The sequence below is a fragment of the Oribacterium sp. FC2011 genome (assembly GCF_000701645.1).
Classification (GTDB): Bacteria; Bacillota; Clostridia; order Lachnospirales; family Lachnospiraceae; genus Oribacterium.
Genome location: NZ_JNJM01000016.1, coordinates 1 through 57,671, shown reverse-complemented (window position 1 = coordinate 57,671; position 57,671 = coordinate 1). Strand labels below are relative to the sequence as shown.

Here is a 57,671-nt window from a genome sequence, read left to right as displayed (position 1 = left end):
ATACGAGGCCTATCAGTGCTCCGGCAACAACTCCCGCCACCATAAGTACGGGGAGATAAAAAAACAGTGCGTCGCTGTGAAGCAATAACACCGCAGCCAGCAGCTGACCCACATTATGCATTACACCACCGGTGATACTCACAACTGTTCTTTGAAACCCACCTATTTTTATAAGTACGGTCATAAACAGGAAACTAAGTGCAAAACCTGACAGAGAGTATGCAAGCGTCATGGTGTTGCCAAACATAAAGCTTACCAAAAGAATTCTTAGGATACTTATGATGAATGTCGGCACAGCACCTAATGTGTAAAGGCCTATGACTGTAACTATATTCGGAAGTCCCAGTTTGACTCCCGGTACACCTATATTGATTGGGATCATTGCTTCCACATAGCTAAGGATCATTGCCAGTGCCAGAAGCATCCCGTATAAACTTGTTTTTCTTGATGATATTTTCATAACGGTAATTATAAGCGAAGGGTATTTTAATCGCAAGTATAAGTACTGCGTATGGCAGTGCTTAAGTTATTGCAAAGTAAAAGCGGTATCCTTCCGGATACCGCTTTGCTTTTCTGTTTAGTCCTCTGATACTTTTCTTGCAAATAATATATTAATTACAATTAAGGTACGTGGAAATCTAAAAATTAAAGCTTAACTACGTTTACTGCCTGAGGTCCCTTTGCGCCATCCTGAACGTCGAACTCAACATTCTGTCCCTCTTCAAGTGACTTGAATCCATCACCTGTAAGACCTGAATAGTGAACGAAAACGTCCTTGCCTGACTCATCAGAAATGAAACCGTAACCCTTCTGATTGTTGAACCACTTAACTGTACCCTTCATTGTGTATACCTCCATAAAGTAATGCAGAATAATTACTGCAACGGAATAAATATTAGCATAAACCAAAATCAAGGTCAATCAAATGTATACAAACCAGTCATACATTTTTGAAGGGTGAAGCATAAATAAAAATAATATGGACAATGATGGGATGGAGTGGTCCGGGGGGACGGAGTCAGTGGTCCATGTGAAAATGGACCACTGACTCCGTCCCCCCGGACTACTCCGACCCAACAAGGTCACTTTGCTGAATCATAAAGTTCCTGAAGCTCGGCCACAGAAAAACTATAATGCTTCTCGCAGTAATCACAGAAAACATCCTGTGTTTTTTTGTCGGCGATCAGATCTTCAAGCTCCTTCTTTCCAAGGGAAATAAGAGCCTTTGATACTTTCTCTCTGCTGCAGTTACAATGAAAACGTACCGGTATATGATCATTGATCTCCAGATCCATATCACCGAGGATGAACTGAAGCATCTCTTCCGGCGTCATGCCTTCGTCAAGCATGGCGGTTACGGACTTGATAGTTGAAAGCTTTTCTTCAAGCTTCGAGATAACATCTTCCGTAGCATCCGGCATAAGCTGAAGGATGAAACCGCCGGACTGCTTTACAGTGTTGTTTGTGTTCATCAGAACACCGAGTCCGACTGAAGAAGGTATCTGCTCGGAAACGGCAAAATAATACGTAAGATCCTCTGCGATCTCTCCGGTCTGAAGATCCACGGAACCGATGTAGGGCTCCTTGAGACCTATATCCTTTATGACACTGAGCTTGCCTTTTCCGAGAGCCTCTCCCACGTTGAGATGTCCTGCTTTGTTTGGAGGAAGAAGGACATTGGCATTGGAAACAAATCCTTTCACGTTGCCGAGGTTGTCGGCAGTGGCTGTTAATCCTTTTATGGGACCGTCGCCCTTTATGGTAAGTGTGAGCACGCTTCTGTCACCCTTTAAGTCAACACCCATCATCAGCGCTGAGCTCATAAGTCTTCCGATGGCTGCTGTACATATAGGGAAGGTGTTGTGGGTTTTTCTGCATTCCTCAACCAGATCTCTGGTTGTGCATGCAAATGCTCTGATCAGTCCATTAGCCGCAGTTGCTCTTACCACATAATCATGACTGCCCTCGATTTTTAATCGAGGGAGCCTCGCGGCTTTGAGCGGTTCAAAAGAATCCGTAAGGATTCTATCATTATCAGTGCCGGCGGAAGCATTACCCTCCACACCGGCACTTATGTTTGTCCTGATCTTATCGGACATTACTGTTCAGCTCCTGCCATAGCCTTGAGCTCATTTTCCTGGTCTATGCGCATGTGGCACTTCTTGTACTTCTTGCCTGATCCGCAAGGGCACTGATCGTTAGGATAGATCTTCTTTCCTTCTCTGCGGATGGTTCCTGAAGCCTTCTGCTGACGGTAAAGCTCATGACGCTTCTCTTCTGTAAGGATGGAATCCCATGCAGGAAGTCCGTAAAGCCAGCTAGCCTTTGCCTCTACCATGTTGTAGTAAAGCTTCTCAGGATCGATCTCGATCTTAACCTGAGTGTTCTCGTCCATGGTTTCGATAGGATTGTGATATCCCTTTAAAGACTCGTCGATTCCGTCAAGTACTCCTGTGAAATGGAATACGTCGATGCCGAAGTGGTCAGCAAGCTCCTTGACAGTTCCTTCGTATACATGTGAAGGATCCTTGAGTACTTCCTCATAGAATCCCTTCTCAAGTGCGAAGTACTCCTGCCAGAGTCTCTCCTGGTCAGCCTTTGAAAGTCCGTTGCCGTAAGCCTGGGTTCTCCAGGTTTCAAGTAATGTTGCCATAAAAATCTCCTCACCCTGTCACAGGGTTTCCTTTTTGATAATGTTTCGGTCTGACATTATACGACAGACCACCACACTATTCTACTATATTTATCGCAAATCTGGTGTATAAATATTGTCCATATCATCAAATTCCTGATTTTCTCCACCCATAGCCCAGATAAATGTGTAGTTATGGGTTGCGGAAGCACAATGAATGGACCATGAAGGTGAGATAACAGCATCATAATTGTGCATTACTATATGTCTTGTTTCCTGAGGTTCACCCATGAAGTGGAATACAACCTGATCCTCGGGTACCTCAAAATAGGTATAGATCTCCATACGTCTCTCATGTGTATGAGCAGGCATGGTGTTCCATACTGAACCCGGCTTAAGCTCTGTCATACCCATGCTGAGCTGGGCAGTCTTAAGTACATCGGGATGGATGAACTGGTTAATGACACGCTGGTTTGCAAGCTCCGGCTCTCCGCAGGGTCTGTGGTTTGCTTCTGCCATGGTTATAAGCTTTGTTTCGTAGCTTACATGGGCAGGTGCCGATACCATGTAGAATTTTGCTGGCTTCTCTGCATCATCAGATGAGAAAAGAACTTCCTTTGCTCCCTTTGTGATGTAAAGGCAATCCTTGTAGCCAAGCTTATATTCTGTACCGTCAACCAGGATCTTTCCGGATCCGCTGCCGATATTGAAGATACCTATCTCACGTCTTTCAAGTATATAGTGTGTTCCAAAATTATGCCAGCAATCGATGCCTTTGTCCAGAGAAACTGTTTCATGTACAGGCATACATCCAAATGTAACCATACGGTCAACATGGGAGTAAACTGCAACTACTTCGTCCGGTTTGTAAAGGTCTGTGATCAGAAATTCGTTTCTGAGTTCTTCTGTTGTGTATCTTTTTACATCTCTCTGATTTGCACTGTATCTTATATCCATTGATAGCCTCCTGAAAAAAACAATGCTCTTTGGTTTATAAAAATGGGATCCGGAGCTCTGTCAGAAGAGGTCTTCCGAACCAATATTTATTATACATAAGAATGACGGAATTTCAACACTTAAAGCGCTTACAAGATAAATCTATAAACCGGTTCACAAAACACACAAAACTAAGCCATCCGGGAGGGCTCTCGCTGGCGGGAACTATCTCAGATGGCTGTTCTTATAATTTCTATTTGTCTGCTTTGATGTGAGCAGTTCGGAATCCGGTCCTGCTCTACTTCTACTTTTCTGCGTTTGTAATGTTATCTGCTATAGGTCTCCCCTGATCATCCAGATTCAGCTTTTTCTTATCCAGAAGGTGCTGGGTCAGGCGCTTTACTCCCTGAAGGATGATGGCCCAGATGGGAACTCCCACGATCATACCTACAAATCCAAAGAGACCGCCGAACAAAAGGATGGAGAACAGAACCCAGAAACTGCTGAGACCGGTTGATCCATGAAGTATGCTGGGGCCGATGATGTTACCGTCTAGCTGCTGAAGGATCAGGATAAAGATGGCAAAATACAGGGCCTTGATAGGGCTTTGTATCAATATAAGTATGATGGAAGGTATGGCTCCGATAAAAGGTCCGAAGAATGGGATTATATTGGTAACTCCCACTATAACGGAAACCAGCATGGTGTAAGGCATATCCATTATGCCCAGGACTACGAAGCAGATTATACCAATGATAAAGGAATCAATGATCTTTCCGACAATGAAGCCGCCGAACATCTTATCAATCTCTTTTAACTCAGATAACACTTTCTGTGCATACTTCTCCGGAAGTATAGCGAAAAGAATCTTGCGGGCGCTTATCTGCATGGAATCCTTGGAATTGATAAGATAGACCATGACGATGAGACCGATAAGGAAGTTTTTGACCCATGTTACAGCTGACCATATTCCTATTCCCAGGGAAGTCATAATATTTCTCAGGCTGGGGAGCAGGGAGTTCTGAATATAGTTCTGAATGGAAGCACTTGATTTTTGTACTTCTTCAGCAAGATAAGCACTTATACCGGTATCATTTGTAAAGCCAAGTATGGCATTATATATACGTTCTCCTACACCATGAGTATCCGACGAGACTTCAAATATCTCTGAGAGGTCATCAGCGTCGAGACCTCTCAAAGTAGTATACAGACTGCCCAAAGACTTGGAAAGTTCAGGAATGATCATTGAAACGAGTCCGAAGACTGCTATCAACACAAACAGCACTGAAAAAATCGTAGCAGAGATACGGCTGACTCTTGCGATGAATTTCTCTCTCTTATGAATATCATTTTCGGTGTTTTGTTTAGGGGATGGTTTGATGACTTTGTCCAGAAGCTTGCCGGTATATTTATAAATAAGCTTGTAGGCAGGGTTCACAAGATAAGCCATGACAGCACCGGTTATGATGGGTGATAATATACCTATAAGCTTGTTGAACCAGTCGGTTACGATTTTAAAGTTGTGTAAGGTCAGTATAACAAAGGCACTTCCAACTATGACCAGGAATGCCGTTATACCCCAACGTTTCTGTGTTTCCCACTTCTCTTTATTCACTGCTGTCCTCCGGGATGATTCTGTATAAGCATCAGGCGAAAGATTTCGGCCTGTCTAATATAAAACTACAATAGTGAAGAATCACATTCAGAGCAGATATAGGTTATGACTTAATCGGCTCTTTTTACTACTATAAATATGATACTTCACTTAAGAATTATAGCATAGTATAACTGAATTTTCTTTTTATTAACAGAATAGGGGGAGCTTTTTTCTTCCCGATGCTGACAAAAAAACCGGTGAACATCTCACCGGTTTAAAAATCATACGATTTTTTGGAGTAAGACCAAAACGCCGTACCACACGCTTGACTCCTAGCCTATTTGCTAGGTGGGAGACCCCACGAATACCACTATAGTCCTTTACCAAACGGAAGGCATTATATTATGTATTCAGATATCGGAATCCCGTATGTCGTATTTGTAGGTTCAATTTGTGCGGCCTCGCACGTTCCAGTTATTTACTTCTTAAGCGAATTATAACAGAACATATTTTTCTATTCAAGCAATGTGCAAAACTGTCATAGAAATTTTAGAAATAAAAAAATTTCTTTTTTTCGCGATAAGGCTGGTCATTTACAGCAACTGAATTTGTGCACCTTCATCTGATCATATATAAGAAGGAGGGTTCCGTCTTTAACACTTATCTCCGCCTCTGTCCCAACGAACTCATTGCTTATTCCGGTGGGCATGGTGTTTTGCAGTTCCACATCATTAACAATGTATTTAAGGCCTTTTTCTGTAACTCCCCGGCACCTGTCCGATATAGCCAGGGCGGAAAAATAGCCCTTCATTTCTGCCGGAAATTTCATGGATTCGTTATGTATGGCCGTTATGATCTGAAATTCATTGTAAACATATCCCCGGCAGCCCCGTGATGCCAGAAATCCAAGTATCTGAAGATTGGCGATGCTATGATCGATGCGTTTTCCTGTTCCTCCTATGATATGGAATTCTGTAAAGCCCTGGTCGAGACCAAGCCGTACACAGGCCATCATGTCGGGATCATTTTTCACAGGATCTATAACCTTTGTTTCAATGCCGTCAACCTTCAATTTCCTGAGATGATGGATGTAGTCGGCTTTTTCGGCATCCTCAAATATGTCGAGATCCTTTACGGGACCGGTGGTGCCTGCCACCCCATCGATATGCATTGAGTCGAAATCCCCCACAAGGAGATCCGGGTGTATGCCGGACTTTTTCAAATTGGTATAACCTGCATCAGCGGCTATGATGTAGTCCTCTTCTGTTAGCTCTATGGGGATTCCGAAATAGTCACCCGCACCGACAATTATGCATCGCTTCATATATTTTGCCTTTCGTTGATATGGCGGAAACCCATCACTTTTATGTTGTGGGTTTCCGCCATTGTTGTTTTTGGGATAATGCTTACTTCTCTCTGTTTCTCATATTCCGGAAAAAATCTGTCATCAAATGTGTACAGTCATCAAGAAGGAGTTCTTTTGTTACTTCACATTGGTGATTGAACCTTTCCTCATGCAGCATATCAAGTATTGAACCGCAGCAGCCGGACTTTTGACTCATTGCACCTATGACAACCCTCGGAATCCTGGCCTGGACGATAGCTCCCGCACACATGGGACAGGGCTCCAGGGTGACATACATGGTGCAGTCTTCCAGCCGCCAGTCATCAAATGCCTTGCATGCTTTCCTGATGGCTATGATTTCCGCATGCATAAGGGAACTGTGCATTTTATTACGCTTGTTGTAGCCCCTGCCAATGATGGTTCCCGGGAGGATGCCGTGAGCTTCAGCATTCTTATCTGCCTTGGTGTTTGGATCTGTACCGTCATAGACTATGATGCAGCCTATGGGGACATCACCGCTCATGGCAGCCTTTTGAGCTTCCCGGATGGCAAGCTTCATATACTTTTCTTCCTGGGTTAAATTCATAAATACAATCCTTATTTACCCTTCGCCTGATCCTGTTTTATGAGGATACGGATGGCTTCAATGGCAGTTCGAATGGCTTTGTCCGTGTCATGTTCGATTACATTTGTGAGTCCGGCCTTCTCACGTTCCTGGTTTGACATTACGAAAAGAACCGCGCCCACTCTTACCCTGAGATAGGCACCTACGGTAAAGATGGCAGCGGATTCCATTTCGGAAGCCTTGCAGCCAAGCTTAAGCCAGGAATACCATTTGTTCAGGAGCTCGTAATTAACGGGAAGATCCTCCGGTTTGTGCTGACCATAGAAGGCATCCTTGCATTCCACAACCCCCACATGATGTTTGAAGCCCAGATTCTCTGCGGCAGTTTTAAGAGCAGAGGTCACTTCAAAATCCGGGACAGCGGGCCACTCGATGGGGGCATATTCTTTGGAAGTTCCCTCCATACGTATCGCGCCGCTGGCAATGACTACATCTCCGGACTCAACATTGAGATCCATGCCACCTGCGGTTCCTACGCGTAAAAAGGTATCAGCACCGCACATGCACAACTCTTCAAGGGCAATTGATGCGGAAGGACCGCCGATGCCCGTTGAGGTAACGGACACAGGAACCCCGTCGAGAGTTCCCGTGTAGGTAACATATTCACGATTATCCGCTACGAATTCCGGGTTATCAAAATACTTTGCAATCTTCTCGCATCGCTTAGGGTCACCGGGAAGAAGGACATATCTGCCCACCTGCCCCGGAGCAACGCCAATATGATACATGGTTTTGTCTTCTGAATAATTAATCATAATAATCCCCATTCCGCCGTTTTGAGTTGGCGGCACAAATAGTAATGAATGATTTTTTCACACTATGCAAGCTCCAATGCAATAAGCATCATGTTGTTAAAGGACTTTTCACGTTCATCTGCGGTAAGCTCACCGGACTTGAAAAGATGATCGGAAATGGTAAGTATGGTAAGAGCGTTCTTGTGTGCTGCGGCAGCATTCATGTAAAGACCGGCAGACTCCATCTCAACGGCAAGGCAGCCCATGTCTCTCCACCTTTCGTTTTTACCCTTTCTCTTGTCGTAGAATACATCTGAGGTTAAGACATTTCCAACGTGCACATCCACCTTCAGGTTTGCAGCGGCATCAACTGCCTTTGCGAGAAGACCGTAGGATGCGATAGGTGCAAAGGTTCCCGGAAGCTCAAACTGTGATACGTAGTTGGAATCCGTGCAGGCACCCATGGCGATGATGACATCATTGAGATTGAGGTCGTCCTGTAAGCCTCCGGCAGAGCCGATACGGATAATGTTGTCTACGTCGTACATGTTGTAAAGCTCATAGCTGTAGATGCCGATGGAAGGCACGCCCATTCCGCCGCCCATTACGGAAACCCTCTTACCCTTGTAGGTTCCGGTGAAGCCCAGCATATTTCTTACTGTATTGAAGCATACGGGATTCTCAAGATAGGTTTCTGCGATGTACTTTGCGCGAAGGGGATCTCCCGGCATAAGGACAGTTTTTGCAATGTCTCCAAGATTTGCTTTGTTGTGCGGTGTTGGCATTTTTCATTTCCTCCTAGAATTGATGTGTCAGTCAGGGGCCCTGACTGGCCTTGGTTTTATCCACCGTTCCCGGTGGATTTCTTTTATAGTTATTTTTACTGAAGCAGGTTTTCCGGTCCGAAGCTCTCAGGGAGCAGCTGGGCCAATGTATAAATTTTGTAGTCTTCCGTGCTCCTGGCAAGTATGATCTCGAAGGTGTCAGGATCGCAGAATTCTCTCATGACCTGCCGGCAGATGCCGCAGGGCGAGGCATACTGTAAAGGTTCACCCTCAAGTCCTCCTGTGATCACGATACGTTTGAAATCCTTTACTCCTTCACTTACAGCTTTAAAAAATGCTGTCCTTTCGGCACAGTTTGCTGCCCCGTAGCTGGAATTCTCCACGTTGCAGCCTCCGAAGATCCGGCCGTCGGAACTGAGTAGTGCGGCCCCCACCCTGAAGTGAGAGTATGGGGCATAGGAAAAGTTTCGCATGTCCAGTGCCTTCTCTATAAGTGTTTTTAAGTCAATATCTGTCATATTTTTGCCTTTCCCGGATGTCCGGAATGTAAACTCGGTCCGGAATTTTCAAGGTCGAAAGCATTGATCCCGAAGTGCCTTTAATCATCAGTCTCAAGCCTGAAACCCAGAGGATATTTGCGGGGCTCCTTCTTGTTAAGTATCTCGGCACTTTCCGAAGCCGCCAGGCGGAAGTCCTGTCTGGTTATGAGGCGTCCGTCATTCTGGTCGATCTCAGCCCGGAGAAGGGTTTTTGACCAGGTCATGTCGAAAAGATTTCTTACATAACGGGCGTTGGTAAACTTGCCGGACTTTGTAACCTTTTCCGGAAGCTTGTCAAAATACTTAAGGATCTCTTCGCGGAGTCCTTCCTCAAGACTGAACTTATTTCTGCGAACCATCCTGAGGAATATATCGCCGAGTTCCTTTCTGCTGAAGTCTTTGAACTCGATTTCACTGTACATTACCTTATCAATGTCAGGAACATCCTTACGTACTTTTTCAAGCTCTTCGAATGTGAGTGCAAGGATTACAACCAGATTCCTGTTGGCTTCCATTTCCGAGATAAGAGTTTCCAGCGCTTCCTTATGGAAGTTATATTCAGGTTTGTCGTTATCTTCATCAGTATCGTCAAAATCTTCGCTTTCCTCATCCAAATCGCCAACCATCTCCTTGATTTCCGGATATGGCTCATCTATGAAGAGGATGGAGTCCAGAGCATCTCTGCATATGCTGAGAGTTTTTGGAACGGTTTCTCCCGGGACTGTTCCCATGAGATCCTTCATGCTGTGCTCTATGATCTCGCCCTTTTTGAGAATGCCTTTCTCACGAAGGATATCGCCGAGAAGTCTCGCCACAACAGTTCTGCCTGTTCCGGGATTACCTACAAACCTTATATTGAGAGGCTGTTTCGTTTCCGACATTTCCTTAATGAGGATATTTAATTGTTCACGGACCTCCTCGGTGCCGATCATATCCACAAGCTCCTGCTCCGGAGTTGAGGTATCGTGGTGCTTTACTATAAGGTCGCCAATGTCTTTACCGGTAATTTCCGTAAGGCTCTTTTCTTCTGTAGGCTTTTTATTTTCTGAAGCTTTGGATGACTTTTTCTTTTCATTCTTTGCATCCGGTTTATCCTTTTCTTCTTCCGTGATGCTCTGCTCCAGCTTCTTAAGAACCATTTCCTTAACTATCTTTCCTATGGTATTCATTCCATAGAAACGTCCATCGGACTTCTCTTCCGCTATACGTTTTCTGAATATGGTCAGAGCTTCCGGGGAAATGCTGTAGCCGTAATCCTCAAGCTGGGAAACCGCTGTTTCCTCAAGAAGCTTTTGGTTTAGTGGCGGAAGTGTTACCACCTCAACTGTAAAGATATCCCCTATTACATCCGCTACCTGATTAAGGATCTTCTTCTCAACGTAGGGTATCCTGAAAACATATCTGTACATATCCTTTTGTCCGTACAGGAACAGAAGGAAATCTCTGAACTCAGGATCGTCTATCTGTCCAACCCAGGCGCTGATATCTATGCAGTACATACTGGCCTCGGTCTGGACTATGAACTGCTTTGCCATGGTGGTGGGAAGACCTATGGATCTTCCGCAGGCAAGCTGTATCTCACAGCCGCCGTACTCTGACGGAAGCAGATTCTCATCACGCATGAAATCGAAAAACATTGAGACTCTGGCGTTAATGCCTATATCCTGCTCTGCCGAGAAAAGATAGGCTCTGTCCTCCAGGACATCAATGAACTCCTCTGTCTGAAGAGCCGGAGCGATGCGGTTCAGGCGTTCGCAAAGTGAAATGAGACTGTCACTGCCTTTAAGATTCTTTATTCTCTGAAAAGCCGGGGCGATGTCGCCGTCTTCCTTCTTGTTTCCGAAGGAGATGGGATCCTGTCCGAGCTTTTTCTCGGGTTTTTTGGATTTTACATTATCCTGATCCTTGCCTTTTTTGGAAGGCTTACCCAGGGTGCCGGCGCCCTCTTCCCCTACTGTTACTATTTCTGTATCATCAGAGTCTTCGGAATCCTCCTTCGTGGATGTATCAGGAGCTGTCCTCATGCGTTTGCGGCTTGATGCCCCCTTTGCCTGTTCATGGCCGCTTTCTTTGCTGCCGCCTTCTTCGAAACCGGTAAGCTTCTCGGTATGGGATTCTTTGCCGGAAGATTTTCTCTTATGAGCGCCTCCGGATTCAGGTTCATTCTGCTCTGATTCATCATCTTCTTCGTCCTCATCACTGAGGGCGCTGATTCTGTAGTTGATTATGGCTTCCTGAACATCGTAATCCATCTCGAATCTGTTCTGGAGAATCTGTCTAAGGTAGTAAACCGCTTTCTCCTCGTCAAGAACATTTTCATCATAGATAAAGGTGGTTTTTGTGACTCCAAGGTACTGTACTTCCAGAGGAAGTTGTTCTGTCATGTCCTTGGCAATGATGTGTGAAGGAACACTCATGTCTTTTTCCGAAACAGCGGCAAGCCACTGCTCGTCAATAAAAACTGTTAATGCTCTCATATAGTTCTCCATTCTTAGCCTATTTTTGAAAGCTGTCCTGCAATACTGCCATCGTAATTGTAATAAACGATAGTATTGTAATCAGAGAATAATAAATATGATTCCTGATCCTTTTTGTTTGATTTAAACATTATGATGCCGGGATGAGGAATATTCTTGCCGACGTAGGTGTAGGTGATTGTATCAAGGCCATCATCGTCCAGCAGAAGTACATTGAGCACGGTTTCGGAGGTTTCTGTAATCTCCATGGTATAATATTTTGTCTTTGTGTTTTGGAACGTTATGGGACCGGAATATATTCCGGTGAAGCTGTTTCCGTGCAGCTGGGCAGCTCTCACTTTTGCCAGGTTTACAGCATTTTGATCACTGCTCATACGAACCATGACATGACCGTTAACTGTCCACCGACCAAGGGGATCCACTGTTAATCCATCCGGGGTGACGGTGTTGACAAGATAAGAATCGGAATTCAGGAAATAGTATCTTTCTGCCAGCCCGTTTCCTGTGGTGTCAGCCCACAGCCAGGCACCCTTTGCGTCTTCTATCTGCTGTAATGTCATTGTTGAAGCATCTATACCCCGGGCGTTTGGATTCATGGCGTAAGTGGGTTCGCTCATTCCGGTATTTGCGATGGTTCCCTCTCCTATGATGGTGTAGGCGAGGGATTCCATTGGAAATGCGAGGAGCATGAAAAACGCCATTGAAAGCGCCTGAAGTTTAACTGCACGTTTAGATATTGTTGTCTTTGTATTTTTCATAATTTCAACCTGCTATTCTATAAAAACACGAACAAAATCTTATATATAATAATAGCATAGTTGTACCGAAAGTTTGACGTATTTTTTCTGCATATCCGGAATCAAAAGAAAAAATCTTTCATTGCTTTTGCAACAAAAACCCGGAGTCATATAGGAATCCGGGTAAATCATGAGTAGACATCTCTGCGATGTCCGATGTTAAGTACAAGAATAACAACCTGGTCATCTTTCCGAAATGGCGAAAAAACAGGACAAAATAAAAACGGCAGAAACCACGTAATTCCAATGAGAATACGGGTTTCTGCCGTTTTTTAAATTCTGAGGTCGATGGGACTTGAACCCACACGTCAGGGACACAGGAACCTAAATCCTGCGCGTCTGCCAATTCCGCCACAACCTCACGTTGGTGTATGATGCAATCACCGTTCTATCTTAGCAAATGAGGGGCGGATAATCCAGTGGTTTTTGACACTTTGAAATGGTACGGAAAATGCAAGGCGTAAAATAATATATAAAATTAATTGTTGTCGATATATATGATGTAGATATGGATTAGTGCGATTATCCGCCTCTCGGGGCGGGGAATATAGAGATTGTGGTGATTTGTATGAAACAGATTATTAGATTATTAGTGACGATAATAATAGGGGTATTGTTTTTGTCGGGACAGGCTTTGGCTGATACGGCTTATACTAGAGATGCTAAATTGATAACTGAGACAACACATCCGGGAATCAGTCCCGGGAGTTATCCCGGGGTTTATTCGGTTGTAGCTGTAAAAGGTGATAAGGAGGCAACTGCCACTTTGGGTATCTCCAGCCTCTCTAAAGATAATCTGAATGCTCCTACCCGGGAATCTCCCGCTATCATCATGGGTGCCGCTGTTCCTTATGAGAAAAAGACGGGACCGACGACGTTCACACCTATTTCGGGAGGCAGTCTTTATGCGCCTTACAGTTATTTCCGTTATGAGATCATATCAGAGCAGGGACAGGATGGTACTACCCACACTAAGCTTTCGGGCTTTGACGGCAGTTATGTCATCATCCGTGTGGATGTAAGTGATCTTATCACTGATGCGCCGGCAAACAGCTTTCTTCATGTTAAACAGGAGGGTAATGCTGCCCTTATGGTCACCTTAGGGCAGGGTGGTTCTAACGGAGCGAAAACTTTTTCTGATGCAGCCGGTAACAAGAGTGGTGTGTACTCTCTTGCAAATAATGCGGCTTCTCTTAAAGATACTTCCGGAGACCAGATGGATAAGCCTTATTTGGATATCATCCTTATGTCTTCCGGAACTCTTGTGGCAGGTGCGGATACCGGAACTACGGATCCCACTCAGATAACGGCTGACTTTAAGCTTAAGTTCTACGTGGATCAGACTGAGGACTATGATCCTGATCTTGGTGATACTTATGTTCCGGGATCGGGAGGCACAACTACACCAACTCTTGAACAAAAATGGATTAATAGGTATTACAACGAAGAAAAGATGCCAGCGGGCACAACAGTTACAAGCTATACCGTAAAGGGTTCTGATCTGGAGCTTGAGGTTGTGAATGAGGATGGTCCCAGAGCAAGCGCTCCTGAATTCTGGTCACTCAGAAAAGCGCTGGCTTGGACAGACTATAATGATTCACCCATAAAGATGATCTGTGAAGTTCCGGTGCTGGAAGGCCTTCTGGTTGATGGTACTGGTTACAGTGGCAGTCGAAAGGTAATCTTTGATGTAAACAGCTTCGACATCCAGATTGCAAATCATCAGTCAACCGATGCCGCAGCCCTGACGGTTAGAAATGCTACCCTGACAATAAAGGATGGCTTCAACACTACAGGTGCTGAGCTTGCGGTGGGTAACAATGCAAGGATGTCTATAGAATCCGGCGGAACGCTCATAATAGACGAAACTTGTCAGTTGGAAGTGGAATATGATGCGGCCTCCACCACTCCGCCTGCTGAGGGAGAAACCACCCCGGCCCAACCGGATTTGAACAACGGAATCATCAACATAGAATCCGGCGGAAAAATCATAAATAACGGTGTGCTGACTATAGAAGGAACTGAGGGAAAGCCCATAGATCCGGCTACCCCAACCATACGTGACAAAAAAGATGCGGTGCTTAATATAAAGGCAGGGGGAACTCTGGAGAATAATGGTTGTCTCCTCTCCTATGGTGAGCTTTACTGCATGGGAACCATAATTAACAATGGTAAGTATACCGACCTTATTGAATCGAAGGATCCTGATAAAGGTAATTTCACTTATCACAAGGGCATACAGATTTCATGGAAGGATGATGTTACCCAGGACAGCGTTTATATGGGACACCTCTACGTGGGAAGGGCGGCTGACGGTACCACAAGTGCTTCTGCACGTCTCGAGAACACCGGTGACATAGTTATGGTACCGGGAATCTTTGAGTGCTACGGAACTTTGGTCAATTCCTCTGCCGGAAATATTTATCTCTGTCCTGTAGAAGAGGCTATCATCCCCATAAAGGCAACAGTTGATCAGCCTCTTATAAGGGAAAAGAGGGTCAAGCTGGGAACTCCAATGAAGAGCTACTTCTCTCTTAATGCCGGAGGAAACCTTCAAAATGCAGGAACCCTGCGGGCGGCTGAAGTGGCGATAGTGAACAATGGCCGAACCGGAACATTGACACCTATGGAAAGTACTAACAGACTTTTCAAGGAGCTTTATCTGAGTGTTTTGGGTACTGCCGAAAACAGCGGAAATATTTTACTCGACAGTATCAATGTTTTCGGTCAGATGAGTAACACGGGAACATTGGGCACAAAGGTAGTGATCTCTTCCAATACTACTCAGGAGGGTGTGCTGGTTGATAGCGCTGCCACGAAAATCACTGATGTTTTCAATGCTGCTTTGACCGTTGATGGCAATACCAATACCTGGAGGCATGCGCAGTGTAAAGAGCTTAATATCACTCCCGCAACTCAGACCTGCGCGGGAGGAACCACACCTGCCTGGACGGCTACTCCGAAGACAGACACTCAGGGGCAAAACATTCGGTATTGGGTGGAAGTTTATTCTGGAAATACTACTGAACCTGTGACTACGAGGACTCTCACGGCCAATACAGCAAACAACATTACAGGACCGGCACTGCCATATACCAACGGAAATGTTTTATACAGATTCTATACACTTGACGGTATCAACAGTGTTAATGCCAATGCATCGGTAACTGTAAGCTCCGATCACACTACCCCACCGGCAGCCTATGGGGATCTCATTTACAACGGACAGAATCAGGCCCTGGTTACAACCGGCGGTAATGCTTCCGGCGAGCTTGAATACAGACTTGGTGAAAACGGCAGCTGGAGTTCTGAGGTTCCTACCGCAAAGAATGCAGGTACCTATACAGTTTACTATCGTATTAAGGGGAAAACCGAAGTGGGTGGTTCTGCAGAAGTAGTTATCGGATCACGTCCCGTAACGGTTTCAGCAGTGGATGTATCAAGCCCGGTTAATGCTACTCTTACAGAAGTAACCTATACAGTCAGCGGAATAGTTGAGGGAGAAAGTCTGACAGGCGTTAGTGTTTCAACAAACGCGGATAAGACTACAAAGGGAAGATATAGTATAACCGTCGCAGTAACCGGAAATAATCCTAATTATACCGTTACAACTAATGATGGTATCTATACCGTAACAGAGACTCTTGTTGTAACCTCAAAGGATAAATACGGAGTGTTCAGTGATGAGCTGACATACAAGGGCTTCAACATTGAAATAACTGCTCCTTCAGATGCATCAGTATATTACAACACGACTACTGAACTTACGGATGAAAATTACAGTAATCCAAATGTTGGTTATACATCTGCCACTCTGCCGGATCTCCCTGCCGGTGCCGGCACCCACATAGTCTATTACTACATCAAATCAGGAGATGATGTGGTGAAAGGCAGCAAACGTGTAATCATTGAAAAGGCACAGCAAAAGGCACCTGAGAATCTCATCACCCGGGCTGAGTCCTATAAGGATTCAGGAGACGGTATCATCAGCGGCCTGGTGCCGAGGGAAATGGAATACCGTAAGGCTGACAATAATGGAACTTACACAACTGCTTACACAGAAAAAGTATACGTAACACCGGGAATATATCTGGTACGAAGGATTGCCGATAATAACCATTACCATAGTCCGGACTGTGCTGTGACTGTTGGTGCGGGCGCCTCCATTACCGTTGACTTTGACAGTGACGGTGGTTCTGCTGTTGATAGCGTAACCGGTCTCGCAGTCGGAGACACGGTTCCGAAGCCCCTGGATCCGGTATGGAATAAACACAGATTCCTTGGTTGGTATCATGGAGATGACCTATTTGATTTTGATCAGCCTGTGACCATGGCAATAGGGCTTACAGCACATTGGGAAATATATCCGCCGCATGCTCACGACATGACTTACGTGGAGGAAAAGGATCCGACCTGTACAGAAAATGGAAATTATGAGTACTATATATGCTCGATATGCGGACTCTATTTTGAGGATGGTACGGAACTTGTAGAAATCAAAGATCCGCAGACCATTACCCAAAAAGCACTTGGGCACAAATGGGATAAGGGCGAAGTTACCACAGCACCGACAGAAACCGGAGAAGGCGTCAGAACCTACACCTGTCAGCGTGATAGCAGTCATACAAAGACTGAAGTTATTCCTGCTACAGGAAAACACAGTATGAAGAAAGTTGAGGCCAGGGACGCCACCTGCACCGAAGACGGAAACATTGAGTACTATGAATGCTCAGGCTGCGGACGAAAGTTCCGGGACGCCGAAGGACACTCGGGAATAACCGACGACAGTTCTGTAGTGATCGAGGCCTACGGACATGAATGGGATAAAGGCACCGTGACAAATCATCCCACAAGGTACAGAGACGGCATCAGGACTTATACATGCCTTCGTAACAGAAATCATACAAGAACTGAGATCATACCTGCATACGGAGATGACGATAATGATCATGGAGATGACTACGAATCAACTTCGGGCACTACCATTATTGATAAGACTACTTCTACCGGAAATACCGGCGCCTGGAACAAAGACATTAACGGCTGGCATTACATGGAAAACGGTAAAGAAGTCAGGGATTCATGGAGGATGATCTACTATAACGGAACTCCCGGATGGTACTTCTTTGACGGAACCGGAGCCATGAAAACCGGATGGTTCGACTGGAACGAAAGCAGATACTACCTGAATCCCAAGGGCGAAGACGGCCGAATGCTTACAGGCTGGCACATGATTGACGGAAAGTGGTATTACTTCGAAACAGTACCGGGCATGAATCAGGGACATCTGTATATGGGCGTAATGACACCTGACGGATTTTATGTAAATACCGATGGAACCTGGGACGGAAAACCGGCAGTCAAATGAGGAGCTGAAAATACCCGGATATGTTTGTTAGAGAAATGTTGCGTTTATAGATGAGATTTAATGGGAAAGATTCTTATCAAAACTATTTGTGCTGCAAAGTGAATGCGGCGGAACGGAGATTCATATGAGAAAGCTGACGATAAAACTAGCAAGCTTAACCCTTGCCGCGATACTGCTTCTTTCTGCAGTGTCACTCTCCTCCTTTGCTGAAAACGGGGCTGATACACAGACCGGTACAGATATAGAAGCATCTATAAACGATACTCTAGGAAATGAAGCTGAAACGGATAAAGAAACCGACATCGTAAGTGATATGGAAACCGGCTCTGATATAAAATCAGAGTCGGCAACCCCGTCAGAAATAGTGAAGATTGATGAATCCGATGATGAAGGATTGTCAGAACAAGAGGCCACTCCCTCTGAAATCAAAAAGCATAGCGCAAAGGTAGCCACTCCCTCCACCATAAGCAAGGAAACCCTCGAAGACCTCACCGGAGACTGGAGCCTTGACGATGTAACCCGCTATTCCTTCAAGGAAAACGGAAAAGGCACCCTGATACTCCCGAGACACAAGTATAACTTCCGCTACACCATAGATGCAGAAACTCTGACCCTTGATTTTGAAAACGACAGCATCGACACAGTAACCTTCAACTATTCCATGGTTGACGGAAACCTCCTCCTGGAGCGTTGCGAAGAATTCGGCAGCTCCTATTACGAGCTACATAAGGAGTAGCCGCCGGATATTCAAATATAAAGCTGTTTAGTAAGAAAAAGACACGCGAGGTTGCCCGGAATAAGCAACCTTGCGTGTCTAATTAATTAAGTCTTCTCTTCCTTAGCCTGAATTTCATTCAACTCACAAACCAGATCGATCAGCGAACGATAAACCTGATACGTCAGCATCTCACGGTCCTTCTCAAGACATTCAAAAGCGATACGCGCCTTGAAGCCCCCAAGCTTACCGGTGTAGGGATTCTTCTCAGGCAGCTTGGAAACACCCCAGTACTCAGGCTCCCCGATAATCTTCGGATATTTCTCGGGCAGCAGCTTCAGAGCCTCTGTGATGATCACCTCACCATCATCACGACCAATGGAACGACTGATGGGAATATCAACGATCACAACCGAATTAACACGACTCTGATTAGTAAGATCCTTTATGGCACTATTGTTAATGATCTTCACATCATGGTTATCATCATCCATGATCTTAGTAGTACGCATGCTTATGTCTGTGACGTAACCTCTGAAACCATCGATCACAACAATATCTCCTACAGTGTAATCCCCCTCGAAAATAATAAAAATTCCTGCCAGCACATCCGCGATAAGACTGTTTGCACCCAAAGTAAAGATCAAGGCTGTTGCCCCTACACCTCCAATAAGAGTCGTAGTATTGACACCGAACATGGAAAGAGCATAGATGATCAGAACGATGGTTCCCACATAAGTAAGACCACTATCGATAAGCCTGCAGATAGTCATACCCTTGGGACTTAGGTATTTGCCAAGCCTTATAAGAATGATGTCTATCAGACGCTGTGCTGCAAAGACAACACTGGCAAGCATTATACAGGTAGTGATGGTTGTGGCATTAATGCCACGGCTCCAGGTTCCGCGGACAATATTATAGGTCAATCCGGCAGTATTACCATTTGTGGAAATAAACAGCACCGAAGATAAAAGAAATACAGCTATCATGAAGTTCTGAACGTATTCAAGAAGCACAGGATATTCGCTCCTTGAAGTATAGAACTCCTCCTGATTTCCTGAAATGAAAGCCTGTTTCTGATATCTGAATGTATGCTTCACCAGAGGTTGATATACCATGAACATAGTCAGAGCCGACAGTAAAAGGGTCAGGATCAGAACACCCTCCAGAAAAACTAACGCTGATTCATTTTCACTGCCTACGATCACAAAACAGTCGCCATAGGAAAAAACAACAGAATAGCATTTATTGCTTTCAAAGCCGACTATTCCTTCATAACCGTCATACAGCAGCTCTGTATGGATTCCGTGATCCTTTGCCAGGTCTCCTACCCAGTTTTTCCAGGTGCTGGCGATTATCCTGCCATCGGTTGTCTTTTCCACCGCCACAGAATGTAAGGTGTCCAGTATATGAAGATCTCCGATGATTTCCCTGATTCCGGTTTCTTTCTGAAGCTCCCTGAGCTGACGCTCTTCTGCAGACAGCTCCACCCATCCGGTGGTTTTTCCCTTGTCATCCTCCATGAGTGCCCTGTAATACCTGATAGAGGAGTCATCCGTGGACTCAGGAGACCATTGTGAATTCTTACCCGGCTGTGATAGTTGGCTTTCGGCAGAAGTGTATTTCATGCCTTTATCAACTGCATTATGAAGCAATTCGTCTGTGGAAATCAGTTTCCCTTCGGTATTGAATACCCGGATGCCGGCACCGCCAAGGGAGTGGTCCATACTATGGAGCGAATCCACATTGATTAATTTTGGGTTATCCTCAATTAATCTCGCTGCCATTTCCGCCCGATAGAGATACATATTATCAAATTCTCTTTCGATTCTGGCAGCTCTTTCATTTTCCCCCTGCAGTACCTTTTCCAGATATTCTGCCTGGTCTGTTGCACCCTGTTGAGCAAGGTTTACACCGCTTATCATCTGGATTACCAGAACGCTTCCAAGAATAAGTATTCCGGTCATAAACATAGCGGAAACACTTCTTTTTACCGCAAACTTATATTCCTCCCCCTCAGGGATATCAGGCGTATATAAACGGGTCTTCCAGATTACAGAACCGAGAAGGACCATAATGGCGCTTAACAGGAACCAGAGTGCCCAGCTTCTTTTTCGTGCGAAACGGAATAAAACAGCTACTTCGGATACATTGATGACACATTCCTCATTGTCCGAATATGCCGCGCTGTAGATGAGATATTTATTGGACGGTATATTTCCTGTCTTAGGATTCAGCACCACCTTTGTGGCAGTTTTCTGACCATTGTGTCTAGCTTTTTCCGAAAGAGCCACAGGATCAAGTGTACCGTTTGCCAGCATATCATAAATTATGCTTTTTAATGTTTCTTCCTTTTCATCCTGCGGGTAAACAGAAAGATTGCCATCCTGTAAAATACAGATGTATCCGGGAAGACCGGCCTGAAGCTGACTTTGAAGTGAATATTCGGTCTCTGATAAAGCATCCCGTTCATTCTGGATATCATTGGGGAAATCCAGCCGTATATAGCGTCCGTCAGAAATCCTGGCGCAGGCAAAGCCCTGTTCGGAAGATGTATTTTGTCCGCTTATGTCCCGGTAGCTTTCCGGTGAGATCACAGTTGCCTTTTCGGCACGGAGTATATCTTCTATATAAGCAAGTTTTTCCCCTTCGCTTTCGTGCATTTCGTCTGAATCAAAAATGAAGGATGCCTGTTCCGCCCGCTTGTCATAAACCTCTTTCAGCCACCAGTTCCACCACTCTTCTTCTTCCTGAATATGTGAGGCTTTCATTCTCGGATAATCATCCAGCCGCTGGGAAATATAATCCAGGCGGTTGACGGCATTCATCACGCCTCTCACAGGCATTATAAGAAGGAGCGCAAAAAGCGCCCCTATAATTATAATCATCCATATGCGGATGGTTGTGTGCTGAAGACTTGATGGGTCTCCCCAAAAACTTGATTTTTGTTTGTTAGTCGTAGTCCTTTTCATATTTCAGTATTGTTCCGTCTTCTGCATCTACATCAAACTCGTATTCTACGCCGCCCTGGTAGAATTTGACTTCATAAACCTTCTTGCCGTGCTCGTAATCAAGCTCTACAGGCTTGGCAAAATCGATATCGGTACTTTTAAGATTGACATATGCCAAAGCTTTTGCCAATGCTTCATCAGAAGTGATAGCACCTCCTGATACATTCTTTAAAGTCTCATCATTGAGTTTCTCGGGTTTTGACATTTTTTTATCCTCCTTAAAATAATTCTTCAAACCTTTATGGCTTGATAAAATACGATATTCATTGAATCTATTATATCATGTATCAAGTCTCTGACGAGATATAAGCTCCGCAAAAACTCCATTCTTTTTTAGAAGCTCTTCATAGGTTCCTTCCTCTATGAATCTGCCTTCATCCATAACCAGTATACGGTCACAGTTAAGGATGGTTGACAAACGATGGGCTATGACGATACGGGTGCATCTGAGCTTGTCCAGGGCCTCGGCTACCTTCTTTTGCGTGACATTATCAAGAGCTGAGGTTGCTTCGTCAAATATGAGAACCTGAGGGTCTGAGGCTACCGCACGGGCGATTAAAAGCCGCTGTTTCTGACCTCCGGAAATGCCTCCATGTCCCTCTGAAATCTGAGTCTGCATTCCCATGGGGAAGCTCCGAATATCATCAGCTATGCCGGCTATCTCCGCTGCCTTCCAGGCTTCTTCAAGGCTTAAGCCGGGGGATGCCAGGCTGATATTTGTAAAAATATCTCCCTGAATAAGGCTTCCGTCCTGTATCACCGTGCCTATACACCTTCGTACAGAGGAAAGATCCAGGTTTTTCAGGTCCCTGTTGTCATAATAGACGGCACCTCTGTCGGGCTTTTCGAACCCCAGAAGAAGCCGTACCAGAGTGCTTTTTCCGCAGCCGCTGGTTCCTACGATTCCTATGTACTCTCCTGCCGTAATCTTCAGGTTCAGATCATGGATGACGTAAGGCATATCGGGAAGGTAGCGGAAGGATACGTTGGAAAGTTCGATATCCCCCCGGAGCTTCAGTACCTGTTTCCGGTTGACCGCGGACTCGGGTTCTCCTTCCAGGATAGGGGCTGCCATGTCAAGGATCGGCCGTATCCCTGCTACGGAAAGAGTTATTCCCGCAAAGGAAGTGATGGCTGCCATCAGCGCCCCGTAGGCTGCATTAAAAGCGATATACTCGGAAGGAGTCACGCCGCTTTTGACAGCTATATAAAACAGAGTTATGGTCCCGGCCAGATTGACAGCAGCTGAGATTGCCTGACCGCCTCTGATGGCCAGCGGAGGGTTATAGACAAGCTTCGCGGTATCCGCATATACATGTCCCCATTTGGCAAAGGCTCTTTTTTCTGCACCGGAAAGTCGTATCTTCTGAACGCCGCTTATCAGTGAGAAGCTTATGCTGTTTTCATTAGCGGCGCTTTCCATTATCCGGTAACTGTGGCGAAGCTGTATCAATCCCGTCACTATGCTGATGATGATCCCTGCCAACATGAGGATGATGGCGGGCAGCACCAGGGCTCTTGTGAAACGGAAAATCTGTGCGATGTACATAAGCGAAAAAAGAGCGCTTATCCCCAGGGAAAAAACATTTCCGAACAGAAGGCCGAAGACCTGTCCCACTGTGTTATAACGGCTGACCAGTTCACCGGAGGTATGATTCCGGAAGAAGCCTGCCGGCATATTCATTACCCTCATCATCATGGCGGCATCCAGTGAAAACGAGGTTTTAATGCTTATGCGATCCATCATCAGCTGACGACCCATGGATATGAGACCGGAAGCTGAGATGACTGAAAACATAAAGACTGCTGTACCTGTAAGAAGTGACAGGTTTCCGCTTTCCGGTATAAATCCGGTAAGTGCCCTGGTCAGATTCGTCATCAAAAGTCCCAGTAGTGTCACGCAAAGTGAAAGGAATATAAGCACCATATAATCACTAAGGTCAAGACAATCACTGAGGTAAAAAAAGAGGTCAGTAACACCGAGTCTTCCGTTGGGAAGAGGGTTATAAAAACACAGGGCTCTGTCTTTGAAACAGGCCGAGGTATCACTGTTAACCTTGACGCGTTTTCCTGTTTCCGGGTCGTAAAAGCTGTATCCGAAAAAGGCTCCCGGTATCAGTGCCGCGGGGGTGTTGTCCTCCTTCCTAAAGGCAAGCACCGGTCCCATGGAATCCCTGTACCAGTTCCTGTAAAGCTGTATTTCGCGACTCATGAGTCCTGAGGAGCGTGTGGAATACGACAGCTGTTCATCCGGATCCGTAATATCTGCCGGGATTTCAACCGGCTTTTTATGATAATATTTCAGGATTTCTTCCATGGCCTCCGCAGGTGTGGTCTCGTCGTCATCCTGTTCCGTCTGTTTTCCCAGGATTGAGGAAGCTATGTGCCGGAGAGACTCGTCCATGGCCGTCTGATCCGATTTTATACGTTGAGAGATCTGTTCACCAAACCAGCTCATCTCTTCTCCTTTCAACCGTTTTTGATCAAACGGGAATAAGCACCTTCCATTGACATCAACTGTTCATGGGTTCCGCGTTCTGCCACTCTTCCATCCTCAAGTACTATGATTTCGTCACAGTCCCTTATGGTGGACAGACGATGGGCTATGATGATAAGAGTGATGCCCCTGTCCTTTATCGCTTTCACGAGCTCAGCTTCTGTTTTGGCATCAAGGGCAGAGGTTGCTTCATCCATTATCATGATGGAGGGATCCTGGGCAAGAGCCCGGGCTATCTCCAGCCTTTGTCTCTGACCGCCGGAAAAATCCCTGCCGTTCTCTGCCATCTTTCTGTAAAAGCCGCCTTCCCGGGCCATGATATCATCGTAAATCTGAGCATCTCTGGCAGCCAGTATCATCTCGAAGTCCTCTATGGAGTTATCCCACATCTTGATGTTATCGGCTATGGTGTCATCAAAGAGAACTATGTCCTGATCAACCACTGCCACAGAACCGGTGAAAACATTGCGATTTATGTAAGAGGCTTCATTTCCGTCAAAAAGTATTTCTCCGCTCCAGGGACGATACAGTCCGGATATAAGCTTTGATAATGTTGACTTGCCTGAGCCGGAGGCGCCCACCAGAGCTACACTGCCTCCCTTTTTCACATGCATGGAAAAATCCTTTATCAAAGGATCCTCCAGGGGTGAATATCCGAAAACGATGTTTCTTAATTCGACATCTCCGGTAAGCTTTGATGATTTGCTACTTGTGGAATCCGGCATCATCGAAAAAACCGGATCCTCGGGATATTGCATAACATCCTCCACGCGTTCCATATCCGTACGCATTTCCTGAAGACCGTTTGCTGTGGAAATGATCTCCCTGGCGGGACTCATGAAGGAAGCTAAAAATCCCTGGAACAGCAAAATGGTTCCCAGAGTAAACCTGCCCTGCATGGTGAGCAGGACGCCGAGAATCAGAACCAGGGCATTGGCGGATGCTGAAAGGATCGTGGATATCAGCATACCGAAACGGTTCATTCTTATAAAACGGACAGTCTGTGCATTAACTGATGCCTGAAGACCTGCCCATTTTTGGAAAAAACCGGTTTCTGAACCGCTGGCTTTAATGGTCTCTATCATATGTATGCCGGATATGGTGGAAGCCGCAAGCTTTCCCTGATCACGGACCTTAACCCTTGCAATATTCACAAGCTTTCCGGTAATGATCCTTGAAACTATCAGGTTTATGAGTATTCCGGTAACACCTATCAGTGTCAGAACCACACTCCACCGAAGCATAAGTACAAGATACAGGATCATCATAAACGTATGCATGATGAGAGGAGTCAGGGTGTTGACAAGGGTTGCTGCAATGGCTGCATTGGTATTCTGCCTTTGCTGCAGGTCACCGGCCAGACGCTGGGAGAAAAAATGTATCGGGAGCTTAAGAAGATTCCACATATACTCACTTTTTCCTATGGCTGCCATCTTTCCGTTCAGCCGGAGGGAGTATACCGACTGTATAAAGCTGACCACTACACCCGCTATACCTGTAAGGGCCAGGATTCCGATAAAGGGATACAGCAGCTCCCGGTTTTCCCCCGTCAGCAGACGGTCGACGAAAAATCTGGTAAATGCAGGGTTTATGATTCCGAACAGGCTGCCTATGGTGGTCGACATGATAACAAATATAAGGGCAATCTGAGTTCCCTTTAACCGGCTTCGGACAAAGCTGTAAATGCTTGGGGGTTCTCCTGAAGGCTTCATTTCCGGCCCCGGGGTTATCTCGAGACATACACCGGTAAAGGAGCTGTCCAGTTCCTCCATGGAAATCCGGATATCTCCTTTTGCGGGATCATTGATCAAAGCGTAATCTCCCCGAAAACCCTTTAATACAACAAAATGATTCAGGTTCCAGTGGAGAATGCAGGGAAGGGTAATGTCTTCTTTCAGATTCTCTATTTCACAACGGAAACCATCAGCAGAAAAACCGTAGTGTCTGGCGGCTGCCAGCAGGTTTTTGGCATTGGAACCGTTACGTGAAACTCCGCAATCAACCCGAACCTTTTCCAGGGGGATCCACTTGTTGTAGTAAGCCATCACCATTGCCAGGGCGGCTGCTCCGCATTCAGGGGTTTCCAATTGCATGATGACCGGAACGTCGGATCTGTGTTTTATTTTTTTATCAGTAACCTTCTTGTCATGCATAACCGGTCCTCAGTTAAAAAGTAGATTCAGTACTTTGGTCTGCTTGAAAACCACCTCCACCTGATAATCACCGTCCGGAAGCTTTGTAGGAGCTTCTGCAAAAAGCTCTCCTTTCTCGTCGGTTCCTATACTGCTTATCCTGCTTTCGGTTTCACCGGCTTTGACAGTCATTCCGCTCTCAACATTATCTGCAATCTTACTGTTTTCAAAATATATGCACATGGAACCGTTTGTGACACGGGCGTTTCCTCTGGCCAGACTGTTAATATCCGTCACGGAGCTCCAGTACAGCATGCCTATGAGCAATAAAAGTACACTTGTCAGTATCAGCCAGACCGAGGGATTTGTAACATGGAGGTATTCGTCAAGATTTTCAGGTGACGAAATCTTTTCCAGGCTTTTTTTTCTGAATAGTGAAGTTTTCATATGAAATCCTTGCTTCGTATAGTTATCAAGCGGCTAAACCGGATGTGTTTTCAGGTGAGTCAGGAGATTTTATAAAAAAACGCGCTTCACCCTTTCAGTTTTATTTCGGCATAAAGCTGTCGGGAAATAAATAAAGGCGGGACATTTATGAAGGAATCAGCTCTTTCCTGCAGAGACTACTGTATTTATTTTCGAAGTCTTTGACGGAAACGGGCTTTGAGAAAAGGTAGCCCTGATAGACATCACATCCCATGGAATTAAGCATTGCAAACTGATTTGGTGTTTCTACACCCTCGGTTACGGTACCTATGCCGAGACGTTTAGCCATAAAGATGATGGAATCCAGAATTATCTCTCCCCGGTCTTCGTTTAAAGACTTACTGAGAAATCCGGTGTCGATCTTTATTACGTCTGCATTAATGTCTTTAAGCATATTAAGTGAAGAGTAACCGCTTCCGAAGTCATCGATCTCGATCAGAAATCCGGCCTTCTTAAGACGCATGATCAAATTGTTTACAATGGAGGGATTTTTTATAATGACAGATTCTGTTATTTCAAGGTGAAGCTTTGATGGATCCACATCATATTTATGTACAAGACCCGTTATCACCTTAAAAACGTCCAGGAGTTCCATATCTTTGGGTGATATATTGATGGAAATGTGGAGGTCCTTAAATTCAGTGTGCTTCCACTTTCGGAGAGTACTGACAGCAAGCTCCCATATGTAAGCATCAAGCTTACTTATAAGATCATACTTTTCAAGGATAGGGATAAATGCATTTGGCGGAATGATGGTGCTTTTGTCTTTTCTCCACCGGACAAGAGCTTCCGCTCCTATAAGGTCTCCTCTGTAATCCATTTGGGGCTGAAGATAGATTCTGAATTCTCTGTTTCTGAGAGCGTTGTTAAAATCTGCAATTATAGCCTTTTCCGGAAGAACATTCTGTACTTTGTCCGGGAAAGATGCTGCTGATTCTTTAAATACATGAATATGTCGTATTTTATCGAAAAACTGACATAGAAAGGGATTTAAAGCCATGTTGCCAAAGCTAAAATAAGCATAGTTGTGTATCATATATTTTTCCTTACTTTTTATGTTGGATTAATTATCGGGGGTTGATTTTTGACCGGATATTATGAAGATATCGGGATAAAAAAGAATTTTTGAAATAAAAAAAACTTGATGAATCAATCATCAAGGTAAATACATAAGAGATGAGGCTGACGGGATTCGAACTCGCGACAACTTGATTAAAAGTCAAGTGCTCTACCGACTGAGCTACAGCCTCATGAACAGGGCCAGTTGGATTCGAACCAACGAATGCAGGCGTCAAAGGCCTGTGCCTTACCGCTTGGCGATAGCCCCACTTTAGCCTGCTGGCTAAGGGTGGGTACCGGAACTCGAATCCGGGATCTCCAGAACCACAATCTGGCGCGATAACCAACTACGCTATACCCACCATATTACGGTCGCTTAAGCGAACCAATGTAATTCTCTTTTAGAAAGAGAAATGAGCCAGAAGGGATTCGAACCCCCGACCCACGGCTTAGAAGGCCGTTGCTCTATCCAGCTGAGCTACTGACTCATTTTGTCGCTCGTTTCAAGCGACTCAGTTATTCTAGCGAATAGCTGATTGAATGTCAACACAAATTTTTGATTTTTTATTTTTATTTTACGAGGGCCTTATCAGTTCAGGCTGTGACCCATGGGGTCGGGGTGGTAATTCATTTTTTGATGAAATGAAACACTACCACCGTCCCCTGTGTTCACCGCCGAAACAGCCTTATCAGTGTGTAAGATCGTATGCTTCACGGCAAAGCTTTGCGATTCCGTCCCAATCCTTTGCTGCTACCATATCCTTCTTGCATACCCATGTTCCGCCAACGCTGATGATCTTGTCGAAACCGAGATACTCGTTAACATTATCAACACTTACTCCGCCTGTAGGCATGAACTTGAGCTGAGGGAATACGCTGGCAAGTGACTTGATGGTCTTAAGTCCGCCGTAGTTTCCTGCAGGGAAGAACTTAACCATAGGAAGGTTGTATCTTAATGCGTTTGTGATATCTGTAGGAGTACATGTTCCAGGGCAGTAAGCTACACCGTGTCCGATAGCGCACTGTGCTACCTCATCTGAGAATGAAGGTGCAACGATGAACTGAGCGCCTGCATTGATGGCACGTGTGCACTGCTCACGATCAAGGATGGTTCCTGCACCGACAACAACATTTGGACACTCCTTAGCGATACGTGCGATGGCTTCTGCTGCGGCAGGTGTTCTGAAAGTAACCTCAGCCATAGGAAGCTTTCCGGCCTCAAGAGCCTTTGCAAGAGGAACTGCATCCTCAACATCATCGATAACTACTACAGGACAAACCTTGATCTCTGCAAGCTTAGCCATAAAATCTTGTTGTGTCATAACATATCTCCTTTATTTTCAATAAAAAAACTTATCATATGCGGTAATGCACGGGGGATTGGCATTACCTTGGTATACATTTAATTGTAACCGCTTACATTTTTGTATTATATAGGATTATCGTCCGGCTTACAAGAGGGAATTTACTATATTATTAAAGAATGAATATGTGCCGGCAGTGGCATTACTCACCGGCAAGAATCGTCCCGGCACCGGCGGGGATCGTCCCTGCCGGTGCCGGGTAAAAAAGGGGAAACGCCGTAAAAGCGTTTCCCCCAATAGGTTTTTTGAAACATCAGTGGAGCTTCAGGTAAACCTGGTGGTAAGTCAGCTCCCCTTCTTCGCTTACGTCCACTACCATATAGGACGGACGTCTGTCAGACTGTCTCGGGTAACTGATGGAACCAGGATTTATACAGGTTACGCCGTTGATCTCCCTGAGATAAGGTCTGTGAGTGTGACCGAACATTGCGATATCGCAGCCCCGGGCCCTGGCTTCTTCTGTAAGCTGGGTAAGGTCCATTCCGACTCCGTAGTAGTGTCCGTGGGTGAGGAAGCATTTGTGCTTTCCCAGAGTGATCACCTGCTCTCTCGGAAGTTCGGTAAAAAAGTCATTATTGCCCTGGACAAAGTAGCATTCAACACCGTCACCGGCATATTGCTTTATCATATGCTCGGTTCCCTCGGAGTCTCCGAGATGTATGAGATAATCAATCATTCCGAGTCTTTTCAGAACATCTTTAAGATTGTCATCCTTACGATGAGAATCGCTGACTATCAGGGCTGTCTGAAAGGGGCGGACAAGTCCGCTGCCCTCCTTTTTCTCGGAAAACGCACCGCTGTTAATTCCTTTTTCTCTGTCTTCCCCGATAACACGCTTTAAAAGCTCCCGCATAGCTCTCAGGGCTTTTCCTCTGTGGGACATGCTGTTTTTCTCCTCTGCCGTAAGTTCTGCGGAAGTTTTTCCGTATTCGGGAAGATAAAGTATGGGATCGTATCCGAAACCATTGGTTCCCTTAGGCTCTTTTGCTATGAGACCTTCGAATTTTCCTTCCGTATGAAAGACTCTGCCGTCGGCAAATACCGCACAGATGCTGCAGGCAAAGTGTGCTGCTCTCTCCTCCCCTTCTGCAAATCTCAGTTCATGGATGATACGTGCATTTTTTATATCATAGGAGGTGTCCTCTCCCAGGTATCTTGCGCTGTAGATGCCCGGCATACCCAGCATGTAATTTACACATAATCCGGAGTCGTCGGACATGATAATGTCATCGTCCTCCAGCATGCCATGAGCCAGCATATAGCTTCTGATCCCGGAAGCCTTAAGCTCGGCATTCTCGGCAAAGGTCTTGCCGGTTTCGACGGGCTCAAAGTCGATTCCCAGCTCGCTCTTTGCAACGATATCCTCAGTTACATCCCCAAGAATCTGCCGGATCTCTTTCATTTTGTTTTTGTTATGGGTGGCAAAAATAATACGCATAATGTCTACTTTCTTTTTCTGTGAGTTTACTGCAGCTTTTGAATCCGGGACCCTTCAGGGAATCCGATAAAGTGGTTCCCCACTTTATGAAATGTCTGCACTTATGTGTACAGTATAAAGGGTGAATTCGCTGCAGCAAAATATAAATATTTTTTCAATAAGTAATCATACCGCAGATACAGCCTAAGATGAAAGTCTTATTTGCTTTTGGAGCTATTATAAATATTGTCGAAGTGAGGATTTCCATAACACAGCAAAACAGGGGAAGGTTCTCGCTGTCGAAAACCTTCCCCTGTGGCACTTTATGGTATTCTATTATCCGAGATATTTAACAAGTGTGGCTCTTACTGCGCCGACACCTGCAATTTCTTCTTTGAAAAGCTCTTCGATTCTCTCTCCGAGACCTACTGAATAGAGGTTTGAGCCAAAGATGTTGACATTGGAAAGAATCGGCTTTAACTTGTCGCCTACAGTATCGGGGTTTCCGAGCTTGATACCGCTGAGCGCCTCTGTAAGTGAATCAAGCATAGGATCTGAGGAACGTTCAAATGCTTCGCCCTTATCATTAACCCCGAGAAGATATCTGAGCCAGCCGGCAATGGCAAGAGGGATAGCCTCGAGCTTCTTTGCATCGCCGTACTTTGCTACATAGCTCTTGATAGTCTCGCCGTAACGGATGCCAACCTTCTGAGAGGTATCGGTTGCGATACGCTGAGGTGTATCAGGCATGAATGGGTTAGGGATACGCTCGTTGATGACTTCATTTACAAATGCCTCGGGGGAAAGGATGCCCGGATCTGTAACTACAGGCATTCCCTCAACAGGTCCGATGCGGTGTACAAGATCCTTGAGCTCCTTATCCTTCATTTCGTCTGCGATAAGATCATATCCGAGAACACAGCCATAAACCGCAAGTGCCGTGTGAAGCGGGTTAAGGCAGGTTGTTACCTTCATTCTCTCCACCTTATTAACGGTGTCACGGTCTGTCATATAAACGCCGGCTTTCTCAAGTGCGGGACGTCCGTTAGGGAATTTGTCCTCGATAACCAGATACTGAGGGCCTTCTGCATTAACAAAAGGTGCAATGTAGGTGCGCTTTGAGGTGATAACAGGCGCCATGTTTTCGATGCCAAGTTTCTCAAGTTCAGCCTCAACAGATTCTGCAGGCCTCGGAGTGATCTTGTCGATCATGGACCAAGGGAAGGCTACGAACTTCTCATCCTTAAGGTAAGCGATGAAATCTGCAGGAACAAAACCCTTCTTCTCCCACTCTTCCGCCATTGTTACGATGGAACTCATAAGCTTCTCGCCGTTGTGTGAGCAGTTGTCGCAGCTTACGATGGCAATAGGATACTTTCCGGCTTTGAAACGCTCGAAAAGAAGTGCTGTCACGATAGCCATGGCTGCACCGGGCTTCTCGGGACCGTTGTCGATATCTGCCTGAACAAACGGGAAATATTCGCCGGAAGCATTCTTGAGAGCATAGCCTTTTTCTGTGATGGTAAAGCTTGCCATCTGGAAATCAGGGTTTGTGAATATTTCCTTGAGACGATTCCAGTCAGCAGGCACCTGAGACTGAGCCTTGATGGCTTCTGTAAGGGAACCGATAACCTGCTTCTCTGTTGAGCCGTCAGCCTTTAATGTTACGCCCAGTACAAGATTGTCGTAAGGATCATAGATTTTGTCCACTACATCGAAGTCAAAGGTCTCTACACAGGTGATTCCCTTGTCAAGAGCACCTTCCTCAATAAGTTTGTCAGCGATTCCGCCGATGAAAATACGGAAAATGTTTCCGATTCCGAAGTGAACCCATACAGGGGACTTCTTTGTATTCTCTGCAACTTTTTCAATGTCATAGGCAGGGAGCTTTACGCCGGCCTTCTGCCATGCTTCTTTATCCTTTAATCCTTCAAGAGTTAAACGCATTTTAGTTTCCTCCAAGTCTCTTCTCGCTCTTCTCGATTGCTTCCCAAAGTCCCTGAATGTATGTAGCGCCGAGGGCTCTGTCATAGAGTCCGTATCCGGGCATTACACCGGGCTTGCCAACCTCATCCCAGATGTTTCTTCCGTGATCAGGTCTGATAGGTCCGTCGAAGCCTGTCTCATAAAGGGCACGAACGATCTCATACATGTCGAAGTTTCCGTCGCTGGAAATGTGGCATGCCTCCTGGAAATCGTAGTTCTCACGGGAAGTATCGTTGAATCTCAGGTTTCTTACGTGAGCGAAATGGATACGGCCCTTAAGTACACGGATCATGTGAGGAAGATCATTCTCAAGGTTTGTGCCGTATGAACCTGAGCAGAAGGTTACACCGTTATGTACATCGTCAACAGCTTTCATAAGACGAAGGATGTTCTCCTCTGAGTTGATGATTCTTGTGAGGCCGAATACTGACCATGCAGGGTCATCCGGGTGGATAGCCATCTTTATATCGTACTTGTTGCAAACAGGCATGATGGCTTTAAGGAAATATACAAGATTCTCAAAAAGCTTCTCGCCGTCAACATTCTTATACATTTCAAAAAGATCCTTAAGCTTGGCCATACGCTCAGGCTCCCAACCGGGAAGAACTGTACCCTGAGACATCTTCTCCATGGATGAAGCAAGGTCGTCCGGGTTGATGGCATCGATAGCCTTCTGGCTATAGGCAAGAACTGTTGATCCGTCAGGATTCTTACGTGCAAGCTCTGTTCTTGTCCAGTCAAATACAGGCATGAAATTGTAGCATACAAGGTGAATGTCTTCCTTGCCGAGATTCTCAAGAGTTTCGATGTAGTTTGCGATGTACTTGTCACGATCCTTGTCGCCAACCTTTATGGAATCACAAACGTTAACTGACTCGATTCCGCTGATGTGAAGACCGGAAGCCTCAACCTCTTCCTTTAATGCGTGGATTCTCTCTTGTGACCATACCTCGCCGGGAGTTGTGTCATAAAGTGTTGTGATAACACCTGTTACTCCGGGAATCTGTCTGATCTGCTGTAAGCTGATAGAATCGAACTTTGAACCATACCAACGAAATGTCATTTCCATAATGAAATTCTCCTTTTTGTATAATGCTTTGATAAGTGAGGAATTAAAACGGCCCTCAAAGTGTATACCAGTTTTTGATGATGCAATAGTAATCCTTTTCGGGAAAAATGTCAACAAAAAAATCATAATCAAATAATCGGTGTTTTATTGAAATACTTTAAAAAGTCAGCATAAATACTGCACCTGGAAAAGCCGGTGCCAGGTTTTTCGATAAATCTGCCATAGGTGCCCGAAGATTTGGTAAAATAACGATTACAAATGTATACTACAACCGGAATTTAGCTTTCGGACTTGATTTAAATCCGGAATTGATTTATTTTTATCTTGTGATTGTATACAAGTTTGAGAGGGATATTATGAATACAGATAATAACATGGTTGAGACTCCCAAATTACCTGAGGAAATACACTATTATTTATGGAACCGGATTGCGACGCTGGAGCTTCGTCCCGGGGTGAAACTCAGTGAACTTGGTCTTGCCGAACAGTTCAACTGCAGCCGCATACCGGTGAGGGAAGCTGTCAGACGTCTTAATATAGAAGGCGCTCTTGAATCCCAGCCTCAAAGGGGCAGCTTTGTAAGTAAGATCAATCTTGATAAGGTCAGAAAAGTAAGATATCTAAGGGAAGTTCTTGAAACCAGAGTGGTTCTGGATGCTTTTGATGCCGGACTGCTGGATCCGCTGGTACCTCTTCTTCGTGGCATGATCAACGATCAGAAGACCATGATCTCCTTTAATGAAATGGAGAAACTTACTGAGGCGGATACACTGTTCCATGATTTCTTTTATCATTTGCAGCACAAAGAGTTTGTTCAGGAACATACCGGAAGATATGATATTCATTATATCAGAGCAAGACGCTTTGCACTCGGGGTTGAGAGAAGCGACGATCAGAAATATGATGACAGTATCAATATAGTTTCACAGCATGAACGAATTGTAGATGCTATTGAAAATCATGACAGACAGACACTGGAGGATGAGCTGAGACATCATTTCAGAAACATTAACCATACTCTGGAAAAGGTGTCGGCAAATGAAGAATTTGAAGCTCTTTTTGAGCAATAATATGCCATAACCATCCTAAGCCTGTCTCAATGCTTTTGCCGGAATAAAAAGCGGAATAGACTTTATGAAACGTCATAGTATATAAAAAATACGGATTATTTATCCTTTTTTATATCAAAATTGACCAATTATCAAAAAAATTGTATTATATAGAAGTTGGAGGTTTCGGAGCAGATGTGATCCATTTCGGCTGGAACCTTTAAACACCTATAGTATAACGAGTAAGGAGAATTGGTCGGTAACTGACCGGAAAAGAGGTATGATCATGAAGAATTATTTCGATTTAAAGGGAAACGTTGCAATTGTTACAGGCTGCTCAACAGGACTTGGCGTTCAGATGGCAAAGGCACTTGCAAATCAGGGTTGTAATATAGTTCCCGTTGCCCGTCGTCAAGAGTTGATTGAAGATGTTGCAAAGGAACTCACAAAGGAATACGGCGTTGAAACATTTCCTGTAAGATGTGATATCACAGATACCAATATGGTTGAGGAGCTTGTTGATAAGGTTCTGGAGAAATTCGGAAAGATCGATATAGTTATCAATAATGCAGGTACCGGTGCTGTTGCTCCTGCTGAAGATATCACAGATGAACAGTTTGCCAATGAAGTAAACATTGACCTCTTCGGTTCATTCAAGGTTGCACGTGCCGTTGCAAAGAAGGCAATGATCCCGGCAGGTTACGGACGTATCATAAATATCGCTTCCATGTATGGTCTTGTTGGCAACAAGATCGCACCCGCAAGCCCATATCATGCTGCAAAGGGCGGCGTTGTTAACCTTACCAGAGCACTTGCTGCTGAGTGGGGCAAGCACGGTATCACAGTTAATGCTATCTGCCCGGGTTATTTCTGGACACCGCTCACACAGGAGACTCTTGATTCAGACTGGTTCAAGGAGTACGCAAAGGGAGCTATCCCTATGGAGCGTTACGGTAAGGAAGGCGAGCTTGATTCTACAGCTATTTTCCTTGCATCACCTGCTTCAACATACGTTAACGGCGTTATGATTCCGGTTGACGGTGGTTATACATGTATCTAATGTAAATCAGTATTTCATAAAAAACAGGTTTTCTATCATCAGGAAGCCTGTTTTTTATATCTCAAGTCTTCAAATGTTTATATGACTGCGCCCCGAACCGGGGGCCTGCGGTGAGCAGGAGCCACCGGAGACGGTTTTCGCCGGAGAGAACCGTCCACGGTGGATTTCCTCTACCTGATTCAATCCTCATCTTCTATTGATTCAATATACTCGTTATACTCCTCTTCGGTCGCGAATCTGATCTTCTGTCCGTTAACAATCCCAACAAAACTGTAATTCTCGTAATACATTAAATTACCTCCCTGACTGGACTAATAAAATAAGTGGTTTCTCCGATATATGAAATAAGTGGTCTGAAGAAAAGTATTTTTCTGAGCAGTTCACTTAAATTCCCGCGGAATCTTTTGTTATGGTCATATGATAAACTGCATGGGTGACAAAATTTTGCACATAAGAAGGCAAAGGAGTATAGAAAAGGTTATGAGTAAGGGTCGGGGACCATATATTTCATTACAGACAAAGTTTGCAGCGCTTATACTTGCCTGTACTTTATTTACTGCGTTTATCATCGGAGGTGTGGGTTTGGCATCTTCCGTGTCCATACTGGATGAGGATTCGGCCAGGATCATGGAGCTTACTGTCAGTGATGCTGCCAATTATCTCAATAATGCATTGAGAAATATGGCAGAATGCGTAGACGAAGGTTCTTTATATGCCTCAACAAAGCTTATAAACATAGACAGCTTTAAAGATGCATACTACAGGGAGAGTTACCTTCAGGAGATGCGGAATGTATTGAATTTCCTGGTAGATAATGATAAATGGATCTACAGTTACTATCTGCAGCTGGATCCTGAAATCTGCAGTGGTGAAAATGCCTTTTGTTACCGGAAATCAGTTGCCGGCGGAACCTTCACGCTTGTGGATCCGGTTAATATTTCGGATTATAACGAGGATGATCCCAAGGTCAACTGGTATTATCTTGCAAAAGAACAAAAAGTTGGTGTCTGGACAAATGTAAAATATGATCCTGAACTGGAAATAAATAAGATTTCATATATTGAGCCTCTGTTTAAAGGGGGAACATTTATAGGCGCCATAGGAATGGACATAGATTTTTCCGACATTATTGAGTATATAGACAATATACAGCCCTACGAAGGAAGTGCCACTTTCCTTTTGAGCAATAAAGGAACTATCATTTATCATAAGTTTCTGGAGACAGGAACGAATCTTGGGTCTATCAACAGTGACTTTACAAAGATCTCCCAGCAGATAAGAACCGAAAATAAGAATGATCATCTTATCACTTATGAGTACAGAGGTGAAACAAGAAAGCTTAACTGGAGAACCCTGAACAATAATATGAAGCTGGTTCTCACTACTCCCCTTAAGTCGATTCTTGCAGCAAGAAGCAAGCTTACCACACGTATCGTGGCTGCTGCCCTGCTTATAAGTATGCTGTTTTTTGTGCTGACAATGAATCTGGTTTACCGGATCATCAGACCTATTCAAAAGCTAAGGGTATCAGCCTCAAGGATTGCAGAGGGAGATCTGGAGGTTGATCTGCATCCCGAGTCCAATGATGAGATCGGGGATCTGACCGTCAGCTTTTCGAAAAACGTAAAGGTATTGAAGAGCTATGTCGAACAGATAAAGGGAAAAGCCTACATTGACCCTTTGACGGGCGTTAAAAGTAAGGCGGCTTATGAGGAGTATATAAAAACAGTTAAAGATGTGATAAAAAACAGAAAAAAGGCATTATCGATCATCGTGATCGATATCAATAATCTGAAGATCATAAATGATGCTTACGGTCATGCCATGGGGGATAAATATATCATAAACTGCTGCGGATGTTTTTCGGGAAAGTTTATCAACAGTCCAATGTTCCGTATAGGAGGGGATGAGTTCGTGGTATTTCTTTCGGAATCAAGAGACTATAACGAAAGGTATAATATACTTGAATATCTTGAACATGAAATGAACTATAGAGCTAAAGCCGATATACCTCCGGAAGTTAAGGTTTCTGCTGCTTTTGGCATGGCAGATTTCGATCCCGAAACTTCACCTTCCGGCATGACCTATGATCAGCTTTTCAATATGGCTGACGAAAATATGTATAAAAAGAAAAAAGAAATGAAAGCTGAAAGAGCATAACTAAAAGGCATATAAGCGTTTGCTTATATGCCTTTGCTATATCTATTGATTATAGCATCGGGGTCCTTCTTGACGCATATGCAGTCGGATGATACGCTAATCGGGCAAATAAATATACGTAGAAGTTATTAGAAAAGTGGTTGTTATAATTTCCTGTTTTGCTTAAACAGCATCCCGGAGATAGACATTGAATTGTTTGATATGATAACCTGCCGAAGGAGTAAAACTCTCAGGAGTCTGTAACGGACGGAGACTAATAACGGAGTGGACTCTGGAGAAGCTCTTTTAGAGTGCCGAAGGTGCAAAGGCTCAGGATTTTTCATTGATCCTGCCCCAATCTCTCAGGCAAAAGGACAGAGGATTATATAGTTTTATTCATATCATCGTTGATTTATGCCCTCAGACAGGCATTTTATCAGCCTTTTTCTCTCCCACTTATCTTTGACTTCTCAACATTTCTAAGGGGGAGTTTTTCACAGTGGATAACTTAAACAACATTATCGTTCTTTTGGATGACAAAATCTGGTTTGTTCTTTTGTTCCTTTTGATAGGAAACGGATTGTTTTTCTCTATAAAGACAGGCTTTGTCCAGATCCGAAGATTTCCAAGTGCATGGCATCGTGTATTCGGAAACTTTTCACTTAAGGGTAATGCCAGTGAAAACGACGGGATGAGTTCCTTTCAGGCCCTGGCAACAGCAATTGCTGCCCAGGTAGGAACCGGTAATATCGCAGGCTGCGCTACTGCCCTTGTGGGCGGAGGCCCCGGTGCAATCTTCTGGATGTGGCTGGCTGCCTTCTTTGGTATGGCTACCATATACGGAGAAGCGGTTCTTGCCCAGAAAACAAAAACAAGAGATGAAAACGGCGAAGTTATCGGAGGTCCGGTTTACTACATTCAGGAAGCCTTCAAGGGAAGCTTCGGAAAGATGCTTGCAGTATTTTTCGCAGTTATGACTATCCTGTCCCTGGGAATCATGGGAAATATGGTTCAGTCAAACTCCATAAGCGACGCTTTCTATACAGCCTTCGGAATGCCAAAGTGGGTGGTAGGTATCTTTGTAGCCATCATCTCAGCCTTTATCTTTGTCGGCGGAATCAGCCGTATCGCATCCTTTACCGAAAAGGTTGTTCCTTTTATGGCAGGACTTTATGTGGTTGCCGCTGTGATAATGCTTATCATAAATCACGCGAATGTTATCCCCGCAATCGTATCAATCTTCAGAGGTGCTTTCCAGCCTCAGGCCGTAGTTGGTGCCGGAGCCGGAATCGCTGTTCGTCAGGTTATGCGTCTGGGCGTTGCCCGCGGACTTTTCTCAAATGAAGCAGGTATGGGTTCAACTCCTCACGCACATGCACTTGCAATTGTTAACCGCCCTCAGGAGCAGGGTGAGGTTGCCATGGTAGGTGTATTCATTGACACATTTATCGTTCTTACACTTACAGCACTTGTTATCCTTTCTTCAGGTGTTCTCGGAACCGAAGTACTTTACGCAGGTGATATCACCGGAACTCCTGTTGCCCAGCTTGCATTTACTACAGGCTTTGGCGGATTCGGTCCGATGTTCGTAGCTATATGTCTTCTGTTCTTCGCCTTTTCAACCATCATCGGATGGTTCTTATTTGCAAGACAGAACATCACATTCCTTTTTGGAAAGAAGGCAATCATTCCATTTGCCGTTATCGATGTAGTATTTATCTTCGCAGGCTCCCTCCTGAAGGTTGACCTGGTTTGGAACATGCAGGACCTCTTTAACGGTGTCATGGTCATCCCCAACATCATCGGCCTCATCGCCCTCTCCGGCGAAGTCGCAAAGATGTCAAGGATGAATTCGGATGACAAAAAAGAAGCAAAAAAATAGCATAACAGATATACAGTAAGAGCCGGAGGTTTTCCCTCCGGCTCTTGTTATTTACTGTATTGACTTGTGCCATTCCTGGAGTGACATGATGCCGTCATCGCCGTTGTCCCGGACAAACTTGATGCCTTCGGCTGCGGCCTTTGCTGCGGCAACAGTGGTGATGTATGGAACCTTTGCCTTGATGGCGGTCTTACGGAGGTAGCTGTCATCATGGACGCTGTCCTTGCCGATAGGTGAATTGATCACCAGGTCAATGTTTCCATTGGTGATAAGGTCCATGATATTCGGACGGCCCTCGTAAAGCTTCTTAACCTTTTCTGCAGGGATACCTGCTTCGGTAATAAGCTTATGAGTGTTTTCGGTTGCAACGATGTTGAAGCCTGCTTCTGAGTAAAGCTCTGCAAGTTCCGCTGCGTAAGCGTGATCCTTGGTGTTAAGGGAAATAAGAACTGTGCCCTCGGAAGGGAGCTCTGCCTTGGCAGCTTCCTCCGCCTTTACGAAGGCTTCACCTGTGGTCTTCGCAAGTCCCAGAACCTCTCCGGTAGAACGCATCTCCGGTCCGAGGATAGGATCAACCTCAGGGAACATGTTGAACGGGAACACAGCTTCCTTTACGCCGTAATAAGGAATGTTCTTATCGGTTAATGCAGGCACCGGTGAAGGTCTTCCGGTTATTTCGCCAGTGATGATATCCACGGCGATAGGAACCATACTTATGCCACATACCTTTGAAACCAAAGGCACTGTTCTCGATGCTCTCGGGTTTGCCTCAATCACATAAACCTTTCCGTTTTCGATGGCGTACTGCATGTTCATAAGTCCAACAACATGCATCTCTTCCGCTATCTTTCTTGTATATTCCTTTATGGTCTCCAGATTATCCTCCGGAATGTGCTTTGAAGGCACTATGCATGCTGAGTCACCTGAATGTATACCCGCAAGCTCGATGTGCTCCATAACCGCCGGAACATAAGCATTGGTTCCGTCACTTATGGCATCAGCTTCGCACTCCATAGCATTGTTAAGGAAACGGTCAATGAGTATAGGCCTGTCCAGTGTAACACCGATGGCAGCATTCATATAGTCACGGAGACTTTCGTCGTCGTAAACCACTTCCATGCCGCGGCCGCCAAGTACGAAGGAAGGACGAACCATAACCGGGTATCCGATCTTGTGTGCGTTGTCCAATGCTTCCTCCACGGTTGTAGCCATTCCTGCTTCAGGCATCGGAATGCCAAGCTTATCCATCATTGCGCGGAAAAGATCGCGGTCCTCTGCAAGGTCGATGACTTCCGGAGTGGTTCCCAGTATCTTTACGCCGTTCTTCTTCAGGCTGTCTGCAAGATTAAGCGGTGTCTGTCCTCCGAACTGGGCAATGACACCAACAGGATTTTCCTTTCTGTAAATGCTGAGAACGTCCTCAAGGGTGAGGGGCTCGAAGTAAAGCTTGTCGGAGGTGTCATAGTCAGTGGAAACAGTCTCCGGGTTACAGTTTACTATGATGGTTTCAAAACCGAGCTTCTTAAGTGACTGTGCAGCGTGTACACAGCAGTAGTCGAACTCGATGCCCTGTCCGATACGGTTAGGTCCGCCGCCAAGGATCATAACCTTAGGACGATCGGAATTAACCTGGTCGTTATCCTGTCCGATGTAGGTGCTGTAGTAGTAAGAGCTGTCTTCTGTTCCGCTTACATGAACGGAATCCCAGTTTTCCGTAACGCCGATTGCTTCACGGCGGTTTCTGATATCGTCTTCGGAAACCTCCAGGATCTTCGCAAGATACTTATCTGAGAAGCCATCCTTTTTAGCCTGAGTGAGTGCCTCGTCGGAAGGAACATTACCCTTGTTTTTAAGAAGCTCCTCTTCTTCATCCACTAGCTCTTTCATCTGTTCGATGAAGTATTTCTTGACCTTTGTGAGCTCGAAGATCTCATCTACGGTTGCGCCTTTACGAAGGGCTTCATACATGATGAAATGCCTTTCGCTTGAAGGTGTGATGAGGAGTTTCAGGAGTTCATCCTTTGAAAGGTCGTTAAAATTCTTTACAAAGCCGAGACCGAAACGGTCCTTCTCGAGAGAACGGATGGCCTTCTGGAAAGCTTCCTTGTAGTTCTTTCCGATGCTCATGACCTCGCCTACGGCACGCATCTGTGTGCCCAGCTTATCTTCAACACCCTTGAACTTTTCGAATGCCCAGCGGGCAAACTTAACTACCACGTAATCTCCGTCGGGGACGTATTTGTCGAGGGTTCCGTATTTTCCGCAGGGAAGCTCACTCAGCGTGAGTCCGGTTGCAAGCTTTGCGGACACAAGGGCGATAGGGAAACCTGTGGCCTTTGAGGCAAGAGCCGAGGATCTGGAGGTTCTCGGATTGATCTCGATTACTACTATACGGTCTGAAACCGGATCGTGGGCGAACTGAACATTGGTACCGCCGATAACTCCGATATGCTCGACGATCTTGTAAGCCTGTCTCTGGAGCTCATCCTGCAGATCCTTTGAAATGGTAAGGAAAGGTGCCGTACAGAAGGAGTCACCGGTGTGAATGCCTACGGGGTCAACATTTTCAATGAAGCAGATGGTGATCATGTTATTGTCCTTGTCGCGGACAACCTCAAGTTCCAACTCTTCCCATCCGAGGATGGACTCCTCTACCAGAACCTGGTGAATGAGGCTGGCCTGAAGACCTCTTGCACAAACTGTCTTAAGCTCATCACGGTTGTAAACGAGACCGCCGCCTGCGCCGCCCATGGTATAGGCAGGACGAAGTACAACGGGGTAACCGAGCTCGTCAGCTATCTTCAGTGCTTCCTCTACGCTGTAAGCAACTTCACTTCTGGCCATTTCCACACCAAGCTTATTCATTGTCTCCTTGAACTCGATACGGTCCTCTCCGCGCTCGATGGCATCCACCTGTACGCCGATTACCTTAACGCCGTACTTATCCAAAATGCCTTCCTTATAAAGCTCTGAGCAAAGGTTGAGACCTGACTGACCGCCAAGATTCGGGAGCAATGCATCCGGGCGCTCCTTTGCGATGATCTGCTCCACTCTCTTTACATTCAGGGGCTCAATGTATGTGATATCCGCCATTTCAGGGTCTGTCATGATGGTGGCAGGATTTGAGTTTACAAGAACGATTTCATATCCAAGGCTTCTAAGTGCTTTGCAGGCCTGGGTTCCTGAGTAGTCGAACTCACAGGCCTGTCCGATGACGATGGGACCTGAACCTATGATAAGGATCTTGTGTATATCTGTTCTCTGTGGCATGCATATACCTCCGTATAAATAAACATTTAGGAATGATTATAGCACTTTTTATGCATAAATATACCATAAAATCGTATTTTATTTTCAATACACAAATGTCCCTGCAGAAAAGTGTAGTATCATCTTCTCTGTAGAGACCTAATGATTATCAGATTTCGAAGTCGAGACAGTCTCTGAGCTTTACTCTCGGAACTATGAGATTTTTAGCAACAGCCACATGATCAGGATGTGCTGCATATGCCTTGAGGGCATCTTCATTATCAAAACTTGAATCCAGCATAAAGTCAGCACTGGAGGAAGCGAGTCCATTGATATAAACCCTGATATCTATGGTTCCGGGGATCTTGCCCTTGAGGGATTCAAGTCCTTCCTTTATCTCCTTTTTTGCCTGTGCCTTTTCCTCTGCTGACAGCTCATCTTTGAATGTCCATAAAATAACGTGTTTAACCATGATTGCTCCTTTTTACGATGATTTGTTTAGTGACTGCGAAAGTCGATATAAGCTCGTTTCGCGCTTATATCATTATATAAAAAATCAGAAATAATGTGTAAAATAAATCAACATCTGCTTACAACACATTTTATATCTTTTCCGGACATGGTATAATTATACTTAATTACGTAAAGAAGCAAGTGATAACCGCTGCCGTCGGCAGGATCTGCTGTCGATGATCTGCATCATTTTCTAAATGTATGGGTAAGAGACCTCAATAAGGGAAAATTCATGAGTTATTTTGTTGAGATTGATGAAAACCTGAATATTCTGGACTGCAGCAAGAGTTTTATTATGTACATAGGTCATGGGAGCGTAAAGAATCTTGATATGATCGTTCCATCCACGGATCTTAGTAGTCTCAGAGATGCTGTACATGGCATAGTGCCGGGACGGTCGGTACTGTCATGCTTTAGAGTACGGAATAATAACGGAGATCTTTCCTGGGTTGCAGCAACTATAGAAAAATCTGTGAAACCCGATGACAACATCAAGATGGATATTTCTGATATACAATCCATGAAGGCCGATGTCGAGAAAGAGAGTTATGACAAGATGACCGGTGTCTACACCAAGAGTGCCATCATTGAGTATGCCCAGAACCTTATGCAGAAGTCTCCTCCCAAACATTTTTATTTTTTCCTGATGGATATCGACAATTTCAAATCGGTTAACGATTCCTTCGGGCACATGATGGGAGATAATGTGATCATAGAAGTGGCAAAGGCTGCAAAGAAGCACGTAGGTGACAAGGGCGTTGTCGGAAGGATCGGCGGTGACGAGTTTATGCTTGTTCTGGAAAAGGTCAACACAGAACCTGAACTTCGTGAGATCTTAAGGGGGATAAGATACGAGATCCGTGAGAAATACATGGATGAAAAAGAGAACAAGACCGTTACGATCTCAATGGGCGGAGCACTTTTCCCTGATAATGCAAAAGATTATGACAGCATGTTCCAGATTTCGGACAAGATGCTTTATCTTGCAAAGACAAAGGGTAAGGATCGCTACATCATCTACACTCCTCATGTCCACGGAAACATCCTGTATGACGGCAAGGTTATGACCATTGCTCAGCACATGCTCATCAATAATCAAAAGAGTGATCTTATCATGGGGCTTATGGATAAGTTCATGATGAAAAGGAACCTTTCGTTAAATGCTGCACTTGAAAAGATGCTGATCACCTATAACCTGGATGAGATATTCTTCCTTGGTGATGAAAGTCTTTCAACTTCTTTCGGGCTTAAAAAGATCGCAGATGATGATGGCGGGCATAGATTTGAAAATGCCGGCCTGGATTTTTCATCTACTGTTCCTGAGGATTTTCACCCTATGTTTGATACCTATCCCCTTAAAGTAGTCAACATGTTTGATCTGCAAAGGGAGAACTATCCGAGGTTTGCCTCGTTTATGGTGGAAAATAACCTGCGTGTTCTGGTGGTGTATCATATGACTCTGGCACAAAAGGGTGGGTATATCATTTTTGCCAGCAATACAAGCAGTTCCTGCAGACTTTCCGAGACTGACTTCGCAGACCTTGCTTACTTTTCAAGAATGGTAGAATTAAGCGGCCGGTGCCCATGAGCACCGACCGCTTTTATAATCTCTGAAAAGAAGTACGACATCATTTGGCTATATTCGTAAAATACTCATCTTCTAAGTCGTATGAACCACCATGTCTTTCAATGAATTTTTTGAAAAGATAATATCTGGTTTCATAACTTTTCCCGGCTGCTCTTCTGGTGTAAAGACCGGCCTCACTACTGGCTACTGCATGCTTGGAATCGTCATTCCCGTAAGATATGTAATGCCATTCATTACCTGTTCGTATCCATGTGTCATGATCCAAATAATCGACATCACATACAAGGCCTAAAACCTTGCACAACAATTCTGTTGTGAACAATACGCCAGCCACGTCAGAGCGTTTATTTATAAGAGTGCGGTAATAAAAATCATCATCAATTGTGTTCGGGTCAAAGGGATCCGATTTCTCCCAGATTTCTCCCTGCTCAGAGCTTTTGGCCTCCGGATCTATAGTGATTGTGTGTAAAACCTTGACTATTTCGTTATATCTCTCTTCTTCGGACATATTCATGAAATCAAAGCCATTTAACCAATTAACCAGCCATTCATATGTCGCTTTTCGAGCCGGATACGGAGATACATTAGGATCCTCTCCGGTGAGCATTGCAAGTATTGGCTTATCATAAACATACGTCAGCGAGTCAGAACGATAATACTTGCTGCTTTCGTGCCAATGATATCTGGGATTTTGCTCAGGGCTTAACGGATTAACCTGTCTTAAATCCCATGCATCAATGCAGTTTTTTAGAGGCTGAGCCGGGTTATATGGTTCCGTTCCAAAGGGAATGCTGTAGGGTTCTGATACCTTCTTACGCTGAGTTACCCCGTCAATGACCCACTCGCCATTGCTGTTCAGCCATTTATCATCAATTTTATCCTGGAAATCATGGAAAAGTATGCCATTTTCATCAAAATAATAACAGGCTGCATAGCCGTCTAAATCATTATCTATCCATGTCCATCCTGTTGCATAGGTTCCGTCTGCCTGAATATATTTAAATGTTCCGTTATCATGAACCCAGTTATTTGCAAAAGCATTGACTGAAAAAGTCATGGAAAGAGCTGCTGCGACAGCGCTTATTTTTCTATAAATCTTCTTCATTTTCCGGTCTCCCTTAAATTACTATAGGATGATATTCACCATATCCGACATAACCTCCCTGGGCATCTGCATATCCTACAAATCCATCCATGTTGATGATTACCCACTGGTGATAGTAGTCGTTTTCATTGGCATGAACCCAGTCATATCCCATAAAATCAAGAACCCTGCCAAGTGCTCTTGTGCATCCCGCACAGGTCCAGTCTCCTGCCACAAACACGCCATACGGGGAACGGTAATAGTAGTTGCTTTCCGGAAGAACATCAACCGGACCACGATACAGATATTCATTTACCAGTTTTGATGCAACACTTACCTGTTCGAACTGTGAATGACATTGAGGATCATTAAGTGCCAGGGATGCTAAAAGCTTGGCATGCAGATCGGCTTCAGCTGCCTGCTCAGCACTTAGTCCTTTATAATAGTTATGGCCTCTGTCCCCGGGATCCTGTGCGATGGGAATAGCCGGTGTATAAACGCCGTTTGCGTCAAAAGTGTAGTATCTCAGTGTTTCATTTCTTGCCATGGTTCCGTCATCTTTAAGGTAATACCAGTTTCCGTTGTCAGGAACCCAGCCTGTAGTCATATAACCATTTGTAGGCCAAAAATAATATCTCTGTCCTTCGTAATCAAGCCATCCGGTGATCTTCTGACCATTATCATCAAGATAGATTCTTTCATTACCTTCCATGGACCATCCCTGTGCCATAGAGGCAAAAGAAGGGATCATACATCCGATGCCTAAAGCCGAAAGAATTATAAGCATTTTCTTTTTGAGTTTTTTCATAGTTTTCTCCTTTTCAGTAACAGTTCAGCAAGTGGACCACCAGCCCGTCCACCTGCTGAACTGTTACCCTTTTTTTATTACTACCCTATAGTAGCTATAATAGCACTAACCGTATATCAACTCCACCAGTAGACCCGGAGAATCTTATCAATATGATTTTCGGTGAATTTTACAAAATAATTATCATAGCCGGCATATTTTGTATTTAAGTATCGTGCAAACCATTGTACTGCCGTATCATCATCTTCATGATAAGGTAAAAAGAAATCTTCATTTGATGTTTCAAGGATTGTATCGTCATCAAGCACATAATCCCTGTCATATGCTCTCAGGATAAATCCGGTTCCGTCAAACATATCATCATTTCTGTCTTTGAACTGAACGGTGATGCTTTCCCATGAAGAGGCGGTATTTACACCAAGGGCTCCCGGGAATGCCAAACGAAGCAAGCGCCCCCAGTCGTCCTTATATTCGTCGTAGACATTTCTGATCTCTTCTCCGTTGGAATAGCTTTTCAATACAAAACCATCCTTCATAACCTGAATGACCTTCCCCTTATGAAGGTAAAGCTCATACTCATCATAAGGGTCGTCATGTCCCATAAAGAGGCCTGCATTAACAAAGATCATGCTGTCTTCAGGATTATTCCCGTTTTTTGCTCCGGGATTTATATCCGGATTTGAGTGATAACACCACACGCCGTCAAAGTCACAGTTAAAGATTGAGTTTCTGACGACTATACCTTTGTTCTTCCAGAAAGCTTCCTGATGTAATCCGGTGTTATACTGTCCCCATGGGTCTGCAGATCCATCATGAAATAACGGATAATCCTTAAAGTGATCATCGGTATACTTTACCGTTGACTGGATTTCAGAAACCAGCGTATCGATATTCAGATCAATGTTTAAGTTCTTTTCTGTGCCGGTATTGGTTTTTATCATCAGACCCAATCATAACCTCCTTCTCTTGCTTCTTTATCTATCTCCTGGCATTTATGCATTACTTCCTCTCTCTTTTCCAGGAGATCTTCTATTTTCTGATTTATACTTTCTTTTTCATTTTCTTCCGCCTTACTAAATTCCTCCCTAAGTTTTTTAATTTCATCATACAATTCGCCATCACGTTTCATTAATTCATTATGCTTTTTTCTCCACTTTTTATTCTTTTTTTCAAGTTCCTTTTTTTCTTCCTGCTTCTTTTCCTCTTCCTTACGTTCTTCAATGGCATCCAGTTCATCCTGGGTCACGAAAAACTCATCATGAAGCTGCTGTTTCACTTCCTCAAGTTTTGATCTTTTGTATGTTTTTGGAGCTGTGACACCAACGTCTTCCCATTTGCTATGACCGTATAATTTCTTGCTATTTTCATCAGAAAGATTGACGTCTTCGAGGTTAATGTCTTCTTCTCCCCAATATTTTTCAAGATTAGACCCATCTTTATCTGTATATGTTGCATCTACATGGTACCAGTTGCCGTTGATCTTAACCATATTCCATGCATGGCGTTTGTTATGTATGAACTTTGCATCTAATCCGCACTCCTGTGCCATGAGCTTAAATGCCTTTGCGTATCCGTCACAGACAGCTTCACCATCCAGCAGACAGCCCTCTGCGGTATGAGGTCTGTCACTATCAAGGTTGTACCTGCAATTTCTTGCTATGTACATAAGTATCAACAGCTCTTTTTCGATGTCGGAACGGCCGTTTATCGAGTAAGTATCCTTGAAGTCATCAATAACGGATAATATTTCATCAGAAACGTGGGAATCGTCGTCTGTGACCTCGATTTCGCCTTCATTATCATTTTCGCCCGGTCTTCCATTCGGCCATTCAACTGTCATCTCTTTTTTTTCACCGTTCCAGTAAATATGGGCGCCCTCTTCTTCATACTTTTCTAACGCCCACTCAGGCAGGTAACTATAACAAAGGTAATCTCTCCAGTTATCAGTGGTCTGAGCAAGATACTTTTCCTGTAGAGCGTTAAATTCATGAGCAGGAAGATTTGAATCGAAAAGATCTGCATGTGAAATATAACCATTATTTGATGTTGTACTTGCACTTCCCTGGATTGCTGCAGCATTTGAAACAGCATTAACTGCCTTTGTCTGAATGTTTCCGCTCGCATCAACCCACTGGCCGTTGGCATTGATCTTATAGCCTTCGACTTCACTGTTTACAACCATGTAGCCTTTTTCATCAAAGTAGTAGCATTCAGCTATGGTATCATCATTACCGTCAAGCCATACCCACTGATTGGTCGGGTAGGATGAATCGGCATTCTGCCACCACCAGCCGGTTCCGTCATTCTTCCACTGACCCTGTACTCCATCTATACGGGTACCTGCGAAAGAAGGGATCGCCATAGATGCGGCAAGCACTGCTGCGAAAGATCTTGCTATGATTGATTTTGTTTTTTTCATACTGTTTAACCTCACATTTTTAGTTTATATCCGGTAACTTTAATTGCTTACATTTATATAGACACTTGGTATTTCAAAAAGGTTTCACTTTCGGATAATTTAAATTATAATTTTCCGTTATATTTGAAAAAGTAATTTTTTAAGATGAGCTATGTCACAGGGACATTTCAGACCTTAGTGTGTAACAAGCAGAACCCAATAATCTTTACCATCAACTTTTGCGTGACCAACGCCGATATGATTATGAGTAGAGCTTAATAAAACGTTTCTGTGGCCTTCCAATGAATACCAACTATTTACAATTTTTACAGGTGATTTCTTACCGGTATAAATGTTTTCACAACATGGTCTGTATCTGCCTGAAATTTCATCAATTGCTGTATGAGCAGAGGTGCCATCCGGTCTCCAATGTCCAAATTTTACACTTAACTCCTGAGCTCTTATTTCACAGGCTTTCATGATGTCATCATCTATCTCATATTCATCAAGACCATTTTCTCTACGGATGATATTTACTGCATCTATCATCTCTTGTAACTTTTCGTGATCATCATAAGTATCCGGAACTATCTGAGTAGACTCGTAACTCCTCATTAATTCTTTTATTGAGTCTGTATCCAGCTCGAAATCTTCGGAAGGGGCTGTGTTGTCCGAATCAGAGTCTGTGTTTTGGTTTTTCTTACTTGTGGATGTGGTTTTCTTTGATTCAGCTTTTTTCTTTTTCGCTTCAGCATCTTTTTGTTTCTTGGTTTTTGTTTTTTTAGTTACTATTTCTACGGAATCGTTATCATCTGAGAATGTTTCATCATCCTCTATATCCGTTTTTTTATTTTCATAATTACCTGAGTTTTCGCCTTTAACAGCGGTTTTCTGTATAGTACCGTTGTTATCTACCCACTGGCCGTCAGCATTAACCAGATAACCCCCGATTTCTCTGTTTACTGCCATATAGCCGTTTTCATCGAAGTAATAGCACTCGGCAATGTTATCGCCATTACCGTCAAGCCATACCCACTGATTAATCGGGTAGGATTTATCAACATTCTCCCACCACCAGCCGTTTTCGTTATTTTTCCATTCTCCCCAGACTCCATCCAAACGTGTGCCTGCGAAAGAAGTGATTGACATTGATGCTGCAAGAACTGCTGCGAATGATCTCGCTATGATTGATTTTGTGTTTTTCATACTGTTTAACCTCTCATTATTCCTTGAAAATAAGGTGTTTCTTATTGCTTACATTTATATAGACACATGGAAATTCAAAAAGGTTTCACTTTTTGGAAAAAATTTATTGGAGATTTTTAGGCATAAATAAGTGCAGGTGCCAGAGTTAATTACTCTCCGGCAGCTGCATACGGATATTAATGTGTGATATCGGTGAAAGCATCGATATGATTATCGCTTATCTTTACTCTGAAATAATTATCAAGATATAAAGAACCGTTATTGTATAGGCGTGTAAACCACTGAAAAGCTGTCTCACCTGCGTGATAATCAGGGATATAAACTTTTGGATCCGTATACCGAAAATCGAATACGGTATCTTTATCCAGGATATATGTGCTTCTGTTTGCCGCATCAATGATATGTACATAGGAATCCGGATTATAGTTAAAGCCAATGGTGGAAGCTATTATATGGTAGCTGTTTCCGTCAAAGCTTATATATTTGTTATTAAAGTTTAATACTGTCCAACTTTCAGTATTAATTTTACTTGGAAATACTTCGGGAGTTTCTTTATATAATGTTCCTACCCTGGTACGGGGTCTATCGCCTACAAGCCATGCACCGTTTGCATCCACACGAGCGCCGCCTGGTGTAACTGTATCGACAAGCAAGTAACCGTCTTCGTCAAAATAGTAGCACTCTGAAATGCCGTCAAGATTTCCGTCTATCCATTTCCAGCAGTTCTTTGGATAAGAACCGTTTCTTTCATAATACCGCCAGCCCCCGGTTTCTTTCTTCCATGTTCCTGCCATAGCAGTAAATCCGAATGCTGCAACAGCAAGAATTGTGGATACTGCTAATCTTAGTCTTCTCATAATGTATAATCCTCGTTTTCCATGGTAGCCATGTGATTTTTTACATTGATTAACACAACCGGTGTTTCAAAATAATCAGTGAGAAATCATTACCAGTAGGCGCTTGTTACAGATCGAAAAGCATCAATATGATTTCCGTTAACTTTAATTTCGTAACAGTCCCTATTAGGAGTGAATTCTGAGCTGTTAAAGTATCTCGTGAACCACTGATATGCTGTATCACCGTCCTCATAGTTTGGACGATAATAATCAGAAGTTAAATCAATTTCTGTATCAGAATCCAGAATATATTCTTTGAAAGTTCTCCGGTCATAATCATCATAGTAGCCACATGCTCTGATATGATAACTGCTTCCATCAAAAGAGACATTACTATTATCAGTCGGCATAACGTACATCCACGATGGATCATGATCTATTCCTGAAGCACCCGGAAATGCCATTTCAAGTAAATGTCCAAATTCATCATTGTCAACATCCCGATATTCTTCTCTGACGGTCTTTATATCTTCTCCTTCAGGATAATCATTCAAAAAACTTCCATCCTTTGAGACACGGATGATCCTGCCATCGTGAAGATATACTCCATATTGAACAAAATCATCCATTCCATAGTAAACAGTTCCTTCTACATAGATAGCTGAATCTTCCGGATGTTGTCCGTTTTCTGCTTTTTCGGAAATATCAGGATTATAATGGAAGCATCTTACGTCATCCCCGGCAGATATGGTATTCAGGACTACTATACCGTCTTTTACCCAATAAGATTCACCCTGTAAACCACTGTCATATTGTCCCCATGGGTCTGCTGAATTGTCACCGGAATACTCTCGATATTCATCGCGATGAGAATCTGTGTATTCAACATTTTTATTAATTTCAGAAACCAACGCTTCTATATCAAGTCCAATGTTTGCTGCATTTTCAGCAGATGTTTTCTCCTAAACAGCTTCTGTCTCTGCCTCTGTTGTAGCTTCTTCAGTTGTTTCCTGCGGCACTGCTGTTTCCTCTGTGGTTGTCTCCGGCATTTCCGATGTTTCGATTACAGTTTCAGGTTTAGTTTCAGTAGTTGCCGGATCTGGTACATTGTTCATGCACCCACCGACAACTGTCGCTGCTGAAATTGCCAAAATAGTTGATACTATTAATCTGGTATTTCTCATACGGTATTACCTCTCATTTATTTTTATAATTCATCGAACCTTAACGTTAGAAATTGCATCTATATGATTATCTGAAATTTTCACCGTGTAAATATTGTATGCATATGAATCATTCTCATCAGGTTCGTTATAAAATCTCTCAAACCATTGAATGGCAGTATCACCGTCATGATAATTTGGCAATGATTTATTAGGATTAAATTTCTCTGATTTGATAATTTGAGTAGCGGAGTCGAGAATGACATCTTCATATTCATCCTTGGTATAGCTTTTACCTTGGTAAAGACCTCTTATGTGATATCTGGTTCCATCAAATGAGATATCTTCTTTTCCTGATGAAGAGTAGTATATCCAAGACGGATCATGATCTATTCCCAGAGCACCCGGAAATGCTAATTCAAGTATATTTCCGAACTCATCAGTGTATTCATCATGTACAGTCTTTATATCTTCTCCAAAAGGATAATCTTTAACTATACTTTCGTTTATTGATATTCGAATGATTTTGCCATCATAAAGATATACTTCATACTTATCATTATAATCTTCTTCGCCAATGGGCCGCCATCCAAGCACGTAAATTGTAGTATCCTCAGGATTTTGTCCGTTCTCTGCTTTATCAGAGATATCGGGATTCAAATGGTAGCATGTAACAGTATCGTCATATTCCGACTCTACAGAATCACCAACAGTATTCTCCACCACTATCCCATTTTTTAATGTAAAAGTTGAAGCTTGTAAGTTGCTGTCATATTGTCCCCATGGATCCGGTGAATTGTCATAATAAATAGAATAATCTGAATAACCGGGACCAAGAAAATCGTTAATTGTGTACTCTACATTCTCATTGATTTCAGAAACCAGTGTATCTATATCAAGCTCAATTCGTTCTTCAATTTCGGTGGATGTTTCTTCGAGAACAGTTTCTGCCACTGTGGTTTCTGTAAATGTATCTTCTGCCTCAGTTTCTTCTGATGCTATAGTAGTCTCAATCACATCCTCGGGTTCATTCAAAAAGGTATCCGATACTTCATAAGCTCCTACGCCAATTACCGACGCAGCGGCAACGCCAATTATAACTTTCGTTAAAATAGCTGCTCCTCCGGCAGTCGCTGCGCCTGCGGCTGCACCTGCACCTGTTGCAGCAGCGGCCGTGGCTGCACCTACGGCACCCACGGCAGTCGCACCGGCAGCTCCCATGGCAGCCGCACCGATTCCTGTTGCAGCGGCTGCACCGACTGCGGCTACTGATCCCGCTTCTCCTGAAATTGCTGTGCCTATTCCTGAAGCGACTCCTGCTCCTGCTGAAGTTGTTCCGGTGGTGGCAGCTCCTGCACAGGTTGCTGATCCGGCTGTTGCTGCTCCGGCGGCAGCACCCGATCCTGACGATAATTCAGCCAGAATCTTTGCCGCTGTGACAGAAGTAAATGCTGATCTTCCCATCTGCATAGCCATAGCTGTATCTGTATCGAACATGGATCTGATAAGTACAAATACAGAAATACCTGTAAGTGTGATACCCTGCTTTATGAAATCCTGCTTGTGGGCTTCTACATTCTGTCTTCCGCGCCTAAGCCATGTCTTTATGGTATTCTCGGGTTTACCGACTATGTTTGATATCTCTTTGATAGAATACTGCTGCCCATAGTACATGATGAGAACATCCCTTTGTGCTTCGGGAATCTCGGATAAGACACCATTAACTATCTCAGCTGTGGCTTTTTTATCTACGACCAATGCGGGATTATAGTCAACACGGTCATCCTTAAAATCCATGGGGTCTTCATCATCATCTATGGTAAGCTCGTAAACCTTTGAAAGTTTATCTCTCTTCCAGTTCAAAGCCCTGTGAGCGATGATCCTTCCCAGCCATTTATCGAATTTTGTACGATCTTCAAGCTCATTGATATGTTTAAGAGCTGAAACATAGGAATCCTGTATTACATCATCCACATCCATATCTCTGTTACCGAGATACTTTCTTGCCACGCATAAGGAATAATTTATAGTGTTTTCATATAAAAGCCCAAAATTCTCTTTATTGCCCTGTTGTAATTCCAGGACTATTTCTTCATTAGTCATACTTCTATATCCTTTTATGTTCTTCTTATAATTTGCGAAATGGCTATAAATAATGTGAACAGCATTAAAAATTTAAATTAATATGTAAATATATAGCAATCCGTTTTTCTATGATTCTAAACCTAAATAAATATAATTGATATACTTTCACGGTTAAATCCATAGTCTTTTCTGCTTACTTATATATAAATAACAAATCCTTAGGGGTTCATCTCAGTTCCTGAAGTCTCTGGATTCTCAGTTCATTATCGGGATGGCTGCTTGCAAGATTTGCAAATAAACCTGTTGAAGGAGTTCCCTTTATAGTGCTGAGAAGTGCACAAAGCTCATTTCCATATCCAAGATCGTAAGCGAACTCATCTGCTTCAAACTCATTTTCACGACTTGACTTCATTACAAGCAGGATACCAAGCTTTGTCCATGCATATGAAAGTACTGATACAGAAACAGACAGTAACAGGTGATATACAGCAGAAGCAATTCTAGCAGTTAATCCTTCTGATCCGCCCCAGATTATTGAGACAATACTTAAAACGATGTGGAGTATTTCGATAAATATTCTTATTCCAAGGATTATTCCGCTTACGATCATGTTTCCTACACAAACCACAAGGATGAGGTCGGTATCTTTATGTGCCAGGTGGCCGAACTCATGAGCGAGAGTTGCCTTTATCTGGCCTACCGGCATCTGGAGAAGTCCTTCTGTTATGCATATAGTTTTTCTTCCTGTTGCAAATGCATTTGGAACCTGATCATGGTTGATGAAGAGTTCAACATCATCCGGTACCTCAGGATCAAGACGTTGTGCATTTCTGTATACTTCTCTGAATATCGGCTCGATATATGCAAGTTGTTCTTCATCTTTTATCTTATGGCAGCCTGTCTGAAATCTCAGAACCCATTCTCCAAACGGGGAAAGAGCTATCATGAGTGAAATCATGTAAGCCATGATACCGAAAATGATTACCATTGGATTGAACTCAGTATTGGCACATGCGAAGAAATAGAACACGAATGTTATGATCAGTGTGTTGAGCACTAAATAAATGATTACGGGGATGTTAGACTTTCTTGCTACTTTTTTGAAAAAATCGATAATGTACATAATTGTTCTCCTTTGAATTAAAATGTTTTTTATTGGTTACATATACATAGACACGTGAGATTTCAATAAGGTTTCACTTTTTCAAAAAAATTTGAAAAATTTTTGATTTTTTGAATTTTGGGCAAAAAAACTCCCTCCGGGGAGACTACCGACATATTCGGTAGTCTCCCCGGAGGGAGTTTTATATTTGCAGATTATCTGCATATTTAAATAAAATAACGTCTCTGGGTGCAGTTTCAATATATGCTTGTTCCCTATGCATAAAAGCTACTATTTCATCCTTAGACATTCCACCAAGTTTTTCGATCACTATATCCAGAATTCTTTTATCATCTTCTGATAGAGCCGGAAATTCTGACTCTCCGCTTAAACTGAAGTGATATGCGTATGTCTCCCCTAAATCCACTTCTTCACAAGGTACATCTTTGAGATCAATTATGAAATTATGCGCCACCGGCACAGCTCCCATTGGAAAAGCTTTATATACCAATCCGGTAATAGCGAAGCCTCTTTGTTTATAGGAAAGTGCATCTGCATACCACATTAGCTTCATTAATTTTACTTTGAATAGATTTGAAATTTTAAATGACGATGCATAATATCTGATAACATCAACTACTTTATCCAGAGACAAATCTGTATTACCCTGAAAAAGCGTATTGCCCTGAAACCTCACATAACTTGCTTCAATTGCTTTTCTTAGATACAGATCCTGATCTGATTCATATAATAAAGTTGCCGCATTTAAATATTTTTGGTAAGCCTCCGCCGTCAAATTATCCTTTGAGTCTTTTAGTAATGATAAAAACCACTCCGGATCCCGATCCAGTTTTTTCAGGATTGTATCATGTGCTTTATCTTGAACTTGATGGCTCTCATATCTTGTTATTGTCTTGCCACCCCATCCAAGTAATATACATAGGTCGCTCTGGGTAATACCATATTTACCGCGAATATTGCAAATGTCTTCGGAGGTTAAAAGACCTTCAGCCCTTCGATATGAATTCTTCATTTTAAGATCATTATCCTGCATTTGATGCTCATCCATATATAACTCATCTGCAGTATCACAATACATATAAGAAGCCTCATAATTAATTTTTCGATTTTTATAGGTTGCCTGTTCTTTGACAAGGACGGTTTTTACCTCATGCTCTTCCATACAACATGTACATAGTTTATTTTCGCTTTTCAAAACCTTCATTTCCATGAAAATACCCCCTATTTCTTTCGATATGGAAACATATCAGGTGTAAATGATTTTTCAGCAAAATGGAATGACATTATAAAGGTCGTTGGATTTCCATACAATCCAAATAATTCTACACGAATCTTTATATATACATCTTCTTTCCTGTTATAAACCTTACCAAACTCCCTCATTTCACTTCTCTTAGGAAATCGTAAATCTTGTACTGTTTGCATATAATCTTCTACAGTAACTAATACTTCCCACACCCAAAAGGGCGTGAAACTCAGTGTTTACAATGTTTGCGGCGCAAAAATACCATTATGCCGCCGACAACTGCTCCGCGCAGGCCTCTAAGGGCGCTTTCAGATAGTTTGGCAGGTTGTTGATGAATTGCTGTACAAACCCTGCCATTTGAGCATCAGTGAGCGCAAAGAACTCTTTGACGGTTGAAAGCAGTGCAATCATGATCAGTCGCATAGAATGGTCAAAGGTTATTTCCGCTACTTCCTGGACATACAGGTAGAACAGTTCTCCGAGCGATCGGTGATCTGTGTTTGCCCTCTGGAACACGCTAAGCATCATATACCTGACATTGGCTATGGCAAGGTGTGCTGTCAGCGAATCAAAAGATGTGCTTTGGCATTCCTTCGTATATTTCAGATACTGCTTGCAAGTCTTGAAATAGACCTCAATATTCCATATGCCGATATTTTAGAAATGCCGAT

At 43.8% G+C, this 57,671-nt stretch carries 45 protein-coding genes, 5 tRNA genes and 1 riboswitch (1 of these 51 running past the window's edge); of the genes, 8 read left to right on the top strand and 42 right to left on the bottom strand.

Annotated elements, in window-relative coordinates; translation table 11 throughout:
- From T357_RS0113330 to T357_RS0113265, 14 genes are all read right to left on the bottom strand, one after another.
- A protein-coding gene (locus T357_RS0113330; protein WP_031553567.1) for a Gx transporter family protein crosses the window boundary here: on the bottom strand, window positions 1-460 show its 5' portion. Its footprint begins 56 nt before the window's first position; the window shows 460 of its 516 coding nt (coding positions 1-460); it begins with the start codon at window positions 458-460; its stop codon lies beyond the left edge, outside the window.
- Between the two features lie 185 nt (window positions 461-645).
- Window positions 646-843, bottom strand: a complete 198-nt coding sequence (locus T357_RS0113325) for a cold-shock protein (RefSeq protein ID WP_029200034.1) — start codon at window positions 841-843, stop codon at window positions 646-648.
- 239 nt (window positions 844-1,082) lie between these two features.
- Entirely contained in the window at window positions 1,083-2,099 is a 1,017-nt protein-coding gene (hslO, locus tag T357_RS0113320; RefSeq protein WP_081828176.1) for an Hsp33 family molecular chaperone HslO, read from the bottom strand.
- Window positions 2,099-2,653, bottom strand: a complete 555-nt coding sequence (locus T357_RS0113315) for an SEC-C metal-binding domain-containing protein (RefSeq protein WP_031553562.1) — start codon at window positions 2,651-2,653, stop codon at window positions 2,099-2,101. Before T357_RS0113315 ends, hslO begins: the two co-directional genes overlap by 1 nt.
- Window positions 2,654-2,743: 90 nt before the next feature.
- The gene (gene kduI / locus T357_RS0113310) at window positions 2,744-3,589 is read right to left on the bottom strand and encodes a 5-dehydro-4-deoxy-D-glucuronate isomerase (protein ID WP_031553559.1); all 846 of its coding nucleotides are present in this window, start codon (window positions 3,587-3,589) and stop codon (window positions 2,744-2,746) included.
- Between the two features lie 283 nt (window positions 3,590-3,872).
- Window positions 3,873-5,183: an AI-2E family transporter gene (locus T357_RS0113305; protein WP_049962430.1), complete on the bottom strand. Its 1,311-nt coding sequence runs from the start codon at window positions 5,181-5,183 to the stop codon at window positions 3,873-3,875.
- Between the two features lie 571 nt (window positions 5,184-5,754).
- Entirely contained in the window at window positions 5,755-6,489 is a 735-nt protein-coding gene (locus T357_RS0113300; protein WP_031553552.1) for a thiamine diphosphokinase, read from the bottom strand.
- 82 nt (window positions 6,490-6,571) lie between these two features.
- A complete protein-coding gene (locus T357_RS0113295; protein WP_031553551.1) occupies window positions 6,572-7,096 on the bottom strand; it encodes a nucleoside deaminase in 525 nt (174 codons plus the stop codon).
- A gap of 11 nt (window positions 7,097-7,107) precedes the next feature.
- Window positions 7,108-7,890 (bottom strand): uridine phosphorylase, encoded by a 783-nt coding sequence (gene udp / locus T357_RS0113290; RefSeq protein ID WP_031553550.1) that lies wholly within the window; start codon window positions 7,888-7,890, stop codon window positions 7,108-7,110.
- A 62-nt stretch (window positions 7,891-7,952) separates the two neighbouring features.
- The gene (gene deoD / locus T357_RS0113285; protein WP_031553549.1) at window positions 7,953-8,654 is read right to left on the bottom strand and encodes a purine-nucleoside phosphorylase; all 702 of its coding nucleotides are present in this window, start codon (window positions 8,652-8,654) and stop codon (window positions 7,953-7,955) included.
- Between the two features lie 95 nt (window positions 8,655-8,749).
- Window positions 8,750-9,172 carry a cytidine deaminase gene (locus T357_RS0113280; protein WP_031553548.1) on the bottom strand — a complete coding sequence of 141 codons (423 nt, stop codon included), beginning with the start codon at window positions 9,170-9,172 and terminating at the stop codon, window positions 8,750-8,752.
- Between the two features lie 80 nt (window positions 9,173-9,252).
- Entirely contained in the window at window positions 9,253-11,670 is a 2,418-nt protein-coding gene (locus T357_RS0113275; RefSeq protein ID WP_031553547.1) for an AAA family ATPase, read from the bottom strand.
- A gap of 14 nt (window positions 11,671-11,684) precedes the next feature.
- Window positions 11,685-12,428 (bottom strand): hypothetical protein, encoded by a 744-nt coding sequence (locus tag T357_RS0113270; RefSeq protein ID WP_031553546.1) that lies wholly within the window; start codon window positions 12,426-12,428, stop codon window positions 11,685-11,687.
- A 319-nt stretch (window positions 12,429-12,747) separates the two neighbouring features.
- Window positions 12,748-12,828, bottom strand: a tRNA-Leu gene (locus T357_RS0113265).
- 207 nt (window positions 12,829-13,035) lie between these two features.
- Here T357_RS0113265 and T357_RS20440 point away from each other — a divergent pair.
- Together T357_RS20440 and T357_RS20435 are read left to right on the top strand one after the other, a co-directional pair.
- Complete coding sequence (locus tag T357_RS20440; protein WP_155991447.1) at window positions 13,036-17,835, top strand: MBG domain-containing protein; 4,800 nt, start codon at window positions 13,036-13,038, stop codon at window positions 17,833-17,835.
- Between the two features lie 124 nt (window positions 17,836-17,959).
- A complete protein-coding gene (locus tag T357_RS20435; protein ID WP_031553544.1) occupies window positions 17,960-18,571 on the top strand; it encodes a DUF5640 domain-containing protein in 612 nt (203 codons plus the stop codon).
- An 86-nt stretch (window positions 18,572-18,657) separates the two neighbouring features.
- Here the strand turns inward: T357_RS20435 and T357_RS20430 are convergent, their stop codons facing one another.
- The 14 genes from T357_RS20430 to uxuA form a co-directional block, all read right to left on the bottom strand.
- Window positions 18,658-21,378, bottom strand: coding sequence for a mechanosensitive ion channel family protein (locus T357_RS20430; RefSeq protein ID WP_049962428.1), 2,721 nt, complete (start codon window positions 21,376-21,378; stop codon window positions 18,658-18,660).
- Window positions 21,379-21,502: 124 nt separating this feature from the next.
- Entirely contained in the window at window positions 21,503-21,766 is a 264-nt protein-coding gene (locus T357_RS19375) for a PepSY domain-containing protein (RefSeq protein ID WP_031553542.1), read from the bottom strand.
- 75 nt (window positions 21,767-21,841) lie between these two features.
- A complete protein-coding gene (locus T357_RS0113240) occupies window positions 21,842-24,019 on the bottom strand; it encodes an ATP-binding cassette domain-containing protein (protein WP_031553539.1) in 2,178 nt (725 codons plus the stop codon).
- Window positions 24,020-24,030: 11 nt separating this feature from the next.
- Window positions 24,031-26,211, bottom strand: a complete 2,181-nt coding sequence (locus T357_RS0113235) for an NHLP family bacteriocin export ABC transporter peptidase/permease/ATPase subunit (RefSeq protein ID WP_044916970.1) — start codon at window positions 26,209-26,211, stop codon at window positions 24,031-24,033.
- Between the two features lie 9 nt (window positions 26,212-26,220).
- Window positions 26,221-26,637: a hypothetical protein gene (locus T357_RS0113230; RefSeq protein ID WP_031553533.1), complete on the bottom strand. Its 417-nt coding sequence runs from the start codon at window positions 26,635-26,637 to the stop codon at window positions 26,221-26,223.
- A 145-nt stretch (window positions 26,638-26,782) separates the two neighbouring features.
- A complete protein-coding gene (locus T357_RS0113225; RefSeq protein ID WP_049962427.1) occupies window positions 26,783-27,712 on the bottom strand; it encodes an EAL domain-containing protein in 930 nt (309 codons plus the stop codon).
- A 141-nt stretch (window positions 27,713-27,853) separates the two neighbouring features.
- Window positions 27,854-27,926 (bottom strand) — tRNA-Lys (locus T357_RS0113220).
- 5 nt (window positions 27,927-27,931) lie between these two features.
- Window positions 27,932-28,003, bottom strand: a tRNA-Gln gene (locus T357_RS0113215).
- A 20-nt stretch (window positions 28,004-28,023) separates the two neighbouring features.
- A tRNA-His gene (locus T357_RS0113210) sits at window positions 28,024-28,097 on the bottom strand.
- 52 nt (window positions 28,098-28,149) lie between these two features.
- Window positions 28,150-28,223 (bottom strand) — tRNA-Arg (locus T357_RS0113205).
- 201 nt (window positions 28,224-28,424) lie between these two features.
- Window positions 28,425-29,057, bottom strand: coding sequence for a bifunctional 4-hydroxy-2-oxoglutarate aldolase/2-dehydro-3-deoxy-phosphogluconate aldolase (locus tag T357_RS0113200; protein ID WP_031553527.1), 633 nt, complete (start codon window positions 29,055-29,057; stop codon window positions 28,425-28,427).
- A 295-nt stretch (window positions 29,058-29,352) separates the two neighbouring features.
- Window positions 29,353-30,537: an RdgB/HAM1 family non-canonical purine NTP pyrophosphatase gene (gene rdgB / locus T357_RS0113195; protein WP_031553525.1), complete on the bottom strand. Its 1,185-nt coding sequence runs from the start codon at window positions 30,535-30,537 to the stop codon at window positions 29,353-29,355.
- A 315-nt stretch (window positions 30,538-30,852) separates the two neighbouring features.
- The gene (locus T357_RS0113190; protein ID WP_031553522.1) at window positions 30,853-32,463 is read right to left on the bottom strand and encodes a mannitol dehydrogenase family protein; all 1,611 of its coding nucleotides are present in this window, start codon (window positions 32,461-32,463) and stop codon (window positions 30,853-30,855) included.
- 1 nt (window position 32,464) lies between these two features.
- Window positions 32,465-33,571 carry a mannonate dehydratase gene (uxuA, locus tag T357_RS0113185; protein ID WP_031553519.1) on the bottom strand — a complete coding sequence of 369 codons (1,107 nt, stop codon included), beginning with the start codon at window positions 33,569-33,571 and terminating at the stop codon, window positions 32,465-32,467.
- Window positions 33,572-33,927: 356 nt separating this feature from the next.
- On the opposite strand from uxuA, the gene T357_RS0113180 reads away from it, so the two are divergent.
- The 4 genes from T357_RS0113180 (at window position 33,928) to T357_RS0113160 (ending at window position 39,701) form a co-directional block, all read left to right on the top strand.
- On the top strand, window positions 33,928-34,641 hold the full coding sequence (locus T357_RS0113180) for a GntR family transcriptional regulator (RefSeq protein ID WP_049962426.1): 714 nt from the start codon (window positions 33,928-33,930) through the stop codon (window positions 34,639-34,641).
- A 265-nt stretch (window positions 34,642-34,906) separates the two neighbouring features.
- Entirely contained in the window at window positions 34,907-35,680 is a 774-nt protein-coding gene (locus T357_RS0113175) for an SDR family oxidoreductase (protein ID WP_330373129.1), read from the top strand.
- Between the two features lie 480 nt (window positions 35,681-36,160).
- Window positions 36,161-37,840 (top strand): sensor domain-containing diguanylate cyclase, encoded by a 1,680-nt coding sequence (locus T357_RS0113165; RefSeq protein ID WP_031553512.1) that lies wholly within the window; start codon window positions 36,161-36,163, stop codon window positions 37,838-37,840.
- 261 nt (window positions 37,841-38,101) lie between these two features.
- Window positions 38,102-38,207, top strand: a riboswitch (glycine riboswitch).
- Window positions 38,208-38,318: 111 nt separating this feature from the next.
- Entirely contained in the window at window positions 38,319-39,701 is a 1,383-nt protein-coding gene (locus tag T357_RS0113160) for an alanine/glycine:cation symporter family protein (protein ID WP_031553509.1), read from the top strand.
- Window positions 39,702-39,752: 51 nt separating this feature from the next.
- On the opposite strand, the gene carB is transcribed toward T357_RS0113160, so the two are convergent.
- Both carB and T357_RS0113150 read right to left on the bottom strand, forming a co-directional pair.
- Entirely contained in the window at window positions 39,753-42,971 is a 3,219-nt protein-coding gene (gene carB / locus T357_RS0113155; RefSeq protein WP_031553507.1) for a carbamoyl-phosphate synthase large subunit, read from the bottom strand.
- A gap of 148 nt (window positions 42,972-43,119) precedes the next feature.
- Complete coding sequence (locus tag T357_RS0113150) at window positions 43,120-43,422, bottom strand: Dabb family protein (protein ID WP_031553504.1); 303 nt, start codon at window positions 43,420-43,422, stop codon at window positions 43,120-43,122.
- Between the two features lie 273 nt (window positions 43,423-43,695).
- Between T357_RS0113150 and T357_RS0113145 the strand changes: the two genes are divergently transcribed.
- Window positions 43,696-45,051, top strand: a complete 1,356-nt coding sequence (locus T357_RS0113145) for a GGDEF domain-containing protein (RefSeq protein ID WP_031553501.1) — start codon at window positions 43,696-43,698, stop codon at window positions 45,049-45,051.
- A gap of 40 nt (window positions 45,052-45,091) precedes the next feature.
- Here the strand turns inward: T357_RS0113145 and T357_RS20425 are convergent, their stop codons facing one another.
- From T357_RS20425 to T357_RS21230, 12 genes are all read right to left on the bottom strand, one after another.
- On the bottom strand, window positions 45,092-46,156 hold the full coding sequence (locus tag T357_RS20425) for a hypothetical protein (protein ID WP_031553498.1): 1,065 nt from the start codon (window positions 46,154-46,156) through the stop codon (window positions 45,092-45,094).
- 13 nt (window positions 46,157-46,169) lie between these two features.
- The gene (locus T357_RS20420; protein WP_049962425.1) at window positions 46,170-46,943 is read right to left on the bottom strand and encodes a hypothetical protein; all 774 of its coding nucleotides are present in this window, start codon (window positions 46,941-46,943) and stop codon (window positions 46,170-46,172) included.
- Between the two features lie 116 nt (window positions 46,944-47,059).
- Window positions 47,060-47,893, bottom strand: a complete 834-nt coding sequence (locus T357_RS0113130) for a hypothetical protein (protein WP_031553492.1) — start codon at window positions 47,891-47,893, stop codon at window positions 47,060-47,062.
- Complete coding sequence (locus T357_RS20415) at window positions 47,884-49,362, bottom strand: transglutaminase domain-containing protein (RefSeq protein ID WP_031553490.1); 1,479 nt, start codon at window positions 49,360-49,362, stop codon at window positions 47,884-47,886. Before T357_RS20415 ends, T357_RS0113130 begins: the two co-directional genes overlap by 10 nt.
- Window positions 49,363-49,536: 174 nt before the next feature.
- Entirely contained in the window at window positions 49,537-50,547 is a 1,011-nt protein-coding gene (locus T357_RS0113120) for a CAP domain-containing protein (RefSeq protein ID WP_031553487.1), read from the bottom strand.
- A 176-nt stretch (window positions 50,548-50,723) separates the two neighbouring features.
- Window positions 50,724-51,404: a hypothetical protein gene (locus T357_RS20410; protein WP_049962424.1), complete on the bottom strand. Its 681-nt coding sequence runs from the start codon at window positions 51,402-51,404 to the stop codon at window positions 50,724-50,726.
- Between the two features lie 89 nt (window positions 51,405-51,493).
- Window positions 51,494-52,294, bottom strand: a complete 801-nt coding sequence (locus tag T357_RS0113110; protein ID WP_031553480.1) for a hypothetical protein — start codon at window positions 52,292-52,294, stop codon at window positions 51,494-51,496.
- Between the two features lie 51 nt (window positions 52,295-52,345).
- Complete coding sequence (locus T357_RS0113105; protein WP_031553477.1) at window positions 52,346-52,567, bottom strand: hypothetical protein; 222 nt, start codon at window positions 52,565-52,567, stop codon at window positions 52,346-52,348.
- A 30-nt stretch (window positions 52,568-52,597) separates the two neighbouring features.
- Window positions 52,598-54,649, bottom strand: a complete 2,052-nt coding sequence (locus tag T357_RS0113100; protein ID WP_031553475.1) for an RNA polymerase sigma factor — start codon at window positions 54,647-54,649, stop codon at window positions 52,598-52,600.
- A 208-nt stretch (window positions 54,650-54,857) separates the two neighbouring features.
- Window positions 54,858-55,754, bottom strand: a complete 897-nt coding sequence (locus T357_RS0113095; RefSeq protein WP_031553472.1) for a M48 family metalloprotease — start codon at window positions 55,752-55,754, stop codon at window positions 54,858-54,860.
- A gap of 181 nt (window positions 55,755-55,935) precedes the next feature.
- Window positions 55,936-56,964, bottom strand: coding sequence for a type II TA system antitoxin MqsA family protein (locus T357_RS0113090; RefSeq protein ID WP_049962423.1), 1,029 nt, complete (start codon window positions 56,962-56,964; stop codon window positions 55,936-55,938).
- A gap of 300 nt (window positions 56,965-57,264) precedes the next feature.
- Window positions 57,265-57,411, bottom strand: a complete 147-nt coding sequence (locus tag T357_RS21230; RefSeq protein ID WP_155991444.1) for a hypothetical protein — start codon at window positions 57,409-57,411, stop codon at window positions 57,265-57,267.
- A 15-nt stretch (window positions 57,412-57,426) separates the two neighbouring features.
- Between T357_RS21230 and T357_RS21610 the strand changes: the two genes are divergently transcribed.
- A partial coding sequence (locus T357_RS21610; RefSeq protein ID WP_207641207.1) for a hypothetical protein occupies window positions 57,427-57,671 on the top strand: 245 nt, incomplete at its 3' end.

Coding starts and splice junctions, on each gene's coding strand:
- T357_RS0113275 (WP_031553547.1), bottom strand. CDS start 11,670: ATGAGAGCATTAACAGTTTTTATTGACGAGCAGTGGCTTGCCGCTGTT.
- T357_RS0113105 (WP_031553477.1), bottom strand. CDS start 52,567: ATGAGAAATACCAGATTAATAGTATCAACTATTTTGGCAATTTCAGCA.
- T357_RS0113235 (WP_044916970.1), bottom strand. CDS start 26,211: ATGCATGACAAGAAGGTTACTGATAAAAAAATAAAACACAGATCCGAC.
- T357_RS0113165 (WP_031553512.1), top strand. CDS start 36,161: ATGAGTAAGGGTCGGGGACCATATATTTCATTACAGACAAAGTTTGCA.
- T357_RS20435 (WP_031553544.1), top strand. CDS start 17,960: ATGAGAAAGCTGACGATAAAACTAGCAAGCTTAACCCTTGCCGCGATA.
- T357_RS0113295 (WP_031553551.1), bottom strand. CDS start 7,096: ATGAATTTAACCCAGGAAGAAAAGTATATGAAGCTTGCCATCCGGGAA.
- udp (WP_031553550.1), bottom strand. CDS start 7,890: ATGATTAATTATTCAGAAGACAAAACCATGTATCATATTGGCGTTGCT.
- T357_RS20420 (WP_049962425.1), bottom strand. CDS start 46,943: ATGAAAAAACTCAAAAAGAAAATGCTTATAATTCTTTCGGCTTTAGGC.
- T357_RS20415 (WP_031553490.1), bottom strand. CDS start 49,362: ATGAAAAAAACAAAATCAATCATAGCAAGATCTTTCGCAGCAGTGCTT.
- T357_RS0113225 (WP_049962427.1), bottom strand. CDS start 27,712: ATGATACACAACTATGCTTATTTTAGCTTTGGCAACATGGCTTTAAAT.
- deoD (WP_031553549.1), bottom strand. CDS start 8,654: ATGCCAACACCGCACAACAAAGCAAATCTTGGAGACATTGCAAAAACT.
- T357_RS0113150 (WP_031553504.1), bottom strand. CDS start 43,422: ATGGTTAAACACGTTATTTTATGGACATTCAAAGATGAGCTGTCAGCA.
- T357_RS0113240 (WP_031553539.1), bottom strand. CDS start 24,019: ATGAGCTGGTTTGGTGAACAGATCTCTCAACGTATAAAATCGGATCAG.
- T357_RS0113180 (WP_049962426.1), top strand. CDS start 33,928: ATGAATACAGATAATAACATGGTTGAGACTCCCAAATTACCTGAGGAA.
- T357_RS20410 (WP_049962424.1), bottom strand. CDS start 51,404: ATGAGAAGACTAAGATTAGCAGTATCCACAATTCTTGCTGTTGCAGCA.
- T357_RS0113120 (WP_031553487.1), bottom strand. CDS start 50,547: ATGAAAAACACAAAATCAATCATAGCGAGATCATTCGCAGCAGTTCTT.
- hslO (WP_081828176.1), bottom strand. CDS start 2,099: ATGTCCGATAAGATCAGGACAAACATAAGTGCCGGTGTGGAGGGTAAT.
- T357_RS0113145 (WP_031553501.1), top strand. CDS start 43,696: ATGAGTTATTTTGTTGAGATTGATGAAAACCTGAATATTCTGGACTGC.
- T357_RS0113095 (WP_031553472.1), bottom strand. CDS start 55,754: ATGTACATTATCGATTTTTTCAAAAAAGTAGCAAGAAAGTCTAACATC.
- T357_RS0113175 (WP_330373129.1), top strand. CDS start 34,907: ATGAAGAATTATTTCGATTTAAAGGGAAACGTTGCAATTGTTACAGGC.
- T357_RS0113190 (WP_031553522.1), bottom strand. CDS start 32,463: ATGCGTTTAACTCTTGAAGGATTAAAGGATAAAGAAGCATGGCAGAAG.
- T357_RS0113230 (WP_031553533.1), bottom strand. CDS start 26,637: ATGAAAACTTCACTATTCAGAAAAAAAAGCCTGGAAAAGATTTCGTCA.
- rdgB (WP_031553525.1), bottom strand. CDS start 30,537: ATGCGTATTATTTTTGCCACCCATAACAAAAACAAAATGAAAGAGATC.
- T357_RS0113325 (WP_029200034.1), bottom strand. CDS start 843: ATGAAGGGTACAGTTAAGTGGTTCAACAATCAGAAGGGTTACGGTTTC.
- T357_RS0113090 (WP_049962423.1), bottom strand. CDS start 56,964: ATGGAAATGAAGGTTTTGAAAAGCGAAAATAAACTATGTACATGTTGT.
- T357_RS0113270 (WP_031553546.1), bottom strand. CDS start 12,428: ATGAAAAATACAAAGACAACAATATCTAAACGTGCAGTTAAACTTCAG.
- carB (WP_031553507.1), bottom strand. CDS start 42,971: ATGCCACAGAGAACAGATATACACAAGATCCTTATCATAGGTTCAGGT.
- T357_RS0113100 (WP_031553475.1), bottom strand. CDS start 54,649: ATGACTAATGAAGAAATAGTCCTGGAATTACAACAGGGCAATAAAGAG.
- T357_RS0113300 (WP_031553552.1), bottom strand. CDS start 6,489: ATGAAGCGATGCATAATTGTCGGTGCGGGTGACTATTTCGGAATCCCC.
- T357_RS20430 (WP_049962428.1), bottom strand. CDS start 21,378: ATGAATGCCGTCAACCGCCTGGATTATATTTCCCAGCGGCTGGATGAT.
- T357_RS20440 (WP_155991447.1), top strand. CDS start 13,036: ATGAAACAGATTATTAGATTATTAGTGACGATAATAATAGGGGTATTG.
- T357_RS0113315 (WP_031553562.1), bottom strand. CDS start 2,653: ATGGCAACATTACTTGAAACCTGGAGAACCCAGGCTTACGGCAACGGA.
- T357_RS0113280 (WP_031553548.1), bottom strand. CDS start 9,172: ATGACAGATATTGACTTAAAAACACTTATAGAGAAGGCACTGGACATG.
- T357_RS19375 (WP_031553542.1), bottom strand. CDS start 21,766: ATGTCAAAACCCGAGAAACTCAATGATGAGACTTTAAAGAATGTATCA.
- T357_RS21230 (WP_155991444.1), bottom strand. CDS start 57,411: ATGATTGCACTGCTTTCAACCGTCAAAGAGTTCTTTGCGCTCACTGAT.
- T357_RS0113200 (WP_031553527.1), bottom strand. CDS start 29,057: ATGACACAACAAGATTTTATGGCTAAGCTTGCAGAGATCAAGGTTTGT.
- uxuA (WP_031553519.1), bottom strand. CDS start 33,571: ATGGAAATGACATTTCGTTGGTATGGTTCAAAGTTCGATTCTATCAGC.
- T357_RS20425 (WP_031553498.1), bottom strand. CDS start 46,156: ATGAAGAAGATTTATAGAAAAATAAGCGCTGTCGCAGCAGCTCTTTCC.
- kduI (WP_031553559.1), bottom strand. CDS start 3,589: ATGGATATAAGATACAGTGCAAATCAGAGAGATGTAAAAAGATACACA.